This is a genomic window from Roseateles chitinivorans (assembly GCF_050632235.1).
Classification (GTDB): Bacteria; Pseudomonadota; Gammaproteobacteria; order Burkholderiales; family Burkholderiaceae_C; genus Roseateles; species Roseateles chitinivorans_A.
This window is the reverse complement of sequence record NZ_CP192584.1, coordinates 4244025-4301695: the sequence shown is the minus strand read 5'-3', so window position 1 is coordinate 4301695 and position 57671 is coordinate 4244025. Positions and strand designations below refer to the sequence as shown.

At 69.6% G+C, this 57671-nt stretch carries 41 protein-coding genes and 1 pseudogene (2 of these 42 cut by a window edge); 24 read left to right on the top strand and 18 right to left on the bottom strand.

Annotated elements, in window-relative coordinates:
• The 4 genes from ACQ859_RS19435 to ACQ859_RS19420 all read right to left on the bottom strand — a co-directional run.
• Positions 1 to 945: the 5' portion of a DUF2169 family type VI secretion system accessory protein gene (locus ACQ859_RS19435; RefSeq protein WP_431262312.1), read on the bottom strand. 165 nt of this gene lie to the left of the window's left edge; only the first 945 of its 1110 coding nucleotides appear in the window; its start codon is at positions 943 to 945; its stop codon lies off the left edge, out of view.
• A gap of 10 nt (positions 946 to 955) precedes the next feature.
• Positions 956 to 1426, bottom strand: a complete 471-nt coding sequence (locus ACQ859_RS19430) for a DUF6484 domain-containing protein (protein WP_431262311.1) — start codon at positions 1424 to 1426, stop codon at positions 956 to 958.
• Positions 1427 to 1691: 265 nt separating this feature from the next.
• Positions 1692 to 2432: a LuxR C-terminal-related transcriptional regulator gene (locus ACQ859_RS19425; RefSeq protein WP_431256989.1), complete on the bottom strand. Its 741-nt coding sequence runs from the start codon at positions 2430 to 2432 to the stop codon at positions 1692 to 1694.
• Positions 2433 to 2568: 136 nt separating this feature from the next.
• A complete protein-coding gene (locus ACQ859_RS19420) occupies positions 2569 to 3546 on the bottom strand; it encodes an NADPH:quinone oxidoreductase family protein (protein WP_431262310.1) in 978 nt (325 codons plus the stop codon).
• A 117-nt stretch (positions 3547 to 3663) separates the two neighbouring features.
• On the opposite strand from ACQ859_RS19420, the gene surE reads away from it, so the two are divergent.
• From surE to ACQ859_RS19375, 9 genes are all read left to right on the top strand, one after another.
• Entirely contained in the window at positions 3664 to 4419 is a 756-nt protein-coding gene (surE, locus tag ACQ859_RS19415) for a 5'/3'-nucleotidase SurE (protein ID WP_431262309.1), read from the top strand.
• Positions 4416 to 5261 (top strand): protein-L-isoaspartate(D-aspartate) O-methyltransferase, encoded by an 846-nt coding sequence (locus ACQ859_RS19410; protein ID WP_431262308.1) that lies wholly within the window; start codon positions 4416 to 4418, stop codon positions 5259 to 5261. The genes surE and ACQ859_RS19410 overlap by 4 nt, the downstream gene beginning before the upstream one ends.
• Before the next feature lie 66 nt (positions 5262 to 5327).
• On the top strand, positions 5328 to 6206 hold the full coding sequence (locus ACQ859_RS19405) for a peptidoglycan DD-metalloendopeptidase family protein (protein ID WP_431262307.1): 879 nt from the start codon (positions 5328 to 5330) through the stop codon (positions 6204 to 6206).
• Between the two features lie 339 nt (positions 6207 to 6545).
• A complete protein-coding gene (gene rpoS, locus ACQ859_RS19400) occupies positions 6546 to 7469 on the top strand; it encodes an RNA polymerase sigma factor RpoS (RefSeq protein ID WP_431266601.1) in 924 nt (307 codons plus the stop codon).
• Positions 7470 to 7516: 47 nt separating this feature from the next.
• Entirely contained in the window at positions 7517 to 9034 is a 1518-nt protein-coding gene (gene rlmD, locus ACQ859_RS19395) for a 23S rRNA (uracil(1939)-C(5))-methyltransferase RlmD (RefSeq protein WP_431262306.1), read from the top strand.
• Between the two features lie 101 nt (positions 9035 to 9135).
• The gene (aroC, locus tag ACQ859_RS19390; protein WP_431262305.1) at positions 9136 to 10245 is read left to right on the top strand and encodes a chorismate synthase; all 1110 of its coding nucleotides are present in this window, start codon (positions 9136 to 9138) and stop codon (positions 10243 to 10245) included.
• Between the two features lie 2 nt (positions 10246 to 10247).
• Positions 10248 to 11447 carry an MFS transporter gene (locus ACQ859_RS19385; RefSeq protein WP_431262304.1) on the top strand — a complete coding sequence of 400 codons (1200 nt, stop codon included), beginning with the start codon at positions 10248 to 10250 and terminating at the stop codon, positions 11445 to 11447.
• 270 nt (positions 11448 to 11717) lie between these two features.
• Positions 11718 to 12872: an efflux RND transporter periplasmic adaptor subunit gene (locus ACQ859_RS19380; RefSeq protein WP_431262303.1), complete on the top strand. Its 1155-nt coding sequence runs from the start codon at positions 11718 to 11720 to the stop codon at positions 12870 to 12872.
• A gap of 35 nt (positions 12873 to 12907) precedes the next feature.
• On the top strand, positions 12908 to 16162 hold the full coding sequence (locus ACQ859_RS19375; protein WP_431262302.1) for an efflux RND transporter permease subunit: 3255 nt from the start codon (positions 12908 to 12910) through the stop codon (positions 16160 to 16162).
• A 13-nt stretch (positions 16163 to 16175) separates the two neighbouring features.
• Here ACQ859_RS19375 and ACQ859_RS19370 read toward each other — a convergent pair whose 3' ends face one another.
• Positions 16176 to 17198 carry a LacI family DNA-binding transcriptional regulator gene (locus ACQ859_RS19370; RefSeq protein ID WP_431262301.1) on the bottom strand — a complete coding sequence of 341 codons (1023 nt, stop codon included), beginning with the start codon at positions 17196 to 17198 and terminating at the stop codon, positions 16176 to 16178.
• A gap of 276 nt (positions 17199 to 17474) precedes the next feature.
• Here ACQ859_RS19370 and ACQ859_RS19365 point away from each other — a divergent pair, with 276 nt between their 5' ends.
• From ACQ859_RS19365 to ACQ859_RS19320, 10 genes are all read left to right on the top strand, one after another.
• A complete protein-coding gene (locus ACQ859_RS19365) occupies positions 17475 to 17969 on the top strand; it encodes a gluconokinase (RefSeq protein WP_431266600.1) in 495 nt (164 codons plus the stop codon).
• A complete protein-coding gene (locus ACQ859_RS19360) occupies positions 17966 to 18499 on the top strand; it encodes a TRAP transporter small permease (RefSeq protein ID WP_431262300.1) in 534 nt (177 codons plus the stop codon). The genes ACQ859_RS19365 and ACQ859_RS19360 overlap by 4 nt, the downstream gene beginning before the upstream one ends.
• 18 nt (positions 18500 to 18517) lie before the next feature.
• Positions 18518 to 19810 carry a TRAP transporter large permease gene (locus tag ACQ859_RS19355; protein WP_431262299.1) on the top strand — a complete coding sequence of 431 codons (1293 nt, stop codon included), beginning with the start codon at positions 18518 to 18520 and terminating at the stop codon, positions 19808 to 19810.
• 58 nt (positions 19811 to 19868) lie between these two features.
• A complete protein-coding gene (locus tag ACQ859_RS19350; protein WP_431262298.1) occupies positions 19869 to 20909 on the top strand; it encodes a TRAP transporter substrate-binding protein in 1041 nt (346 codons plus the stop codon).
• A gap of 192 nt (positions 20910 to 21101) precedes the next feature.
• Complete coding sequence (locus ACQ859_RS19345) at positions 21102 to 21965, top strand: substrate-binding periplasmic protein (protein WP_431262297.1); 864 nt, start codon at positions 21102 to 21104, stop codon at positions 21963 to 21965.
• A gap of 52 nt (positions 21966 to 22017) precedes the next feature.
• Positions 22018 to 23148 (top strand): patatin-like phospholipase family protein, encoded by a 1131-nt coding sequence (locus ACQ859_RS19340; RefSeq protein ID WP_431262296.1) that lies wholly within the window; start codon positions 22018 to 22020, stop codon positions 23146 to 23148.
• Positions 23149 to 23454: 306 nt separating this feature from the next.
• On the top strand, positions 23455 to 24105 hold the full coding sequence (locus ACQ859_RS19335) for a superoxide dismutase (protein ID WP_431262295.1): 651 nt from the start codon (positions 23455 to 23457) through the stop codon (positions 24103 to 24105).
• A gap of 170 nt (positions 24106 to 24275) precedes the next feature.
• On the top strand, positions 24276 to 25292 hold the full coding sequence (locus ACQ859_RS19330) for a phospholipase (protein ID WP_431262294.1): 1017 nt from the start codon (positions 24276 to 24278) through the stop codon (positions 25290 to 25292).
• Positions 25289 to 26671 (top strand): hypothetical protein, encoded by a 1383-nt coding sequence (locus ACQ859_RS19325; RefSeq protein ID WP_431262293.1) that lies wholly within the window; start codon positions 25289 to 25291, stop codon positions 26669 to 26671. The genes ACQ859_RS19330 and ACQ859_RS19325 overlap by 4 nt, the downstream gene beginning before the upstream one ends.
• A complete protein-coding gene (locus tag ACQ859_RS19320) occupies positions 26661 to 27266 on the top strand; it encodes a hypothetical protein (RefSeq protein ID WP_431262292.1) in 606 nt (201 codons plus the stop codon). The genes ACQ859_RS19325 and ACQ859_RS19320 overlap by 11 nt, the downstream gene beginning before the upstream one ends.
• 119 nt (positions 27267 to 27385) lie before the next feature.
• Here ACQ859_RS19320 and ACQ859_RS19315 read toward each other — a convergent pair whose 3' ends face one another.
• From ACQ859_RS19315 to ACQ859_RS19285, 7 genes are all read right to left on the bottom strand, one after another.
• Positions 27386 to 27610, bottom strand: a complete 225-nt coding sequence (locus ACQ859_RS19315) for a hypothetical protein (RefSeq protein ID WP_431257008.1) — start codon at positions 27608 to 27610, stop codon at positions 27386 to 27388.
• 209 nt (positions 27611 to 27819) lie between these two features.
• Positions 27820 to 29394 carry a methyl-accepting chemotaxis protein gene (locus ACQ859_RS19310; protein ID WP_431262291.1) on the bottom strand — a complete coding sequence of 525 codons (1575 nt, stop codon included), beginning with the start codon at positions 29392 to 29394 and terminating at the stop codon, positions 27820 to 27822.
• Positions 29395 to 29569: 175 nt separating this feature from the next.
• Complete coding sequence (locus tag ACQ859_RS19305) at positions 29570 to 30577, bottom strand: hypothetical protein (RefSeq protein WP_431262290.1); 1008 nt, start codon at positions 30575 to 30577, stop codon at positions 29570 to 29572.
• A complete protein-coding gene (locus ACQ859_RS19300) occupies positions 30574 to 31344 on the bottom strand; it encodes a DUF5672 family protein (protein WP_431262289.1) in 771 nt (256 codons plus the stop codon). Before ACQ859_RS19300 ends, ACQ859_RS19305 begins: the two co-directional genes overlap by 4 nt.
• Position 31345: 1 nt before the next feature.
• The gene (locus ACQ859_RS19295) at positions 31346 to 32467 is read right to left on the bottom strand and encodes a glycosyltransferase family 4 protein (RefSeq protein WP_431262288.1); all 1122 of its coding nucleotides are present in this window, start codon (positions 32465 to 32467) and stop codon (positions 31346 to 31348) included.
• Between the two features lie 264 nt (positions 32468 to 32731).
• The gene (locus tag ACQ859_RS19290; protein ID WP_431262287.1) at positions 32732 to 37225 is read right to left on the bottom strand and encodes a hypothetical protein; all 4494 of its coding nucleotides are present in this window, start codon (positions 37223 to 37225) and stop codon (positions 32732 to 32734) included.
• A 132-nt stretch (positions 37226 to 37357) separates the two neighbouring features.
• A complete protein-coding gene (locus ACQ859_RS19285; RefSeq protein WP_431262286.1) occupies positions 37358 to 46813 on the bottom strand; it encodes a beta strand repeat-containing protein in 9456 nt (3151 codons plus the stop codon).
• A 581-nt stretch (positions 46814 to 47394) separates the two neighbouring features.
• Here ACQ859_RS19285 and ACQ859_RS19280 point away from each other — a divergent pair.
• Positions 47395 to 47892, top strand: coding sequence for a VOC family protein (locus tag ACQ859_RS19280; protein ID WP_431262285.1), 498 nt, complete (start codon positions 47395 to 47397; stop codon positions 47890 to 47892).
• 11 nt (positions 47893 to 47903) lie between these two features.
• On the opposite strand, the gene ACQ859_RS19275 is transcribed toward ACQ859_RS19280, so the two are convergent.
• The 4 genes from ACQ859_RS19275 to ACQ859_RS19260 form a co-directional block, all read right to left on the bottom strand.
• The gene (locus tag ACQ859_RS19275) at positions 47904 to 48629 is read right to left on the bottom strand and encodes a DUF6928 family protein (RefSeq protein ID WP_431262284.1); all 726 of its coding nucleotides are present in this window, start codon (positions 48627 to 48629) and stop codon (positions 47904 to 47906) included.
• 40 nt (positions 48630 to 48669) lie between these two features.
• Positions 48670 to 49599, bottom strand: a complete 930-nt coding sequence (locus ACQ859_RS19270) for an alpha/beta hydrolase (RefSeq protein ID WP_431262283.1) — start codon at positions 49597 to 49599, stop codon at positions 48670 to 48672.
• 114 nt (positions 49600 to 49713) lie between these two features.
• Positions 49714 to 50148, bottom strand: a complete 435-nt coding sequence (locus tag ACQ859_RS19265) for a response regulator (RefSeq protein ID WP_431261457.1) — start codon at positions 50146 to 50148, stop codon at positions 49714 to 49716.
• Positions 50149 to 50188: 40 nt separating this feature from the next.
• Complete coding sequence (locus ACQ859_RS19260) at positions 50189 to 50623, bottom strand: FlxA-like family protein (protein WP_431262282.1); 435 nt, start codon at positions 50621 to 50623, stop codon at positions 50189 to 50191.
• A 145-nt stretch (positions 50624 to 50768) separates the two neighbouring features.
• On the opposite strand from ACQ859_RS19260, the gene ACQ859_RS19255 reads away from it, so the two are divergent.
• Both ACQ859_RS19255 and ACQ859_RS19250 read left to right on the top strand, forming a co-directional pair.
• Positions 50769 to 51563 carry an inositol monophosphatase family protein gene (locus ACQ859_RS19255; RefSeq protein ID WP_431262281.1) on the top strand — a complete coding sequence of 265 codons (795 nt, stop codon included), beginning with the start codon at positions 50769 to 50771 and terminating at the stop codon, positions 51561 to 51563.
• Between the two features lie 218 nt (positions 51564 to 51781).
• The gene (locus ACQ859_RS19250) at positions 51782 to 53200 is read left to right on the top strand and encodes an MFS transporter (RefSeq protein ID WP_431262280.1); all 1419 of its coding nucleotides are present in this window, start codon (positions 51782 to 51784) and stop codon (positions 53198 to 53200) included.
• Positions 53201 to 53284: 84 nt separating this feature from the next.
• Here ACQ859_RS19250 and ACQ859_RS19245 read toward each other — a convergent pair whose 3' ends face one another.
• Together ACQ859_RS19245 and ACQ859_RS19240 are read right to left on the bottom strand one after the other, a co-directional pair.
• Positions 53285 to 54214: a glucosamine inositolphosphorylceramide transferase family protein gene (locus ACQ859_RS19245; protein ID WP_431262279.1), complete on the bottom strand. Its 930-nt coding sequence runs from the start codon at positions 54212 to 54214 to the stop codon at positions 53285 to 53287.
• 5 nt (positions 54215 to 54219) lie between these two features.
• Positions 54220 to 55296 carry a glycosyltransferase gene (locus tag ACQ859_RS19240; RefSeq protein WP_431262278.1) on the bottom strand — a complete coding sequence of 359 codons (1077 nt, stop codon included), beginning with the start codon at positions 55294 to 55296 and terminating at the stop codon, positions 54220 to 54222.
• A 441-nt stretch (positions 55297 to 55737) separates the two neighbouring features.
• Here ACQ859_RS19240 and ACQ859_RS19235 point away from each other — a divergent pair, with 441 nt between their 5' ends.
• Together ACQ859_RS19235 and ACQ859_RS19230 are read left to right on the top strand one after the other, a co-directional pair.
• Positions 55738 to 56988: an efflux RND transporter periplasmic adaptor subunit gene (locus ACQ859_RS19235; protein ID WP_431257024.1), complete on the top strand. Its 1251-nt coding sequence runs from the start codon at positions 55738 to 55740 to the stop codon at positions 56986 to 56988.
• Positions 56989 to 57008: 20 nt separating this feature from the next.
• A pseudogene (locus tag ACQ859_RS19230) lies at positions 57009 to 57671 on the top strand (efflux RND transporter permease subunit); it runs 2566 nt beyond the window's last position.

The following is a 57671-nucleotide window of genomic DNA, read 5'->3' as shown; positions in this document are numbered from 1 at the left end:
CCAGGTCAGGCACAGCCGGTCCTCGTCCGGCGCGATGAAGACGGTGTCCAGACGGGCCGGCACTTCCAGCACCGGCGCGCGGTGGCGCAGGAATCGCACGACCACCTCGTCGCGTGGCAGCCGCGCCTCGATGCGCGGCCGGGAGGCCAGGTTGGCCAGCACGATCGTCTCGCCGCCGACCGGGTAGGGCATCTGCTGGTCCGGCGGCGCGGCCTGGTCGTAGCGCGGGTCGAAGTCGTCCGGCAGCCAGGGCCGCTTCTCGGCCATCCATCGGGCGTCGTAGGTGCCGGCGAAACCGCAGCGCGGCAGCCAGTGCCGGCCCAGCGGACCGAAGGCCATCGGTGCGTAGTCGCCGTGGGGATTCGACACCGGATGGCCGATCTCCTCGGTGGTCGGCAGCGCCGCGCCGGCGAGGCGCTCGGCGATGCGGCCATGACCGGTGCCGGAGGGGTTCCTGCGGAAGATCGAGAGGGACGTGGGGTCCGAAGGGTCGATCTCGGTGCCGCCGAAGGCATGGTCGTAGCTGATCGGCTGCGTGACGAAGGGTTCCGGCTCGGTCGACTTCCATCCGAGCACGCCCTTGCGCCATTCGCGACGGCCGACGACGGACAAGGCCTTGCGGCAGTCGCCGACCATGAAGCCGGCGTCGAGTCGCGTGACGGGCCGGCCGTCCGGCGCGTGCGCGCTGGCGCTCAGCAGCACGTCGCATCGCGGCTTGAAGAGTGCGAAGTCGTGGTCGTGCAGTGGCGCGTCCACGGCGGGGTCCTCGCCCAGCACATCGGCCTCGTGCAGCGGCTGCTGCTCGTCGGCCAGGCGCGCGCCGCGTTCGCCGCAGGCGCTCAGCACGAAGGTGCCCTTGACCACGACGACGGCGACCTCGCGCCCGTCCGGACGATGGCCGACGCTCCATCCGGCCGCGTAGGCGGTGGGGTTGACGACGATCATGCGGGAGCGTTCAGTTGAGCTGGACTGATCCGCCCTGGAGACGGTTCGCGCCGGTGGCGCGGCTGAGCACATGGGTGCCTTCGATCAGCACCTTGCCGGCCTGCGTCAGCGTGATGCTGGCCTTGCCGCAGCGCAGGACCATCTGGCGCTCGGCCTGCACGAGGCAGCGCTGGCCGTCGACGTCGACATGGAGCACGGTCGGCCGGGTGTCCGCATCGCGCCCGCCGCGGAGCACGCCCATCACCACGGCCTGCGGGACGGAACCGGGGATCACGGTGAACAACACCTGGCACCCGATGTGCCCGGCGTGCAGGTCCACGATGGTCGACGCGCGCAGCATCGCGGCGGTGGCACCGGCGCCGTCCTGCACGATCGCGATCGTGCCGCCCTCGGCCAGTGCCGCCAGCTCGCCGAGCCGCAGCGCGGGCGCCAGGCCCAGCGCCTGCAGCGCGGAGGTGTCGAATGGATCTCTGCCGCTCATGTTGGCCTCCCAGCCGTCTTGCGCCCGGCGGGTCTGCCGGGGCCAAGCACGGGACCATAGGGGCAGCGCCTCCCCGCTCCATGTGAACAAGGTCATGCCCGCGAGTAACGGGTCATTTCACAGGCCAGGGATGGGGTGTCGGCCGTGGTGGTGAGCCTGGATCCGGGGACGACGCGCAGGTGCCGCGGTTCAGGTCAGGGACTGTCGAGGCGATGCCGCCCGGCGTCCGCATCGCGGCCGAATCACGGCGCGCGATCGCGCTGTGTCAGACGAGCCCTTGCTTGCTCGCCAGCACCGCCGCTTCCGCGCGGCTGGACACGTTGAGCTTCTTGTAGATGCTCTTGATGTGGTCGTTGACGGTGAACCACTTGATGCCCATCAGGTTCGCGATCTCCTTGATCGTGAAACCCTTGCTGAGGTAGGTCAGCACCTCGTTCTCGCGCGGGGTCAGGCGTTCCCATTCGGGCACCGGATCCAGCGTGACGCCGCGCGTGCTGGGCGTGGCCGACGAGGTCAGGCTGCCGAAGCCGGAGTTCAGCCCCATCGGTCCCGAGTCGCCGGTCGAGCCCGGACGGAAATGCGACAGCAGCCGGCGTGCGATCGCCGGCGACAGCGGCGGCTGGCCGCGCACGATGCGCTGCAGCTCTTCCACCAGCACCTCGAAGCGGTCTTCCTTCAGCAGGTAGCCGTCGGCGCCGCGCTGCAGGGCAGGGAAGAGGTGGTCGTCGTCGGAATACAGCGTCGTGACGATCTTGACCGCCGGCTTGCCGGCGAGCTCCCCGAGGAACTCCATCCCGTTGCCGTCCGGCAGCTCCAGGTCGATCAGGATCAGCTTGTAGCCCGTGGCGGGCGACTCGGCCTCCACCTTGGCCAGATTGCGGCGGGCGCCTTCCAGGTCACCGGCCTCGGTGATCTCCATGCCGTCGCTGAAGCTTTCACGCACCACGCGGCACAGGAAGCTGCGGGCGACGGGGTTGTCTTCGACGATGAGAACTTTGACGGCCATGGTGTGGGGAGCGATAGCTGGCCGCATCCTAGCAGCGCCCCCAGGCTTGGATGCCCCGTGAAACAGGGTGTCGGTGGACGGTCGCCCGCCCGTCGACCGGCGGTCTGCTGCCGGTCTGCCGGCGGGCGGTCCGCGCTCAGCCGTTCACCACCACCAGCTTGCCCACCACCTGCCGCGACGCCATGCGCGCGAAGGCCCGCGGCAGCTCCTCCATCGGCAGCACCTGGTCGATTACCGGCCGGATCTTGCCCGCCGCGTACCACTGGGCGAGGGTCATCATCATCGCGGCGTTGCGCTTGGGTTCGCGCTTGGCGAATTCTCCCCAGAAGACGCCGACCAGCGAGGCGCCCTTGAGCAGCGCCAGGTTCAGCGGCAGCGCCGGGATGCTGCCCTGGGCGAACCCGACCACCAGGTAACGCCCGCGCCAGCCGATCGAGCGGAAGGCCGCCTCGGCCAGGTCGCCGCCGACCGGGTCGTAGATGACGTCCGGGCCCTTGCCCTCGGTCAGGGCCTTGATCTCGTCGCGCAGCGAGCCGCTGGCGTAGTTGATCGTGGCATCGGCGCCGATCTCGCGGCAACGCGCGCACTTCTCGTCCGACGAGGCCGCCGCGATCACCCGCGCCCCGGCCGCCTTGGCGATCTGGATCGCCGCGGTGCCCACGCCGCCCGCCGCGCCCAGGATGAGCACCGTCTCCCCGGGCTGCAGCGCGCCGCGGTCGATCAGCGCGTGATGGCTGGTCGCGTAGGTGCAGATGAAGGCCGCGGCGTCCTCGAAGGGGAAACCCGGAGGCAGCGGCAGCGCCAGCGCCGCGGGCACCAGCGCCTCGGTGCCGAAGCCGCCGGTGCCGGTGAACGCCGCCACCGCGTCGCCCGGCTTGAAGCCGGGCACGCCGTCGCCGACCGCCTCGACGATGCCGGCGAACTCGGTGCCCGGCACGAAGGGCAGCGGCGGCTTCATCTGGTACTTGTTCTGAATGATCAGCAGGTCGGGGAAGTTCAGGCTCGCCGCCTTGATCGACACCTTCAGCTGGCCCGGGCCTGGGGGCGGGGACGGCAGTTCCTTCCACTGCAGCGCCTCGACGCCGACCGGGTTCTCGCACAGCCATGCCTTCATGTCTCGTCTCCTCGTTCCTATCAAGCGGAGCCCCGCCGCGGGGTCGCCGGGCGCATGATAGGCAGCACGGGTGGACCCTCGCGTCGCCGGGGTGACGGCCTGCCTACAATGCCGCCCATGCGCATCCTCATCGCCAACGACGACGGCTATCTGGCCCCCGGACTCGCCGCCCTGGTCCGTGCCTGCGAAGGGCTAGGCACGGTGGAAGTCATCGCCCCCGAGCAGAACGCCAGCGGCACGTCCAACTCGCTCACGCTGCACCGGCCGCTGTCGGTCTACACGGCCTCCAACGGCTACCGCTATGTCAACGGCACACCGTCGGACTGCGTCCACCTGGCCCTGACCGGGCTGCTGGACTACAAGCCCGACCTGGTGCTGTCCGGCATCAACAACGGCGCCAACATGGGCGACGACACGCTCTATTCGGGCACCGTCGCCGCCGCCACCGAGGGCTATCTCTTCGGAGTGCCCTCCATCGCGTTTTCGCAGGTCGAGAAGGGCTGGGGTCACCTGGACGCCGCCACGGCCGTGATGCGGACGCTGATCCAGGACGTCATCGCCGGCGGGCTGGACAAGGCCTTCCTGCTGAGCGTCAACATCCCGAACCGCGCGGACGCCACGTCGCTGCCGCGTCGCATCACCCGCCTGGGCCGCCGCCACGCCAGTGAAGCCACCATCCAGCAGCGCAGCCCGCGCGGCGACATGATCTACTGGATCGGCCCCGCCGGCGCCGAGCGCGAGGCGGGCGAGGGCACCGACTTCCACGCCACCGCCAACGGCGCCGTGTCGGTCACGCCGCTGCAGGTCGACCTCACCGAGCACGCCACGCTGGGCCACTGGCGCCAGCAATTGCAGACCGACGGCCGTCCATGACCTCGTTGCCGCCCCGGCCCAAGCGTTTTCCGCTGTCGCTGGACAAGCTCGGATCGACCCGGCCCGGCGCCCCGAGCGCCGCCGCGGCCGCCGAGGCGCGCGAGCCGCTGAAGCCCCAGGGCCACTGGCAGCAGGCCGCCGCGATCAAGGCGCGGCAGACCACGCCGATCGGGCTGGGCCTCGATTCGGCCGGCGTGCGCCAGCGCATGGTCGAGCGGCTGCGCCGCGAAGGGCTGTCCGACGAGCGCGTGCTGCAGGCGCTGGCCACCGTGCAGCGCCACCACTTCGTCGACTCCGCGCTCGCCACCCAGGCCTACGAGGACACGAGCCTGCCGATCGGGCACGGCCAGACGATCTCCAAGCCGTCCGTCGTCGGCCGGATGATGGCCTTGATGCTGGATGCGCCCGGCGCGCGCCAGCGCGGCCATCTGGGCAAGGTGCTCGAGATCGGCACCGGCTGCGGCTACCAGGCCGCGCTGCTGATGCAGCTGGCCAGGCAGGTCGTGTCGGTCGAGCGGCTCAAGCCGCTGCACGACAAGGCGCGCGCCAACCTGGTCGGCCATCACCAGATCCGGCTCGTGTACGGGGACGGCATGCTCGGCCATCGGCCGTCGGCGCCCTACGACAGCATCATCTCCGCCGCCGGCGGTGACGACATCCCGCAGGCCTGGCTGGACCAGCTCGCGCCCGGCGGCCGGCTGGTCGCGCCGATGACCGCGCCCAGCGGCCGGGGGCAAGTCCTGGTCCTGATCGATCATGTCCGCGACGCCGCGGGCTCGCGTTTCCTGCGCAGCCTGCATGAGGCCGTCCTGTTCGTGCCCCTAAAATCAGGGGTCCTGTAGCGCGCCGGCCACCGTCTGTCGCTTTGCGGCCTCCGCGCTTCGGCTTTCCATATGACAACTTCGCGCATGCAACCACTCTTCCGTTCCCCGCTGCTCTGGGTCTCCGTGGCGGTGCTCGCGCTCACGGGCTGCCAGAACACCCCGCACCGCGCACCGGTGGAGGACCGTCCCGTCGGCAAGGGCGCGCCCGCCGTCATCCCCGGCACGGCGGTCACGCCGGCCCCGGAATCGAAACCGCTGCCCGGCGCCGAGAACGCCGGCAAGCCTGGCTACTACACGGTCAAGCCCGGCGACACGCTGATCCGCATCGCGATGGACAACGGCCAGGGCTGGCGCGAGGTGGCGAGATGGAACGGCATGGACAACCCCAACCTGGTCGAGGTGGGTCAGGTCTTGCGCGTGGTGCCGCCGGGTCTCGACCCGGGCGCCGTGACCACGAAGCCGCTGGTGACCTCCAAGGTGGAGACGCGGCCGCTGGATGGCAAGTCCCCGGCTCCGGCGACGACGACCGCCGCGGCGTCCGCGCCGGCCAGTGCCACCGCCGCCCCGAGCGTGCCCCTGGCCGCCAAGGACGACGATGACATCAGCTGGGGCTGGCCCGCGTCCGGCGCCGTGGCCGCCGGCTTCGACGAGGTCCGCAACAAGGGCATGGCCTTCTCCGGCAAGGCCGGCGATCCGGTCTTCGCCGCCGCCGATGGCCGCGTGATGTATGCGGGCGCGGGGTTGCGCGGATACGGCAACATGATCATCATCAAGCACAGCACGAACTATCTGACGGCTTACGCGCACAACCAGACCCTGCTGGTCAAGGAAGACCAGGTGGTGCGCAAGGGCCAGAAGATCGCCGAGATGGGTTCCAGCGACGCGGATTCGGTGAAGCTGCACTTCGAAGTGCGCAAGCAAGGCAAGCCGATCGATCCGTCCAAGTTGTTGCCCGCGCGCTAGAGGCGCTCAAGGAGGCGCCGCAACATGACATTGCATCGCGCCTCTTCGACTGACGGATTGCTGCCTGACGGCCTGGACCGACCCGTTCATCCCGGCCGCTTCAAGCTGCCGCCCGAGCTGGCCGCCGATGGGCATGAGTCCGGGCATGAGTCCGGGCATGACACGGGGCATGACGCCGCGCACGCGGCGGGTCATGACGAGGGCCACGACGGCCACGATCATCACGATGGCCAGGACGGTCACGATCACGACGGTGACCGCGATCCCGCGTCGCGCGACGACGACACCGCGTCCGTTGCGGTCGAAGCGGCCACCGACGATGACGACGACGTCCGTGTGCTGCGCGGTGTCGAGTCCGAGGACGGCAAGAAGGCCAAGTCCGGCAAGGGCGACCTCGGCCCCGCCGACGGCGATGCCACCAACGCCCTGCAGGCCTACCTGCGCGACATCCGGCGCACGCCGCTGCTGACGCCGCAGGAGGAGTACGACACCGCCGTGAAGGCGCGTGCCGGCGACTTCGAGGCGCGCCAGGCGATGATCGAGCACAACCTGCGGCTGGTCGTCAGCATCGCCAAGAACTACCTGGGCCGCGGCCTGCCGATGAGCGATCTCATCGAGGAGGGCAACCTCGGCCTGATGCACGCGATCGGCAAGTTCGAGCCCGAACGAGGCTTCCGTTTCTCGACCTACGCGAGCTGGTGGATCCGCCAGGCGGTGGAGCGCGCGCTGATGCATCAGGCGCGCCTGGTGCGGCTGCCGGTGCACATCGTACGCGAACTCAACCAGGTGCTGAAGGCGCGCCGCGCGCTGGAGTCGCTGGCGGCGCAGCGCGGCGGCGAGGGCGGGGTCCGCGCCGAGGACGTCGCGCAGGCGCTGGGCCGTCCGGTCCACGAGATCGCCGAACTGCTGGCCTACGCGGAACTGCCGAGCTCGCTGGATTCGCCGGTCGACCGCAACGGCGAAGGCGGCGAGTCGATGCTGGATCTGGTGGCGGACGAGCAGGCGGTCGATCCGGCGGGACATCGACTCAGCCATGAACTCGAGGACCTGCTCAAGGGCGGGCTGGCCTCGCTCAGCGACCGCGAGCGCGAGGTGCTCGCCGGCCGCTACGGCCTCGCGGACCGCGAGCCGGAGACGCTGGACATCCTGGCCGTGCGGCTCAGCCTGACGCGCGAGCGCATCCGGCAGATCCAGATCGAGGCGCTGGCCAAGCTCAAGCGCAACATGATGCGGCAGGGCATCAGCCGCGATTCGATCTTCTGAGACGGTCCGCGGGACCTTCACGCGGGGCGCTGGGATAATGCGCCCCCATGACTGATGTATCGGAATGGCTGAAGGTCGACTCGCTGGACCTGGAAGCGCAGGGCGTCGCCCACAACAGCGAAGGCAAGGTGGTGTTCATCGAGGGCGCCTTGCCCGGCGAGGAGGTCCAGGTCTCCGTCGGCCGCAAGAAGAACAAGTGGGAGCAGGCCGTGCTGGTCGCGATGCGTCGCGAGAGCTCGCAGCGCGTGCGCCCCGTCTGCCCCCATTTCGGCCTGCATCCCGGCGCCTGCGGCGGCTGCAAGATGCAGCATCTGCATCCGGGCGCCCAGGTCGCCGTCAAGCAGCGCGTCCTCGAGGACAACCTCTGGCACCTCGGCAAGGTCAGGACCGAGTCGCTGCTGCGCCCGATCGAGGGCCCGGCCACCGGCTACCGCTACCGCGCGCGCCTGTCGGTCCGTTATGTGCCGAAGAAGGGCCAGGTGCTGGTCGGCTTCCATGAGCGCAAGAGCCGCTACATCGCCGACATGCAGGTCTGCAAGGTGCTTCCCGAGAAGATCAGCGCGATGCTGATGCCGCTGCGCGATCTGGTCGGCGCGATGGACGCGCGCGAGCGGCTGCCGCAGATCGAGCTCGCCATCGGCGACACCGACGGCACGCAGGTCATCGCGCTGGTGCTGCGTCACCTGGAGCCGCTGAGCCCGGGCGACCTCGCCAAGCTGCGCGCGTTCGCGGCCGAGCACGGCGTGCAATGGTGGCTGCAGCCCAAGGGACCGGACACGGTGCATCTGCTCGACCAGGGCGGCCCCGAGCTGGCCTACACGCTGCCGGAGTTCGGCGTGCTGATGCCGTTCAAGCCGACCGACTTCACCCAGGTCAACCACCACATCAACACGGTGCTGGTCGGCCGTGCGTTGCGGCTGCTCGGCGTGCAGAAGGGGGAGCGTGTCATCGACTGGTTCTGCGGCCTCGGCAACTTCACGCTGCCGCTGGCCACGCAGGCGCGCGAGGTACTGGGCATCGAAGGCAGCGAGGCGCTGGTGCAGCGCTCTCGCGAGAACGCGGTGCGCAACGGCCTCGACAACAAGGCGAGCTTCGTCGCCCGCAACCTGTTCGAGATGACGCCGCAACTGCTGGCCGCCGACGGCGTGTCCGACCGCTGGCTGATCGATCCGCCGCGCGAAGGCGCGTTCGCGCTGGTGAAGGCGCTGGCGGATCTGATCAAGGATCCGTCGCTGGCGCCCGGCTGGACGCCGCCCGAGCGCATCGTCTACGTGTCGTGCGCGCCGTCGACGCTCGCGCGCGACGCGGGGCTGCTGGTCCACGTGGCCGGCTACCGCTGCACGAAGGCGGGCGCGGTGAACATGTTCCCGCACACCGCGCACGTCGAATCGATCGCGGTCTTCGAGCGCGATCCCGAGGCGCAGGCGCGCATCGCGCGGGGCGAAGCGGCGACCGGCATCGGTGCCGGTCTCCTCGCGGAGGCCGGCTCGGACGCCACCCTGCGCGTCGATGCCGAGGGCGGCACCGACGCATCGTCATCTCCGATCGCTGAGTTGACCGCTTAATGAGGTCGTGCGGTCGGCGCAGGGGCGCATGACGAGTCGCGGGGGCAGGGGGCGCTCGTAGAATCGACGGCTTCGGTTTCTCGCCTCGGCAGGTCCTCCAGATGTCCGGCAGCACTTTCGGCAGCTTGTTTCGCGTCACCAACTTCGGCGAGAGCCACGGTCCGGCCATCGGCTGCGTGATCGATGGCTGCCCGCCGGGGCTGGCACTGTCGGTGGCGGACATCCAGCCCGAGCTCGACCGGCGCCGTCCGGGCACCTCGCGCCACGTGACGCAGCGCCAGGAACCCGACCAGGTCGAGATCCTGTCCGGCGTCTACGAAGGCCTGACCACCGGCACGCCGATCTGCCTGCTGATCCGCAACGTGGACCAGCGCAGCAAGGACTACGGGAACATCCTCGACACCTTCCGCCCGGGCCACGCCGACTACACCTACTGGCGCAAGTACGGCCTGCGCGATCCGCGCGGCGGCGGGCGCTCGTCGGCGCGGCTGACGGCGCCCATGGTCGCGGCCGGCGCGGTCGCGCGCAAATGGCTGCAGGAGGAACTCGGCATCGGCTTCCGCGGCTGCATGACCGCGCTCGGCGAGATCGATCTCGCGTTCGAGGGCTGGGAGCACGTCGGCCAGAACCCGTTCTTCGCCGCCAATGCGTCGCAGATCCAGGCGCTCGAGGACTACATGGACGCGCTGCGCAAGGACGGCGACTCCGTCGGCGCGCGGCTGATGGTCGAGGCCACCGGCATGCCGGCCGGCCTGGGCCAGCCGCTGTTCGACAAGCTCGACGCCGACATCGCCTACGCGATGATGGGCATCAACGCGGTCAAGGGCGTCGAGATCGGCGCCGGCTTCGAGAGCGTGCGCCAGCGCGGCAGCCAGCATGGCGACGAGCTGACGCCCGAGGGCTTCGCCAGCAACAACGCCGGCGGCGTGCTGGGCGGGATCTCCAGCGGCCAGGACCTGCGCGTGGCTATCGCCATCAAGCCGACCAGTTCGATCCGCACGCCCAAGGCCTCGATCAACCGCGCCGGGGAACCGACGACGGTGGAGACCTTCGGCCGCCACGACCCGTGTGTCGGCATCCGCGCGACGCCGATCGCCGAGGCGATGCTGGCGCTGGTCGTCATCGACCACGTGCTGATGGACCGCGCCCAGTGCGGGGACGTCGAACTCCCGATTCCCGCGATCGCGGGTCAACGTCCGGCCGGTGACTGACGGTGGCTGACAGCCGCCGCGTGCTGCGCGCCAGCGCGCTGCTCGGCTGCGCCTATTACGGCAGCATCGGGTTGTTCAACCCGTTCGCGCCGCTCTGGTACAAGTCCCTCGGCCTGCCGGTCGTCGCGATCGGGCTGCTCGTCTCGATGCAGAGCTGGACGCGGCTGTTCGCGCCCTATCTCTGGGGCCTGGTGGCCGATCGCAGCGGGCGGCGCGTCGAACTGATCCGCGCCGCGGCGCTGGCCTGCTGGGTCAGCGCGCTCGGACTGCTGCTGGTGCCGGCGACCTCGGCCTCGGGCGCGGCGCCGGTGATCGGGCTGACGCTGGTCGTCTTCCTGATGTACTTCTTCAACGCCTGCGTGACGCCGCTCAACGAGGCGCTCATCGCGCACGAGCTCGCCGCCAGCGGCGGCATGGATCCGAAGCGTTACGGACGCGTGCGGCTGTGGGGCTCGGTGGGCTTCCTGGCGACCGTCGTCGGCGGCGGCTGGTGGTTCGACGGGGCGGGGATGTCCGTGTTCCCGCTGACGATCGTCGTCGGCTTGTCGGCGCTCGTGATCGCCGCCTGGCGTTTGCCCAAGCGCGCGGCCGTCCAGCACGACGCGGCTGAACCGGTGTCGGTCGCCGACACGCTGCGCCGGCCCGAGGTCGGCTGGTTCTTCCTCGGCATGTTCTTCACCGTGCTCGCGCACACGGCGATCTACGCGTTCTACAGCCTCTACCTGGACCGGCTCGGTTACGGCAAGGGGCAGGTGGGGGCGCTCTGGGCCGTGTCGGTGGCGGCAGAGATCTGCTGGTTCGCGTTCCAGGGCCGCTGGGTGCGCCAGCACCACCTGCACCACTGGCTGGTCGCCGCCGCGCTGCTCGCGGCGCTGCGCATGGCCGGCACCGCGTGGCTGGGCGCCAGCCTCGCCGCGATGGTGCTGCTGCAGTGCTGCCATGCCGTCACCTTCGCGGCGCAGCACACCGCCTGCATCGGCCTGATCGGGCGCTACTTCCCCGGGCGCCTGCAGGGCCGCGGGCAGGCGCTGTATGCGGTGCTGGGCTACGGTGTCTCGGGCGTGCTCGGCAGCCTGGGCGGCGCCTGGCTGGCCGAAAGTCATGGGTATGCCGCCTGCTTCTGGGCCGGCGCGGTCTTCGCGCTCATCGGCGCCTGGAGCCATTGGCGCTGCGCGAAGCGGGATCCTCTGCAGGCGGTCTGACGCTATCGAACCGTCGCCACCGAGAGTGGGAATCCCAGGCCACCGCCCCTCTGGCGAACGCGAGATCGAAGACCCCGCGTGGTCATTTCATCGGGCCGTCCTGCAATCCGTCGTCGGTCGCGGCAATTTCAGTCCCGGAGAAAAGCAGGCCATGACGCGCAATCTGCAATTCGTCGCGTCCGGCCGTCGCATCATTTGAGGGATTCCTACACTCCGCCGCATTCAAGGATCATCGATTGGGTGGTCCCGTGTCGAAGGATGGGGGAGATCATGCGCAAGCAATGGTGGTTGGCGGGTGTGGCGGTGGTGGTCCTCGCGGGCGGCGCTGGCGTGTATGCCACGAGCGGGGGCAGTGCCCCGGCGGCGAAGAAGGAAGACGCCAAGCCGGCCCTGGAGTTCCAGGCCGGCGAGATCGTCAAGCCGACGATGGCACCGATGCCCGGCGTCATCGAGTTCTCCGGCCCGCTGGTCGCGCCGAACACGGTGATCGTCCGCGCCAAGGCCTCGGGCAGCCTGGACCGCCTCGCGGTCGCCGAGGGCAGCCGCGTGAGCGCCGGCCAGTCGCTGGGTCAGCTGGACCTGGAGGAACTGCGCCACAAGGTCGCCGAACGCAATGCCAGCGTCGAGGCCATGCAGGCCATGTACGAGCAGTCCGAGCGCCAGTACAAGGCCAACCAGGGGCTGGCCTCGCAGAACTTCATCGCGCCGACGGCGCTGGACAACTCCCGCGCCCAGCTCGAATCGGCCAAGGGCCAGATGCTGTCCGCCAAGGCGCAGCTGGGCACGAGCGAGGTGCTGCTGCGCCAGGCCGCGCTGGTCTCGCCGATCAGCGGCATCGTGTCCAAGCGTCACACGCTGCCCGGTGAGAAGGTGGCTGCCGAACAGCCGGTGCTGACCATCGTCGACCTGTCCAAGCTGGAACTCGCCGGCCTGGTCGGCATGCACGAGGTCAGCAAGCTGTCGCCGGGCATGACGGTGCAGCTGAAGATCGAGGGTTTCGACGACCCGGTGACGGCCCGCATCGCGCGCATCTCGCCGGCCGCCGAGCCGGGCACCCGCTCGATCGGCGTGACGCTGTCGCTGGACAACCCCGGCGAGCGTTTCCGCGCCGGCCAGTACGCGGTCGCGCGCGTCGAGCTGGCGGACGACAAGCCGCGGCTGACCGTGCCGGTGACCGCCATCGGCGCGGTGTCCGGCCAGGAGCATGTCTGGCTGATCGAGAAGGGCACGCTGGTGCGCCGCATCGTGACCACCGGCCGCCGCGACCCGCGTGAGGGCCGTGTCGAGATCCTCGCCGGCGTGACGCCGCAGTCGCAGGTGCTGGGCGCACGCTTCGACAACCTGAAGGAAGGCGAGCGCGCCGAGATCCGCGTGCCCAAGGCCAGCGTGGCCAGTGCCGCCGCCAGCGGCAACGCCGCTCAATAAGCAGAACAACAACAATTCCCGCCGAGGAGCCTCCCATGTGGATGACCCGCGTCTCGATCCGCAACCCCGTCTTCGCCACCATGGTCATGGTCGCGCTGTGCGTGCTGGGGCTGGTCGCCTATTCCAAGCTGGGCGTCGAGCAGTCGCCCGACATCACCTTCCCCGGCGCGCAGATCGACATCCAGTACCCGGGCGCCTCGCCCGAGGCCGTCGAGCGCGAAGTGGCCAAGCCGCTCGAGGAGGCGCTCAACACCATCGCCGGCGTGGAGCGCGTGCAGTCGCGCAGCTTCGAAGGCCGGGTGCAGACCTCGGTCGAGTTCTCGCTGAACGCCGACATGAACCGCGGCATGCAGGAGATCCGCGACCGTGTCGCGCTGGCGCAGGCGCAGTTCCCGCGCGAGGTGAAGCCGCCCATGGTGCAGCGCTTCCAGGGCGAGAACGCGCAGCCCATCATCGTGGCCGCGCTGATGAGCGGCAACCGCACGCTGCGCGAGCTGTCGATGCTGGCGGACCTGACGGTCTCCAAGCGCCTCGGCCGCGTCGAGGGCGTGGCCAAGGTGGACGTCGGCGGCATGGCCGTGCGCGAGGTCCGCATCGACCTCGATCCGACCCGGCTGCGCGCCTACAACATCACCCCGGCGGAGATCTCCACCGCGCTGAACGCGGCCAACACCGACGCGCCGGTCGGCCTGATCTCCAACCGCTACGACGACGCGATGCTGCGCGTCGAGGGCAAGGTCAAGGATCCGAAGCAGTTCGTCAACGTCGTCGTCGCGCGCCGCGGCGAGCTGGCGCTGACGCTCGGCGACCTGGGCACGCTCAGCGAGCGCGAGCGCGAGCTCGATTCCATCGCCCGCATCAACGGCCAGCCGGCGGTCACCTTCAACATCTTCAAGCAGCAGGACGCCAACATCGTCCAGACCGGCGAGGCGGTGAAGGTCGCCATCGAGGAACTGCGCAAGACGCTGCCCAAGGACATGGAGCTGCGCCTGGTCTACGTCAACAGCGACTTCGTGAAGCACTCGCTCGACGGCCTGCGCCACACGCTGATCGAGGGCGCGTTGCTGACGATCGCCATCGTGTTCCTGTTCCTGCACAGCTGGCGCTCGACCATCATCACCGGGCTGACGCTGCCGATCTCGGTGATCTCCAGCTTCATCGCGATCTACGCCTTCGGCTTCACGCTGAACTTCATGACGATGATGGCGCTCAGCCTGTGCATCGGGCTGCTGATCGACGATGCGATCGTGGTGCGCGAGAACATCGTGCGCCACGTCGGCATGGGCAAGGACCACCACCGCGCGGCCGAGGACGGCACCAACGAGATCGGCCTGGCCGTGATGGCCACGACCTTCGCGATCTGCGCGGTGTTCGTGCCGGTCGCCTTCATGGGCGGCATCGTCGGCAAGTTCTTCTATCCGTTCGGCATCACCGTCGCGGTCGCTGTGCTGGTGTCGCTGTTCGTGAGCTTCACGCTGGACCCGATGCTGTCGTCGGTGTGGCCCGATCCGCCCAGCACCTACGTCAAGAAGGTGCCGGTGATCGGCCACCTGATCCGCGCCACCGACGCCGGTATGGACGTGCTGCACACGGTCTACGAGAAGACGCTGCGCTGGGTGTTCTCGCCGCGCCGCTTCCGCATCCCGCTGCCGGCCTTCGGTCATGCGTTCGGGACCGAGGGACAGCGCCTGAAGGACACGCCGCGTCGCCTGCGCCTGGCGACGATCACGCCGCGCGGCATCGTCGCCTGGTCGGGCGTCGGCAGCTTCGTGCTGGCGATCCTGCTGGTCCCGGCGGTGGGCAGCGAGTTCCAGCCCCAGATCGACCAGGGCTTCACCCACCTGACGCTGCGCATGCCGGTGGCGACCAGCCTGGAGCGCGGCGAGGCCAAGGTGCGGCAGGTCGAGGAGATCCTCGCCACCTTCCCGGAGATCAAGACCGTCGCCACCGTCGTCGGCAGCAGCGGCGAGGGGCTGGCGACCGGCCGCAACCAGGCCAACCTGGACATCGCGCTGGTGGACCGCAAGCTGCGCAAGCGCACCCAGACGCAGGTTGAGGACGCGATCCGCGCCGAGATCGCGCGCATCCCCGGCGTCGAGGTCAGCGTCGGTTTCAACCGGCCGGTGTGGGTGACGATCCTGGGCTCCGATCCTGAAGTGCTGACGCAGGTGGCCAAGGACTTCGCCGAGAAGGTCAAGAAGATCAAGGGCGCCGTCGACGTGGACACCACCGTCAAGCCCGGCCTGCCGGCCTTCGCGGTCAAGCTGCGCGACAACGCGGTGCGCGAGCTCGGGCTGAACGCGGTGCAGGTGGCCTCGTCGCTGCGCGCCTACGTCAACGGCGACATCGCGACCTACTGGACCACGCCCGACGGCAACCAGGTCGAGGTGCTGCTGCGCCTGCCCAAGGCGCAGCGCCAGAGCATCGAGCAGATGCGCAACCTGCCGGTGGCCTTCGCCAAGGACGGCTCGCCGATCTCGCTGGAGCAGGTCGCGACGATCGAGCCGGTGTTCAACCCCGAGGTCATCCGTCGCCAAAACCTGCAGCGCCGCGAGGCGGTGTACGCCGGCGTGCAGGGCCGCCCGGGCGGCGACGTCAATGCCGACGTGCAGAAGCTGATCAAGGAGACGCAGCTGCCCCCGGGCATCAGCTTCATGGTCGACGGCGACGGCAAGCAGCAGGCGGAAGCCTTCAACGGCCTGCTGATCGCGATGGGCCTGGCGCTGATCTTCATCTACATCGTGCTGGCCAGCCAGTTCGGCAGCTTCGTGCAGCCGATCGCGATCATGGCCTCGCTGCCGCTGGCCCTGATCGGCGTCATGGTCGCACTGCTGCTGTGGAAGACGACGCTGAACATCTTCTCGATGATCGGCTTGGTGATGCTGATGGGCCTGGTGACGAAGAACGCCATCCTGCTGGTCGACTTCACCAACCACCTGCGCAAGGACCAGGACATGTCCGTGCCCGAGGCGCTGCTGCAGGCCGGCCTGATCCGGATGCGTCCCATCATCATGACGACCGCGGCGATGGTGTTCGGCATGCTGCCGATGGCCATCGCGCTCAACGAGGGCGGCGAGATCCAGGCCCCGATGGGCCGCGCGATCATCGGCGGCGTGATCACCTCGACGATCCTGACGCTGGTGGTGGTGCCGGTGATCTATTCGTACCTGGTGCGCGGCCGCAAGGTGTTCTCGGCGGCGGATGCCGGCACCACGCCCGATGGCCACGACCACAGCCACGGCCAGCCGGTGGTGATGCCGGGCACGCCGACACCCGGCATCGCGGACTGATGCGGCGCGGGGCTCAGCAGCTCTCGCGCAGCACCAGCTGGAATCCGAGGTCCATGCAGGCCTCGGGCACCGCCTCGTGGCGCATCAGCGCCACGAGCATCCGGGCCGCCTCCAGGCCGATCTGGCGCCGGGGCGTGCGCACGGTGCTCAGCGGCGGCAGCATCTGGTCGCCGCCGGTCAGGTCGTTGAAGCCGACGACCGCGACCCGTTCCGGCACCTTCACGCCCTGGCGCAGCGCCTGCAGCAGCGCGCCCTGCGCCAGGTCGTCGTTGTTGAAGAAGATCGCGTCGACATCGGGCGCCTCCCGCAGCACGCGCTCGAACATCACCGCGCCCAGCGCCAGCGACGACGGCGCGGCATCCAGGAACTCCAGCGCCGGATCGTGCGCCGCGCCCAGCGCCGCCCGATAGCCTGCGGCGCGCTGCAAGGTGCGCGGATCCAGCTGCGCCGCGGCGAAGGCGATCCGGCGGTAGCCGCGCCGGACCAGTTCGGCGGTCATCGCGTGGCCGGCCGCCTGCTGCGAGAAGCCGACCGAATGCAGGCCGGACTCGCCGCGGTTCTCCATCACATGGACGCAGGGCACGCCGCTGCCTTGAAGCAGGGCGCGCGACGCGTCGGTGCGATCGAAGCCGGTGACCAGCAGCCCCGCGGGCCGGTTCATGAGGTAGGTGCGCAGCAGCGCCTCCTCCTCCTCGGGGTCGTAGTGCGTGACGCCGATCAGGCTCTGGTAACCGGCGGCGAGCAGCGTGCGCTGGGCCGCATCGAGCAGATCCACGAACAGCGCGTTCGACAGCAGCGGGATCAGCACGACCACCTGGTTGCTGCGCGCCGAGGCCAACGCGCGCGCCGCCGGATCCGGCACGTAGCCCAATTGGGCGACGGCGGCGGTGACGCGCTCGACCAGCTCCGCGGCCACGCTGCGCTCGCCGCGCAGGGCGCGCGAGGCGGTGATCGGACTGACGCCCGCGGCGGCGGCCACGTCCTGGAGCGTGGCTCGGCCGGTGGCCCGGCGGCGTTTGGAGGAGGGCGCGTTCATCGGCTGCAGGATAGCGCTGTCCTCCTCCGGACGACAGCCGGGGGCGACCCCAACGCGGGGCATCCGCATCCCATGAAACCCCACGTAATCCCTGATCTGGTGCTCGGATGCACCACCTAAGATAGCGCTATCCCGCCGACATTCCTGTGCGACGGGGACTCGACGGCGACCCCGGATCCTCCGATCGCCGTCTCTTTTCAGATTCTGGGATAGCGCTGTCCAATGACCCTGCCGACCGTCACCGCCGCCTCGATCTCCGCGCGCGCCATCGTCGTGATGGGCGTGGCCGGTTGCGGCAAGACCAGCGTCGGACAGGCGCTCGCCCAGGCGCTGCACTGGCCCTTCATCGAGGGCGACGCGCACCACGCGCCGGCCTCGATCGCCAAGATGCAGGCCGGCCGGCCGCTCACCGACGAGGATCGCTGGGGCTGGCTGGAACGGCTCGGGCAGATGCTGGCCGAGCAGTCGCCGGTCGTTCTCAGCTGCTCCGCGCTCAAGCGCGCCTACCGCGACCGGTTGCGCCGCGCGTGCCCGTCGCTGCGCTTCGTGTTCATCGACATCGACCGGGCGCTCGCGCTGCAGCGCGTCGCCGATCGGGCCGACCGCCATTTCTTCTCGAGCACGCTGGTCGACAGCCAGTTCGCCACCCTGGAATCGCCCGTCGGCGAGCCCGGCGTCGTCGCCGTCCCGGCGACGCTGACGGTGGTGGACCAGGTCGACGAGGCGCTCGCGCTGCTGGGCCCGCAGAACAATCAGGAGACTGCCCCATGACCACGCCCGTCCCGGATGCTCCCGCCACCTCGGCGGCACCCGCGCGCCGCTCGCGCCCGCAGATCGTCGCGGAGGCCGCGATGGCCTTGTGCCTCGGCGTGATGGCGCTCGCGGTGTTCATCAACGTCGTGCTGCGCTACGGCTTCGGCAGCGGCATCAACGCGAGCGAGGAACTCTCGCGCCTGCTCTTCGTGTGGATGGTGTTCATCGGCGCGACCGCCGCCTATCCGCTCGGCGAGCACATGGCGTTCACGAGCCTGCTGCTGCCGCTGCGCAAGAAGCCTCTCGCGCTGCGCATCGTCACCGCGCTGATCCGCATCGCCGTTATCGCCGCGGCCGGGCTGGTCGGGTGGGGCGCGTGGCAGCAGGTCGTCGTCGGACTGGACAGCCAGTCGGTCGTGCTCGGCTACTCCAACGCGCTGCTGCCGCTGCCCGCATTGCTGTCGTGCGCCGCCATCGCGGTGATGGCGCTGTGGGAACTGATCCGCCAGCGACCGCTCGACCTCGAGCACGAGTCGGACATCGAATAAGGGCAGGGCGCATCGATCATGAGCAACGAAGCACTCGCCTTCATCGTCTTCTCCGTCGGCATGCTGCTGCTGATGGGCCTGGGCATCCCGATGGCCTTCGCGCTGGTGCTGACCGGCGCCGGCATGGCCTGGACGCTGGACTTCTGGGACACCCAGCTGCTCGCGCAGAACCTGGTCGCCGGCATCGACAGCTTCCCGCTGCTGGCCGTCCCGTTCTTCATCCTCGCCGGCGAGCTGATGAACGCCGGCGGCATCAGCCGGCGCATCATCCAGATGGCCCAGGCCTGGGTCGGCCACATCCGCGGCGGCCTGGGCTTCGTCGCGATCGGCGCCGCCGTGCTGATGGCCAGCATGAGCGGTTCAGCCCTCGCGGACACCGCCGCGCTCGCCACCATCCTGCTGCCGATGATGCAGCGCCACGGGTACCCGATGGCGACATCCGCCGGGCTGATCGCCTCGGGCGGCATCATCGCGCCCATCATCCCGCCGTCGATGCCCTTCGTGATCTACGGCGTGACGACGAACACCTCGATCTCCGCGCTGTTCATCTCCGGGATCGTGCCCGGGCTGTTCATGGGCGCGGGGCTGCTGATCGCGTGGAAGCTGCAGCTGCGCAAGATGGACCTGCCGCCGGGCGTCCCGCTGCCGATGGGCGAGCGGCTCAAGGCGAGCGCCAAGGCCTTCTGGGCGCTGCTGATGCCGCTGATCATCATCGGCGGCATGAAGACCGGTGTCTTCACCCCGACCGAGGCCGCCGTGGTGGCCGCGTTCTATGCGCTGGTGATCAGCTTCGTCGTCCATCGCGAGATGAGCCTGCGCGACCTCCACGGCGTGCTGGTCCGCGCCGCCAAGACGACGGCCATCGTGATGTTCCTGTGCGCCGGCGCGCAGGTCGCCAGCTACATGATCACGCTGGCCGACCTGCCGGGCGTGCTGACCGGATGGCTCGGCGGCCTGATCGAATCGCCGCGCCTGCTGATGGCGCTGATGATGGTGATCCTCGTCGTGATCGGCACCGCGCTCGACCTGACGCCCACCATCCTGATCTTCGCCCCGGTGATGCTGCCCATCGCCGTCAAGGCGGGCATCGATCCGGTCTACTTCGGCCTGATGTTCGTGCTCAACGGCGCCATCGGCCTGATCACGCCGCCGGTGGGCACGGTGCTCAACGTCGTGGCCGGCGTCGGCCGGTTGTCCATGCACCAGGTCATCAAGGGCGTGAACCCGTTCCTGATCACCTACACCCTCATCCTGGTGGCGTTCACCGCGTTCCCCGAGTTGGTCACTGCCCCCATCAAGTGGATGCGCTGAGCCGCATCCGGATCGTCGTCAAGAATCCCGTCGAGTCCCGTTCCCCAAGGAGACAAACATGAGCCTCAAGAGCCTGAACACCCGCCGAAAGATCCTGGCCGCCGCATCGGCGCTGGGCGCTGCGATGCTGACCGCCGCGCTGCCCGCGCAGGCCGCCGACATCAAGCCGCGCCTGATCCGCTTCGGCTACGGCCTGGCGGAGAACAGCAACCAGGGCCGCGCGGTGAAGGTCTTCGCCGACGAGGTGCAGAAGCTCTCCGGCGGCAAGATGAAGGTGCGCGCGATCGGCGGCGCGGCGCTCGGCCCGGACACGCAGATGCAGCAGGCGCTGATCGGCGGCGCGCAGGAGATGATGGTCGGTTCGACCGCGACCCTCGTCGGCATCGCCAAGGAGATGGCGCTGTGGGACACGCCCTTCCTGGTCAACAACGTCCGCGAGGCCGATGCGCTGCTGGACGGGCCGGTGGGCGACAAGGTCAAGGCCAGGCTGACGGACAAGGGCCTGGTCGGCCTCGTCTACTGGGAGAACGGCTTCCGCAACCTGACCAACAGCAAGCACGCGGTCAACAAGCTCGAGGACCTCAATGGCATCAAGCTGCGCGTGATGCAGAACAACGTCTTCCTGGACAGTTTCAAGCAGCTGGGCGCGAATGCGGTGCCGCTGCCGTATTCCGAGCTGTTCACCGCGCTGGAGACCAATGCGGTCGACGGCCAGGAGAACCCGTACAACACCATCCTGTCGGCCAAGTTCTACGAGGTGCAGAAGTACCTGACGGTGACCAACCACGTCTACAGCCCGTGGATCGTGACGGTGTCCAGGAAGTTCTGGGACGGCCTGTCCAAGGACGAGCAGGCGGTGCTGCGGCAGGCCGCCGTCAAGAGCCGCGATTTCGAGCGCAAGGACACGCGCGACGAGGCTGCCAAGGCGCTGGCAGAACTCAAGACCAAGGGCATGGCGGTCAACGAGCTGAGCCCCGCCGAGACGGCCCGCATGCGCGACAAGCTGACCCGCGTGAACGCGGGCGTGGCGACGCAGGTCGGCATGGACCTGTGGAACGAAACGCAGGCGCAACTGACGCAGCTGCGCGGCGGCAAGTGAGCGTCTGACGTGAGCGCATGAAATGAGCGCTTGAAATGAGCGCGTGACGCGCGTGCGACAGCGCGGCTCGGTGTTTTCCCCGGCCGCGCCTGCGCACGAATGCGCACCGCGTCTGTCGCTTTCTCCCCGATGCGCGGGAGACATTTCGTTACCGCCGCCTATCATGGTTCGAACGCCTTACCTGATTCGCGGATGCATCGACGACACCTGACCCTGGCGGGTCTGGCCTGGTTCAGCGGCGCACACGCCGCCGGCCATGCCACCTTGCCGCCTCCGGCCTTCGGGCCGGGGCCGGCGTCGACACCGCCCGCAACGCCTGCGGCGCCCACCACGCCCGCGGCGGCCATCGCCTCGTCCGGCGGTGCGCCGTCCGCGTCGCTGCGATTGCTGAGCGAGGAATTCCCGCCGATCAACTTCACCGAGTTCGGCCAGCCGCGCGGCCTCTCGGTGGACATCGTGCAGGCGATCCAGAAGCGGCTCGGCCAGTCGCTGCCGATCGAGTTCATGCCCTGGGCGCGCGCGTTCCGTGAAGCGCAGGACGGCCCGCCGGCGGCATTGTTCTCGATGGCCCGCATCCCCGAACGCGAGAAGCTCTTCCAGTGGGTCGGCCCGATCGTCACCTTCCAGAGCACCTTCTATGCGAAGGCCGGCAGCGGCATCCGGCTGCGCTCGCTGGCCGAGGCGAAACGCGCGCCCAAGGTGCTGGTCGTGCGGGACTGGTACACGCTGACTCAGCTCCAGTCGGCCGGTTTCCACAACCTGCAGCAGATCAGCGATCCGATCCAGGGCGTGCGCATGCTGGCTGCCGGTCGGGCACCGCTGTTCGCGGCGGAGAAGCTGTCGATGCCGCAGACGCTGGTGCAGGCCGGCGTGGACAAGGACGCCTTGGAAGAGGTCTTCAGCTTTGCCGCCAGCGAGGGCTACATCGCCTTCTCGCGCAGCACGCCGATGGGGACCATCCATGCCTGGCAGTCGCAGCTCAACGAGATGAAGCGCGACGGCACTTTCCAGGCCCTCTACCGGCGCTGGCTGCCGCACGACGCGCCGCCAAGGTAGGCTGCGGGTTCCACCGCAGTCGCGCGAGACCCGACCCTCGCGCCTTCACGCCATGTCGACATCGCCCCGACCGATCGATCTTGCCCTGCAGGGCGGCGGCTCCCACGGCGCCTTCACCTGGGGCGTGCTGGACCGGCTGCTGGAGGACGGCTCGCTGCGCATCGACGGGGTGTCGGGCACCAGCGCCGGTGCGATGAACGCCGCGGTGATGGCCACCGGCTTCGCCAAGGGCGGGGCGCTGGGTGCGCGCCAGGCGCTGTCGCGCTTCTGGCAGGACGTCTCCGGCGTGCCGGCGTGTTTCGGCGTCGTGGGCGAGGCGAAGGGCCTGGCGGACGCCGCGCGGCTCGAGACACCGGCCTGGGTCTTCAATCGCAGCGCCTGGCCGGGGATGGCCGCCTGGGACGCCTGGCTGCGGCTGTGGAGTCCGTATCAGCTCAATCCCTTCAACCTCGATCCGCTGCGGGACATCGTCCGCCGGCATGTCGACATCGACGCCGTGCACGCGGGACCGGTCAAGGTCTTCGTCACGGCGACCTCGGTGCGCACCGGCCAGCCGCGTGTGTTCAGCGGCGACGACCTGAGCATCGAGGCGCTGATGGCGTCGGCCTGTCTGCCGCATAGCGCGCAGACGGTCGTCATCGATGGCGAGCCGTTCTGGGACGGCGGCTTCTCGGGCAATCCGGCGCTCTGGCCGCTGGTCTACGGCACCGAGTCCGACGACGTGCTGCTGATCCAGATCAACCCGCGCCAGCACGACGGCATCCCCCGCACCTCCACCGAGATCGACGACCGCATCAACGAGATCACCTTCAACGCGAGCCTGGTCGCCGAGCTGCGGGCGATCCACTTCGTGCAGCGGCTGTTGCGCGACCAGCGCGTCGATCCCACGCGCTACAAGCAGATGCGGCTGCACCGCGTGGCCGACGAAGGCGGGCTGGCGCAGTTCGGCGCCTCCAGCAAGCTCAACACCGATCCGCGGCTGCTGACGACGCTGTTCGGGCTCGGGCGCACGGCGGCAGACGGCTGGCTGAGCACCTGTGCGAAGCACGTGGGTCATGAGAGCTCGCTGGACATCGGTGAAGTGTTCCTGGCGAATCGCGTGCGCAATGCCAAGCCGGCCGTCAAACCGGCCGTCAAGCCGGGCCGGAAGTCGACCAGGTCGGATGCTGCGGGCAAGACCTGACACCGCGGCGCCTTCGGAGAACACTGCGGGAGGACAGGCGCGGGCACTCCACGATGCAGGAGGCCTCGCGTCCGCGAACCTCCAGCATCATTCCGGCCCCAGCAGCGCTCGCTGACCTTGCCGGCGCTTCGCGCCGGTGGTGGGCTCATGGCCGTGGGCGCATGACCATTCGGTGGGCGGGCCTTCTGCAGGTGTGGCTTGAGACTCGCGGGGGGAGCGACAAGAATGGGGCTCACATCCTTCAACCGCCCCGCACCAGCGACCTTCCCGGCAGCACGACGCGACGGGCTCCTCCGGAGTCTCACGATGCCTCATGTCCTGCCGCCGCTGCCCTACACCGTCGACGCGCTCGAACCCCACCTCGACGCGCGCACGATGGAGATCCATCACACCAAGCACCACCAGACCTACATCAACAATCTGAACGGTGCGGTGGAAGGCACCGCCTTCGCCGACATCCCGGCCGAACAGCTGATCGTCCAGCTCGACGCACTGCCGGAGAACATCCGCGGCGTGGTGCGCAACAACGGCGGCGGCCACGCCAACCACAGCCTGTTCTGGACCGTGATGGCGCCGGCAGGCAAGGGCGGTGGCGGCGCGCCGACGGCGGACCTGGCCAAGGCGATCGACACCGACCTCGGCGGCCTCGATGCGTTCAAGGACAAGTTCACCAAGGCGGCGTTGACGCGCTTCGGCAGCGGCTGGGCGTGGCTGGCGGTCGATGCGCAGGGCCGGCTCGGCGTCGAGAGCAGCGCCAACCAGGACAGCCCGCTGATGGCCGGCATCGGCTCCGGCGGCACGCCGATCCTCGGCCTGGACGTGTGGGAGCACGCGTACTACCTCCAGTACCAGAACCGTCGTCCCGACTACATTGCGGCGTTCTACAACGTCGTGAACTGGGACGAGGTGGCGCGTCGCTTCGCGGTCGCGCGCGCGGGGGCGAAGGGCAAGTCCTGACCCCAGGCACCCGGCCTCGCGCCGGTCGACGTCCCGGCGCCGGGGGACAGGGAGAACCCCGGCTCGACGCGATTCCTTCACCGGATCGTCATCCACTTCCCCGAACATCGGTCCCCATATTTCGACGTGCGGAAAGCACGCGGCATTCGGGACCATCAGGGAAGACTTCGATGCGATCCATCCTGCTTCTGGCCGCTGCGGCGGCCGGCCTCGTCCATCAGACCGAGGCTAACGCCTTCGCCCAAGAGACCCACAAGCGCATCGCCATCGATGCGGTCCGCTACATGCAGCGGCATGCGGACACCACCAACTACGCGAAGCTGCTGGCCGGCGTGACGCGCGCCGGCTACACGATCGACCAGTTCGCCGAGCAGCTGGGCCAGGGCGCCTATGACGTCGACGACTTCGCCGATACCTACCTCTGCGGCGCCGTGACCGGCGATTGCGTGCTCGCGCCGGTCTGGGGACTGGGCTCGGGCATCGTCAACTACACGTCCTACTGGCATTTCCAGAACCGCACGCAGGGACCGGACGTCCACGGCAATCCGTTCGGCGGCTACAACTACGCCAGGCTCACGGTGAAGGGCGACATCGACGACCTCGCCGCCGCATGGCTGGTCGGCGACCACCTGGACGACGGCAAGGGCGGCATGAAGGGCTGGTTCAGCGACGGGAGCAAGTACAACTCGTACGGCCTCACCGAAGCCAACTATCGCCAGGGCGGTTCATCGAGTCCGTCGATGTACGCGGACTTCGAGAAGGCGCCGTTCCAGCCGATCGACAACCTGGGCCAGTACTGGTGGTCGCAGTTCCTGGCGCGGCCGACGGTGCAGAGCCTGGGCTTCGTCATGCACACGACGGACCTGCTGCAACCGCATCACACCTGGACGACGTCCGCGCTCAACCACTCCGGCTGGGAGACCTGGGTCAAGGACTACTACGACAGCGAGGCGCTGAACGGCGACGCGCTCGTCACCACGGCGCTGGGCAGCTACACGCCGTTGGCGACCACGGCGGCGGACATCCGGCCGCTGCTGCGCCAGGGCGGCCAGATCTCGTACAGCCGCGGCGGGCAGGTGCTGTCGACGACCGACCATGCGGTCCGTCGCGACGTGGGGCGCGTCGTCGTGCCGCATGCGATCGCGATGGTCGTCCATCTGCTGAATCGCGCGGCCGAACGGCTGTGAGGGCAGGACGCTCGCGCGCCACGGCGGCGGCCGTGGCGGCGCTGGCGCTCGCGTGCGGCGCGACGCTGCTGCCGGCGGGCGCCGGGTTCGCGGCCACGTCGGTCGACGCGCGCGCCGCGTCGGCCTGGATCGCCCGCGTCGGCGACGAGGCGATTCCTCGTCGTCCGGCCGAGGCGCTGCTGATGCTCGCCCGGCGGGAGCAGCCCGACCTGACCCTGCAGGAGCTGACGCGCCTGCTGGCCATCGACCTGCTGATGGGCGACGCCGCGGCGCGTGAGGTCGGCGACGCGGCGCTGTTCGCGAGCAGGCGGGTCGCCTTCGCGCCGGAGGTCGATGGGCGACGTCAATGGCTCGCGACCTTGCAGCAGGTCTGGCCCGAGCGGATCGAACGCGCCTGGCAGGCCGCAGCGCTGGAGATGCCGCTGACCGTCGATGCGCGCGCATGGCAGGCGCTCTGGGCGAGCGGGCCGGGCGACCGTCTTCGGATGAATGAAGACCTCGACGAGGCCCAGCATGCGGCCGCAACGCGCCTCATCCTGCTGCGACATCGGGGGTTCGGCGGCGGCCCCGCCGGGGCGATCACGCTGGCCGATCTCTGGCCGTTGCAGAACGTCCAGGGTCGGCGACTCCTGCGTGCCGGTGATCTCGACTTTGCCCGGGCCCAGGCGCGGCAACTGTTGCGGGAGCGGTTCGTCGAATCGTGGCTTCGTCGGGACAGCGGCTGGAGCGTCGCCGAGCTCGACTTCGTCCGCCGGGTCATCGAGGCCCGGCAGCGCAAGCTCGCCTGGCAGCGCTGGTTGGGCCTGACCGGCGATCCGCACGGGGACGCGCCGGCCCGGGATGCGTTGGCGGCGGCTGTCACGCCGGATGAGATCGAGGCCTACTACCGCGCCCATCGGGATCGTTTCGAGCGCCTGGAGTCCGTCGAGGGCTTGAGCCTGCGCTGCGATCGCGCCGGCTGTGCGGATGAGGCGCCAGTCCCGGATCTGAGGGGGCAGCCCGGCGTGACGCGGGTCGTGTGGCGCCTCGGCGATGCGCGGCCCCAGGCCGACGTCGATGCCTGGGTGCTCGACCTGCTGCAGGCCTGGCCGGTGGGTCAGGCCTCGCCGCCGATCCGGCATCCGGATGGCGAGGGCTGGGAGCGGGTGCAGTCCCTCTCGGTCAAGCGAGGCCACCATCCGGCCGACAGCGAGACGGTCCGTCACGAGGCCCGGCAGGCCGTGGCCCTGGAGAAGCTGGAGATGCGCTGGCAACAGCGGCAGGTCGAGCTGCTGGCGTCCGCGGGCTTGCGCTGGGCCCCGGGCATCACGCCGCCGGATCGGCCCTTCGAGCCGCAGCGGCCAATGCCGTCGAGCGGGGAGCACGGCCATGCGCATTGAAGTCGGGGCGGCGATCGTGCTGGCGGGCGTCGTGATCGCGTGGATCGCCGTCAACGGCCGATCCGACGAGAGCCGACCCGCACCGATGGCGGCCGCAGCTCGTGCAGCCGAGGCCGTGGTCTCGGCGGCGAGCCGGGCGGGTGCAGGAGAGGTCGCCGGCGAGCGCGTGGCACCGACGCCACCTGCGGACGGCTTGTCGGGAAGTGATGTGATGGCCGCGTCGGCGTCGCTGCCGGCGTCCTCACCTGGCGGCGAGCTCCCGGCGGCATGGAGCCTGGCGGACTCGCGCGTCGCGGGCGACGATCGCTCACCGCCGATCGAGCGGTCGGCGCCCGAGGCGGCCACGCCGGCCTGGCAGCTCGACAACCACCAGGCCTACTCGCGGCGTGAGCAGGACCGCCATCAGGCGGTGCAACGCGCTTTCGTCGACGCCGCGGACCGTGAGCTCCCTCGGCTCGATCAGCAGATCGAACAGGGGCGCGCGATGGGGGTGTCGCCGGAGCAATTGGCGAAGGGCGAGGAGAAGCGCCGCCGCATCGCGGAGATGCGCTCGCGGATGCAGGCGGACCTGGCAGCGAGCGCCGCTTCGCCTTGAGACGACATCACGCGCCCCGGATCGCGCTGAATCGGCCTGGCATCGTCTGAAGTGGTCTGAAGCGGCCTGAAGCGCGTGCTCAGGCGCGTCCCGGCGCGATCAGAGGCGCCCGGGTGGGCTCAGACAATGCGCCGGAAGCGCAGTTCCTCGATGAGGGACTTGTCGCCCACGGTGCTGACGCGCTGCTGGATCACCTCGGCCCGGCCGTCGGCGGCGAGCTGCTGGATCTCGCGCGCGGCGCTGTCGAAGACGAGCGGATGCTCCAGGGCGGAGCCGGCATGCGGCAGGTCGACGAGCTCCCCGGGCGTGGAGTCGAGGAACATCGTCATCGCGATCGAACTCATGCTGGACCTCACGAGCTGGCTGAACACCGGCAGACTCTATGCTGCATCGCAGCAGGTTCAAAGCCGGTTGCAACAAGTTTCCGAGCATGCGTCCGGCGATCGCACGAACCACGGATCTGCACCAGGGTGAACACGTCCCGGAAAGGAAAAACGGGAGCCTTGCCGGCTCCCGCTTCGGGTTTCCAACGGCCCTCAGGCCGACGTCCGCATCAGGCGACCGCCATCCCGCGCACCTTGAACCGGGCGATCGCCTCGGTCAGGGCCATCGCCTGCTGACGCAGGCTTTCGGCCGCCGCGGCACTCTGCTCGACCAGCGCCGCGTTCTGCTGCGTGCCGCGGTCGATCGCCGCCACTGCCTCGTTGACCTGCACGATGCCGTGGGTCTGCTGGTCGGTGGAGGCGCTGATCTCGCCCATCAGGTCGGTGACCTTGCGGACCTGCGTGAGCACCTCGTCCATGGTGCGGCCGGCTTCCTGCACCTGCACCGCGCCGGCATCGACCGTCGCGACCGAGTCCGAGATCAGCGTCTTGATCTCCTTGGCTGCCTGGGCGCTGCGCTGGGCCAGGGCCCGCACCTCGCTGGCCACGACCGCGAAGCCGCGGCCCTGCTCGCCGGCACGGGCCGCCTCGACGGCCGCGTTCAAGGCAAGGATGTTGGTCTGGAACGCAATGCCGTCGATCACGCTGGTGATGTCGCCGATCCGCTTGCTGGAACCGGTGATGGCTTCCATCGTCGTCATGACGCGATGGACGACTTCGCCGCCCTGGCCGGCGACCTGCGCCGCGGCATCGGCCAGGCCGGTGGCCTTGCGCGAGGATTCGGCGTTGACCTGCACGGTCTCGGTCATCTGCGCCATCGAGGACGCCGTCTCCTGCAGCGCGCTCGCCTGCGTCTCGGTGCGGCTGGACAGGTCCTGGTTGCCGCTGGCGATCTGCGTCGACGCGGTGGCGATGCCGTCCGCAGCCTGGCGCACGTTGGACACCATGGTCGAGAGGTTGCCGCTCATCGCCTTCAAGGCCGTCAGCAGCTGGCTCAGTTCGTCGCGGCCGTCGACCTGGATCTCGTCGCGCAGGTCGCCGTCGGCCACCGATTGGGCGACCTTGATCGCGCGGTTCAGCGGCGCCGTCACCGCGCGGCTGATCAGCCAGCCCAGCAGGCCGGCCACGCCGGCCGACAGGATCGCCGTGACGATGAGCAGGTTCCGGTCGGTGGCGAACAGCTCGGTCGCCTCCTTGGTCTCGGCGGCGGAGCGCTCGTCCTCATAACGGATGAAGTCGCCGGTGGCGGTCAGCAGCGCCGCCAGCAGCGGGCGGCATTCCGCGTTCATCTTGGCGACGGCGTCGTCGCGCTTGCCGTCGTTGGCCAGACCCACGATCACCAGGGCGACCTTGCCGTACTGCTCCTCGATCCCGGCGACCTTGTCGAAGAGGGCGCGGTCCTGCGACGTCGCATCCTTCGCGGCGGCCAGGTGGGACTTCAGCGTCGCCAGCGACTGGCCGACTTCCTCATGCGCCTTGGTGACGGCGGCCAGTTCCTTCGTCCGGTCTTCCGGCGTGGTGACCAGCACCAGATTGCGGGCCGCGATGGCGCGCGACTTCGCCGCGGACTGCACCGCGATCACCATGCGTTCCCGGGCGGCGACGCCGCTCAGGTAGTTCTCGACGCGCGTGCTCGACTGGTTGAGCCAGTGCAGCGCCGCGCCGGACACGGCGGCAACGATCACCGCCATCACCCCGAAACCCGCCCACAGCTTGGTCTTGACCTTGAGGCCTGAGAAGTTCATTTGTTATCCCCCTGATGGATGTGAAACCGTGGTTCCGGTCCCAATGTGATCTTCGGCGCTATTCGCACGTTTCTCAATTGGAAGCGCGCCGAAACCCGTGTGCTGCGATCACCTACATCAGGGAGAGGAGCGCCTCATGGTCGGGGAAAACCCGATGCCGCCCGGCCCCGCGGCCTCAGGCGCCGAAGGCGTGCGCCAGACCGGCGACCTCGCGCTCGAAGATCATCCGTTCGCGCTGCACGGCCTGCTGCGCGGGGCGCGAGAGTTCCAGGTAGAGCGGGAAGTCGCGCATCAGCCCGTGCGCGCCGGCAAAGACCTGGTCGACCTGGTCCGGCTTGAAGTAGCACTCGTCGGGCAGCGCGTAGTCGCGAGCCGCGCCGACATCCAGCGCGAAGACGCAGCAGTCGCGCATCAGCGCCTCGCGCGCCAGGCGGTCCTTGCCGGGGAAGGTGCCCAGGTCGATGAAGAGCTTGCTGCGGCCCAGCGCCTCGTAGACCTGCGCCCGCGTCAGGCCGCGGATCAGGTGGACCTTGCAGCCGTTCTCGGCCTCCAGCCGTGCCGCGATCGCGCCGACGTCGTAGACGACCTTGTGGTTGGCGTTCAGGGCGATGTCGGTCTTGTCGGCGGTCGCGAAGACCGGCTCGCCCTCGGCCGGCACCGGCTTGCCCGGCGTGTAGTCCGACAGCGGCAGCGTGCGCCCGCAGCCCAGCGCCCGGATCACGTCGTGCGCGTAGCCGGACTGGTAGGTGTGCAGCACCCGCTCGCTGCGCAGCAGGTTCAGGTTGATCTTGTTGACCGACAGGTACTCGAAGGCGTTGTCGATGCTCAGCCACCAGACCATGGGCGTGCAGGGCTGGAAGTAGCGCAGCCAGTGCACGTAGGTCTCGGCCAGGACGACGCAGGTGTCCGGCGTCATCGCGATCTCCTCGGCCAGGCGCACCTGGTACTTCTGGTAGTCGGCCACGGTGTTGGGCCGCGGCTGCAGCTTCAGCGCCGTGCCGGCCGTCAGGCCGTTGCGGCGGAACAGGTCGTCGACCGCCGGCAGGTCGGTCGGCAGCACGTACCAGACGCGCGCGTCGTGCCCCTGGCGGATCAGCGAGTCCGACAGCTGGTGCAAGGCCTCCGGGCCGCCGGTCTGCACGCCGTGGGGGATCAGGATGACGATCTGCTTCTTCGCGTTCATGGGGAGGCTTTCGAGAGAAGGTCCAGCCGCGCCTGCAGCTTCTGCGCCGCGGCCGGCGAGATCGCCTGCAGCCCGGGCAGCAGGAAGCCGCTGCGGGTCTTGACGATGCGGTCGGAGAGATGGTCCAGCAGGAAGTCGGGCATCTCGCGGTACACGCTGGGCAGGTGGAAGATGCCGTGGAAGCCGAAGGTCGGGTAGGGCACCGCCGGGAACTCGACCGAGAAGTGCGAGGCGATCGCCTTCGGCGCGAAGCGGCAGCCGGCGCGCTCCAGCGTCTCGCGCATCGTGCGGCAGATGAAGAGGTCTTCGGCTTCGGTCGGATCCGGGTAGTCGAGCTGCGCGACCGCGTGGACCAGCCGCTTCGAGCGCAAGGAGAAGCCGCCGTTGCCGACCTCGTTGACCGCGTAGTTGGGCCAGGGCGCGCCGATGTAGTCGTAGTGCAGGAAGTGCGGCGAGAACTGGTCGGCGTTGAGCACGAAGCCGTCGTACTGGATCACCAGCACATGGTCCGCGCTCAGGTGCTTCGCGAGTTCGCGCGTGATCAGCAGGTTGTACTCGGTGATCGAGCGCAACGTCGGCACCGGGATGACCGGCAGGCCGGGCCAGAGCTCGGGCTTGTCGGAGTAGATGAGCACCTGGCTGAAGGGCAGCCCCTGCTGCTCCATCGCCCGCATGCTGTGCAGCAGCGCCTGGCGCGCGAGCACATGCAGGTCGGTGTCGACGATGGCGACGGCGAGGCTCGGCCTGGAGGCGGAAGGCGCGCTCATGTCACATCAGGTCCAGCAGCTGTTTCGTCACCGTGGCCCAGGAGAAACGCTTCTCCAGCCGCTGGCGGGCGGCCTCGCGGCGCGGTGCCGGGGTCAGGCGCTGCTCGACGACCTGCAGCATCGCCTCGCGCAGGTCGTCCAGGTCCGGGACGACGAAGGCGCCGACCGGCTGGGGCGCATCGGCGTCGGTGCCGGGGCGGCTGTGCAGGCGGTGGCAGAGCTCGGGCGGCGTGAAGTCGTCGGTGGCGCCGCCGCCGCTGACGATCACGTGCGTGCCGCAGCCCATCGCCTCCAGCACCGGCAGGTTGAAGCCTTCGGCGCGGTACGGCGAGACATAGGCGTCGGACAGCGCGTACAGCGAGCGCAGCTGCGGCAGGTTGAGGCTGGTCGACAGGACGGAGATCCCGTCCCGGACCTGGGGCGTGTTCAGCTGCGGCGCCCGCGCCGCCAGCTCGGCGAAGACGCGCTCGACGCCGATGCCGTACAGGCCCTGATGGTCCTTCAGGATCAGCCGCACCGGCAGGCCCTGCAGCCGCAGTTCCGCGAAGGCCAGCAGCAGCAGGTCGATGCCCTTGTTCCAGGTCGCGACACCGACGTTGGTGAACACGGTCTCGTGCGGCGCCATGCCCAGCGCCGCGCGTGCGGTCTGGCGCTGCTCGGACGTCATCGGGAAGAAGGTGTCGGTCTTGTAGCCGTGCGGCACGACCAGCACCTTGTCGGCCTCGAAGCCGTAATCGACGAGCCGCGCCTTGGACCAGCGGGTCGGCGTCACGACGATGTCGTCGCCCTGCGTGAGCGCGGCGGGCGCCATCTCGGGCGGGTCGAAGCTCTTGCCCGAGAGACCGAACTCGGTGACCACGAAGGTGGCGTTGCGGCGCGCGGCCGCCGGATCACCCAGGCGCACCGGTGACGCGATGCGCAGCCGCACGTCCATCACGCGGTCGCCGGGATCGGGCAGTCCGTCGATGATCGCGCGCTCCTCGGGCGCGAAGCCGGAGTCCAGCTTGCTCTTGTCCCAGTGAGGCATGAAGAAGGGCGCGTCCTTGTGGAACAGCTCGAACCGCGGGTCCTTCACCATCTCCAGGATCTGGTTCTGGTTGACCATCGCGATGGAGTGGTTCACCCCCGCCAGCCTTCGATGCACAGTGTTTTCAACGCGAAGCCCCTTTGAATGGTCCGGCCGCGGGTCTCCGCCAGGCGGCAGAGGGCGACCGGTCCATTGATCTTTGGACCATTGTGTCGCGCCCCGGGCGGCGACCATGCGCGGATAAGGGGGACTGGGGCCGGCCAACTTCGGGCCAGCGTCGGGACGAGGTCAGGCCGGATTCAGCCCGTCGTGGCGCGCCTTGCCGATGATCCGGCGGCGACCCTGGGGCCGCGGGGGCGGTCAGAGCAGCGGCGTGGTGCCGTCGTCCTCGAGGCGCCTGGTGCTCGCGTGGAGCGCGGCCATCGCGGCGTGGTGGACGGACGCGGAGGCCGTGTCCGCGGCGGCGGGCGATCCCGCGGCGGTGGCCATGGCCGTATGCGCCGCGTCGGACAGCAGCGCGGTCGTGGGCGCCGCCGCCGGCGCCGCCAGCAGGTCCTCGGCCGCGAGGTGCGCCTTGGCGGACGTGGCCTCGCCGGCTGCCGCGCCGGCGTCCGTCGATTTCGAGAACCAGACGTCGCCCATCTGGTGCGTCACGCCGTCGGCGGTCTTGTAGCCGGAGATCAGGCCGATCAGGTTGCCGTGATCGACGGTCGAGCTCGCCTGCGCGTTCAGGTCCAGCTCGACGATGCCGAGCTCCGACAGCGACTTGAGTTCGCCGGCGTCGGTCTTGCCGTTGCCGTTGGCGTCGGCCCAGATCCGCAACTGGCCGAAGCCGGCGTCCAGCGCGTTCAGCACATGGTCGCCGTTGGCGTCCATGGCCTGCATCGCCTCGTAGCCGTTGGCCGCGTGCTTGCCGTTGGCCAGCACGGTGCCGGTCCCGAAGAGCTCTGCCCCCGAGTCGATCTGCCCGTTGCCGTTCAGGTCGCGCGCCAGCAGGCCGTTGCCCTGCGCCATCCATCCCCATTGCTGGGCGTGGCCGGTGTTGTTCATGTCGAAGCTGACGCCTTGCGCCGCCGACACCGTCCCGAGGCCGTGGCCGTCGAGGTTGAGCATGATCGGGGTGGCCAGGAACAGGGCGTCCAGCTGCGCGCCCGACATCGCATGGATGGTCTCGCTGGTGAAGGCCAGGACCTGGTCCATGCCCAGCACGGCGAGGTCGCGGGTCTCGAAGCCGATGATCGCGTCGCTGCCGATCGCATGGATCTGGTCCACCGTCAGCGCCTTGGCCTGGTCGCGGCTCAGGGCCGTCAGGTCGTCGCTGGACATCGTGGCGAAGGCCTCCGACGAGATCGCCGCCAGCTGCTGCGTCGTCAGCGACGCGACCTGGCGGCTGTCCAGCGCCTCGATGGCGAGGGAGTTCATGGCCGCGAAGGCCTCGGTATGCAGCGCCCGCAGCGTCTGCGTGGTCAGGCCGTGGATCTGCTCCGCGCCGAGCGACGCGAAGACGTCCGTCGACAGCGCGTTCAGCGTGGCCGTGCCCAGGACGCGGAAGGCCGAGGAGGTCAGCGCCGCATAGTCCTCGGTGCCGAAGCCGCTCAGCTGCGCGTTCGTCATCTCGACCAGCTGCGTGCTGGTCATCGCGTGGATCTGGTCGGTGGACAAGGCGGCGAAGTCACCGGCGTCCATCACCCGGATCGCCCGGCCGGGCAAGAGGGCCACGTCCTGCGCGTCCAGCGCCGCGATCTGGTCGCTGGTCCAGGCCAGCACCTGCACGTTGGTCAGGCCCAGCACCTGCGCCGTGCCCAGCGCCTGGATCTGGTCGGTGTGCATCGCCGCCGCCTGCTGGAAGGTCAGCGAGCCGACCTGGTCCGGCCGCAGCGCCGCGATCTGGTCGGTGCTGAACAGCGCGATCTGGTCCGAGCCCATCGCCTTCAGCGCGGTGGTGTGCAGGACGGCGAGGTCCTGCGTCTCCAGCGCGGCGATCTGCGTGCCGCTCAGCGCCGCCAGCTGCGAGGACCGCAGGGCGGCGAACTGCAGCGTCGACAGTGCCGCCAGCGCCGTGGGGTCCATGGCCGCGATCTGCAGGGAGGTCAGCGCCGCCATCTGCTTGGCGGACAGCGCGGCGATCTGGTCCAGGTCCAGCGAGCCGAACTGGTCGCTGGTCAGGCCCAGGAGCGCCTGGGAACCCAGGCTCGCGAGCTGGGCGGTGCTCAGGTGGTCGATCTGGTCCGCCGTCAGTCCGAGCAGCTGTTTGGACGTCAGGGCCGCCAGCTGCGCGCTGCTCAGCGACGCGATGCTGTCGACGTTCATCGCGCCGATCTGGGCGGAGGTCAGTCCCAGCAGTGCGCGCGTGTTCAGGCCGACGACATCCTGGAACTCCAGCTGGCTGATCTGGTCGGTCGTGAAGGCGGCCAGCTGCTTCGACGAGAACACCGCGAACTGCGTCGAGTCCAGCGCGTTCAGGTCGGCCTGCTCCATCGCCGACAACTGCGCCGTCGTCAGCGAGGCGACCTGGTTGGTCCGCATCGCCGCGAACTGCTCGGGGACGAGGGCGTTGAGCTGGTCGGTCGTGAAGGTCTGCAGCGACTGCACGCTCAGGCCGCGCACGCCGTCGGTCGACAGCGCGTCGATCTGCGACGGCGTCAGCGCGGCGATCTGGCCGGTGCCCAGCAGCGCCGTCTGCGCGCTGCCGAAGGCGCCGACCTGCTCGCGGCTCAGCTCGTGGATCTGGGCGGTCGTCAGCGCGGTCAGGTAGATCGGCCGGACGCCGGCGAGCAGCTCCGGCGCCAGCGCGCCGATCTCGGCCGTGGAGATCGCCGCCAGCTGGAACGAGGTCAGCGCCGCGAAGTGGGACGACCCCAGGGCGTTGAAGCTGTCATGGTCGAGGCTGCGCACCTGCGCCGTGCTCAGCGCGGCGAGCTGGGCGTCGCGCAGCGTGGCGACGCCGGCCGGGCCGAGCGCGTCCAACTGGTCGGCGCTCAGGCCGCGGATCGCCAGCGTCGAGATCGCCTGCAGCGCCTGCGACGACAGCACCTGCAGCTGGTTCGCGGTCAGTGCGCCGATCTGCGCCGCGTTGAGCGCGAAAGTCTGGGAGGTGCTGAAGGCCGCGACCAGGTTGATGTCCAGCGCCTGCACCTGCGCGCTGCTCAGCGAGCGGATCACCGTCGCGTTCAGGGCGCCGAAGTCCTCGGGCTCGAGTTGCGCGATCTGGTCGGTCGTCAAGCCGCGGAACTGCGCCGACGTGAAGGCGGCGAACTGCCCCGTCGTCAGCGTGTTCAGGTCTTCGACCGTCATCGCCGACAACTGCGCCGTGGTGAGCGCGCGGATCTGGTTCGTGGTCAGCGCCTGCAGCTGGCCCGAGTTCAGCACGTCGAGCTGGTGGTCGGTCAGCGTCGCGATCACGCGCGTCGACAGCGCCTGGATCGCCCCGGTGCCCAGCGCGGACAGCTGCTCGTCGTTGAGGTCGCGCAGTTGCGTCGTCGACAGCGATCCGGCTTGCGCGCCGCTGATCGCCGCGAGCTGTTCCGAACTCAGCGAGGCCAGCTGCGCCGGCGTCAGGCCGCGCAGTGTCGCGGCGCTGAGCGCGGCGAGGTCTTCCGTCGTCAACGAATGGAACTGCTCCGGCGTCAGCGACTGCAGCTGCTTCGAACTGAACGCGGCGATCTGCGCGGTCGACAGCGCAGCCAGATCGTCGGTGTCGAACGCGGCCAGCTGGCGCGTCGTCAGCATCGCGATCTGCACCGTCTTGAGCGCGCCGAGCTGCTCGGCGCTCATCGCCGCGAGCACCTCGGGCTTCAGGCCCACCAGCGCACTGCTGCTCATCAGGCGCAGCTCGTCGGTGCTGAAGGCCGGCAACTGGTCGCTGGTGAGCCCGATCAGCTGGGTCGAGGTCAGGCTCTGCACCTGACGCGAGCTCAACGCGTCGACCTGGTCCGAGGACAGCGCGCCGAGCTGCTGCGAATTCAGCGCGCGCAGGCCCTTGGTGCCGATCGCGGCGAGGTCCTCGCCCTCGAGCGCCGCGACCTGCGTGGTGCTCAGGGACTTGATCTGCAGCGTGTTGAGCGCGCCGGCCTGCTCGGTCGTCAGCGCCACCAGCGCGTCGGTGCTCAGGGTGCGGAACTGCTGGCTGGTCAGCGCGGCGATCTGCTTGCTGTCCAGCGACTGCACCGCGTCGGACGAGAGGTGGGACACGGCGGTCGTGCTCAGCCCGCGGACCGCGCTGGTCGTCAGGGCCTGCAAGGCCTCAGTGCTGAGCGCGCTGAGCTGGTCGCCACTCAGGCCCTTGGTCTGGTTGCCGCGCAGCGCGCCGATCTGGGCGGTGTTGAAGGCGTTGAGCTGATCGACGCTCAGGGCGCCGATCTGCACGGTGTTCAGCACCTGCATCGCCGCGGTGCTGAAGACGGCCACCTCGTCGGTGGTCAGCATGCCGATCTGCTGGCTGCCCAGGCCGCGCACCTGCACCGAGGACAGCGCCGCGATCTGCGTGCTGTCGAGCGCGGTGAACTGGTCGCTGTCCATGCGGCGCAGCCGGTCCACGGTCAGCGCCGGGATCTGCGCCGTCGTCAGCGCATGGATCTGGTCGGAGGTCAGCGCGGCGAGCGAGGACGTCGTCAGCGTGCGGATCGCGGCGGTGTTGATCGCCTGGACGTCCTGCAGCTCCATCGCCGCGAGCTGCCCGGACGCCAGGTAATTGAGCTGGCGGGCCGAGAGCGCGGACACCTGGAAGGTCGTCAGCGCCACCACCTGTTCGGCGGTCAGCAAGGCCCACTCCGACCCCGTCAGCGTCGCGAGCTGCGTGGTGGTGAGCGCTGCGATCTCCGCGGGAGTGAGCGAACCGACGTCGAAGGTGGCCATGCGGGAAAGGAGAGTACTTCTGAAACCGGTCTGGTCTGTCGTTTGCGGCCGTCCATCCCTTGACGGGCGGGCGAAGGCCGGAGGCCGCAAACGGCAAACCGGGGCGCAAGGCCCCCGGTTCCGGACTGCCGCTTAGATCAGCGGGACAGCGCCGTTCTGGTCGTCGTCATGCAGCTTCTTGTAAGCCGCGCTCATCACGTCGTGGCTGACCGTGTCGGTGGCCGCGGCGGTGGTCGCCGCCGTGACCGCCGTCGCGGTGGCGGCCGTGCCGCCGCCGAGCAGGTTGGCTTCCGGCTGGGCGAGCAGGTCGCCCAGTTGCGGCGCGGCTTCCCGCGTCGTGCCGGTCATCTGCTGCGTCGCGCCGTCCTTGGTGAACCACACGTCGGACATCTCGTGCGTGCTGCCGTCGGACTTGGTGTAGCTCGACACCAGGCCGATCAGGTTGCCGTGGTCGACGTCCGTGCCCTTGGTCGCGCCCAGGTTCAGGTCGGTGATGCCCAGGTCGGTCAGGGAATGGAGTTCACCCGCGTCGGTCTTGCCGTCGTGGTTGGCGTCGACCCAGACCTGCAGCTTGCTGAAGTCCACGTCCTTGGCGTTGATGTGGCCGTCATGGTTCGTGTCCAGCGAGGCCAGGGCCGTGAAGCCGTCCAGGCCCTTGCGGCCGTTGACCGTGGTGCCGGCGCCGAAGAGCTCCGCACCGCTGTCGATCGTGCCGTTGCCGTTGCGATCCATCACCAGCAGGCCGTCGTTGCCGCCGACCCAGCCCCACTTGTCGTTGTGACCGGTGGCGTTCAGGTCGAAGTTCACGCCGTCCTTGGCGGCCAGCGTCTGCACGCCGTTGCCGTCCAGGTCCAGCACGATCGGGGTCGACGAGAACAGCGCGTTGCTCTGCTCGTGGCTCCAGCCCACCATCTGGTCGGACGTGATCGACAGCGACTGCTCCATGTTCATGGACGCGATGTCCTGGGTGTCCCAGCCGACGAACTGGTCGGACGTCATCGCCATGATCTGTTCGGTCGACAGGCCGTGCACCTGGGTGGAGGTCAGCGCATGGATGTCGCTGGAATCCATCGCCAGGATCTGGTCCGTCGTGAACGCGTGCATCTGGGCCGAGGTCAGCGTGCCGAAGTGCTGGCTGGTGAAGGCCGCGATGTCTTCGGTCGACAGCGCCGCGATCTGGTCCGTGCCCAGCGAGCGCAGTTGCGCCGTGCTGAACTCATGGACCTGGTCGCTGGTCAGCGCCGCGATCTGGTCGGTGTTGAACGCGTGCAGGGCGGTCGTGCTCAGCGCATGGATGCCGGCCGTGGTGATCGACGAGATGTCGGCGGTCTCGATGCCGGCCACCTGCGTCGCGCCCACCGCGCTCCACTGCTGCGAGGTCAGGGCGTGGATCTGATCCGAGGTGAAGGCCTCGAAGTCCGCCGAGCCGAAGGCCACCATGTTCGCGCTGCTGATGGCCGCGAGGTCGCCGGAGTCGATCGCCTGCACCTGGTCGGTGGTGAAGGCGTGCAACTGGGCCGAGCTCATCGACACGATCTGCTGCGAGGTCAGCGCCTGCACGTCGTCGGTGGCCATCTGGCTCACCTGCAGCGTGCTCAGCGAGGCGACCTGCTGCGTGGTCAGCGCGGCGATCTGGTTGCTGTCGAGGGCTTCCAGCTGCGCGCTGTCCAGCGAGCGGATGGCCGCCGTGGTCAGGCTGCGCAGGTCAGCGGTCTCGAAAGCCGCCATCTGGGCCGTCGTCAGGCCGTCGACCTGCGCCGAGCTCAGGGCCGCGGCCTGGGTCGAGCTCAGGGCGACGATCGCGTCCGTGCTCAGCGCGCCGATCTGGGCCGAGCCGAAGGCCTGCAGCTGCGCGGAGGTCAACGCGGCGACGTCTTCCGTCGTCATCGTCGAGATCTGCGCCGTCGTCAGGGCCTGCAGCTGGGCGTTGCTCAGCGAGCGGATCTGGCCGCTGGTCAGCGCGTTCAGGTCGTCGCTGGTCAGGTTGGCGATCTGGACGGTCGTCAGCGAGGCGACCTGCAGCGTGGTCAGCGCGGCGATCTGGTTGCTGTCGAGCGCCTCGATCTGGTCGGTGCCGAGGGCGCGCAGGGCGACCGTCGACAGCGCACGCAGGTCCGCGGTCTCCATCGCAGCCATCTGGTCCGTCGTCAGACCCTTGACCTGCGCCGAGGACAGCGCGGCGACCTGGACCGAGCTCAGCGCGATCACCGAGTCGGTGCTCAGCGCGCCGATCTGGGCCGAGCCGAGCGCCTGGACCTGCTGCGAGGACAGGGCGGCAACGTCGGCGCTCTCCATCGTCGAGATCTGCGCCGTCGTCAGCGAGGCGACCTGCTGGGTCGTCAGCGCCTTGATCTGGCCGCTCGTGAGGGCGTTCAGGTCGTCCGAGGTCAGGGTGCTGACCTGGCCGGTCGTCAGCGAGGCGACCTGCTGCGTCGTCAGCGAGGCGACCTGGTCGGAGCCGAGGGCCGCCAGCTGGTCGCTGGTCAGCGCACGCAGCGCCACCGTCGACAGGGCCTTCAGGTCACCCGATTCGATCGCACCGATCTGGTCGGTGGTCAGGCCGGCGACCTGCTTGCTGGTCAGCGCGGCGACCTGCAGCGAGCTCAGCGCCACGACCGCTTCGGTCGTCAGCGCGCCGACCTGGTCGGAGCTCAGCGCGGCGACCTGGTTGGTGGCCAGCGCGGCCACGTCCGCGGTCTCCATCGTCGAGACCTGCGCGGTCGTCAGGGCGGCCACCTGGGCGGTGCTCAGCGCCTTGATCTGCGCGCTGGTCAGCGCGTTCAGGTCGTCCGAGGTCAGGTTGCTGACCTGGCCGGTCGTCAGCGCGGCGACCTGCTGCGTCGTCAGCGCGGCGATCTGGTTGCTGTCGAGCGCTTCGAGTTCAGCCGAGGTCAGCGACGCCACCTGACCGGTGGTCAGGGCGCGCAGCTGGCCGGTGGTCAGCGCGGCGAAGTCGTCGGTGGCGAACTGGCTGATCTGGCCCGTCATGAGCGCGGCCACCTGGGTGGTGGTGAGCGCTTCGACCTGGTCGGAGCTCAGCGCCTGCAGCTGGTCGCTGGTCAGGGCGCGCAGGGCGACCGTGGACAACGACTTCAGGTCAGCGCTTTCGATCGCGGCCATCTGGTCGGTCGTCAGGCCGGCGACCTGCTTGCTGGTCAGCGCGGCGACCTGGCCCGAGGTCAGGGCGACGATCGAGTCGGTGCTCAGCGCGCCGACCTGGGCCGAGCTCAGCGCGGCGACCTGGTTGGTGGCGAGCGCCTGCACGTCGGCGGACTCTATCGCGGCGACCTGGGCGGTCGTCAGCGCGGCGACCTGCTGGGTCGACAGGGCCTTGATCTGGCCGCTCGTGAGGGCGTTCAGGTCATCGGACGTCAGGGTGCTGACCTGGCCGGTCGTCAACGCGGCGACCTGCTGGGTCGTCAGCGCGGCGATCTGGTCGGAGCCCAGCGCTTCCAGCTGGGCCGAGGTCAGAGCCTGCACGGCGTTGGTCGACAGGGCCTTCAGGTCCGCCGTCTCGATGGCGGCCATCTGGTCGGTCGTCAGACCGGCGACCTGCTTGCTGCTGAGCGCGGCGACCTGCGTCGAGTTCAGGGCGACGATCGCTTCGGTGCTCAGCGCGCCGACCTGGGCGGAGCTCAGCGCGGCGACCTGCGTCGAGTTCAGCGCGGCGACGTCGGCGCTCTCCATCGTGGAGACCTGGGCCGTCGTCAGCGAAGCGACCTGCTGGGTCGACAGCGCCTTGATCTGGCCGCTCGTGAGGGCGTTCAGGTCGTCCGAGGTCAGGTTGCTGACCTGGGCCGTCGACAGCGAGGCGACCTGGGCGGTCGTCAGCGCGGCGATCTGGTCGGAGCCCAGCGCGTCGAGCTGGTCGGTGCCCAGCGCGCGCAGCGCGGCGGTCGACAGGGCCTTGAGGTCACCCGTCTCGATGGCGGCCATCTGGTCGGTCGTCAGACCGGCGACCTGCTTGCTGGTCAGCGCGGCGACCTGCGCCGAGCCCAGGGCGACGATCGCCTCGGTGCTCAGGGCGCCGACCTGGGCCGAGCCCAGGGCCTGCACCTGCGCGGTGGTCAGGGCGGCGACGTCCTCGCTGGTCATCGTCGAGACTTGGGCGGTGGACAGCGCGGCGACCTGCTGGGTCGACAGCGCCTTGATCTGCGCGCTGGTGAGGGCGTTCAGGTCGTCCGAGGACAGGTTGCCGACCTGCGCGGTCGTCAGCGCGGCGACCTGCACGGTCGTCAGGGCGGCGATCTGGTCGGAGCCCAGCGCGTCGAGCTGGTCGGTGCCCAGGGCGCGCAGCGCGACGGTCGACAGCGACTTCAGGTCACCCGTCTCGATCGCGGCGATCTGGTCGGTGGTCAGGCCGGCGACCTGCTTGGTCGTCAGCGCGGCGACCTGCGTGGAAGTCAGGGCGACGATCGATTCGGTGCTCAGCGCGCCGACCTGTGACGAGCTCAGCGCGGCGATCTGGTTGGTCGCCAGCGCGGCGACGTCCGCCGATTCCATCGCATTGATCTGGCCGGTCGTCAGTGCGGCGACCTGCTGGGTCGTCAGCGCCTTGATCTGACCGCTCGTGAGGGCGTTCAGGTCATCCGAGGACAGGTTGCTGACCTGGCCGGTCGTCAGCGCGGCGACCTGCTGGGTCGTCAGCGCCGCGACCTGGTCGCTGTTCAGCGCGTCGAGCTGGGCGGTGCCGAGGGCGGCGATCTGGGCGGTGCCCAGGGCGCGCAGCTGGCCGGAGGTGAACGCACCGAAGTCGTCGGTGGCGAGCTGGCTGACCTGGCCGGTCGTCAGCGAGGCGACCTGGGCGGTCGTCAGCGCCTGGACCTGGTCGGTCGACAGGGCCTGCAGCTGGTCGCTGGTCAGGGCGCGCAGGGCGGTCGAGGACAGCGAACGCAGGTCCGCCGTCTCGATGGCGGCCATCTGGTCGGTGCTCAGGCCGGCGACCTGCTTGCTGGTCAGCGCGGCGACCTGGCCGGAAGTCAGGGCGACGATCGATTCGGTGCTCAGCGCGCCGACCTGGGCCGAACTCAGCGCGGCGACCTGGTTGGTGGCGAGCGCCTGCACGTCAGCCGACTCCATCGTCGAGACCTGGGCGGTCGACAGGGCGGCGATCTGCTGCGTCGACAGGGCCTTGATCTGGCCGCTGGTCAGCGCGTTCAGGTCGTCCGAGGTCAGGGTGTTCACCTGGCCGGTCGTCAGCGCGGCGACCTGCTGAGTGGACAGCGCGGCGATCTGGGTGCTGTCGAGCGCCTCGAGTTGAGCGGAGGTCAGCGACTGCAGCGCGTTGGTGGCCATCGCCTTCAGGTCGCCCGATTCGAGGGCGGCCATCTGGTCGGTGGTCAGGCCGGCGACCTGCTTGCTGGTCAGCGCCGCGACCTGCTGCGAGGTCAGCGCGACGACCGAGTCGGTGCTCAGCGCGCCGACCTGGGCCGAGCCGAGGGCGGCGACCTGCTGGGTCGTCAGCGCCTGCACGTCGGCGGATTCCATCGCGTTGACCTGGGCGGTCGTCAGCGCGGCGACCTGGGCGGTGCCCAGCGCCTTGATCTGCGCGCTGTTCAGCGCGTTCAGGTCCTCGCTGGTCAGGCCGGCGACCTGGGCGGTCGTCAGCGCCTGGACCTGCACCGTGTTCAGCGCGGCGACCTGGTCCGAACCCAGCGCGTTCAGCTGGTCGGTGGTGAGGGCGCGCAGCGCGGTGGTGCTCAGCGCGCGGAGGTCACCGGTCTCGATGGCGGCCATCTGGTCGGTGGTCAGGCCGGCGACCTGCTTGGTCGTCAGCGCGCCCACCTGGGCGGAGCTCAGGGCGACGATCGCGTCGGTGCTCAGCGCGCCGATCTGGGCCGAGCCCAGCGACTGCAGCTGCGCGGTGGTCAGCGCGGCGACGTCCTCGCTGGTCATCGTCGCGATCTGGCCGGTCGTCAGCGAGGCGACCTGGGCGGTCGACAGCGCCTTGATCTGGCCGCTCGTCAGGGCGTTCAGGTCGTCGGAGGTCAGGTTGCTGACCTGGCCGGTCGTCAGCGAGGCGACCTGGGCGGTCGTCAGCGCGGCGATCTGGTCGGAGCCCAGGGCCTCGATCTGGTCGGTGCCCAGCGCGCGCAGCGCGGCGGTGGACAGCGCCTTCACGTCACCCGTTTCCAGGGCGGCCATCTGGTCGGTGGTCAGGCCGGCGACCTGCTTGGTCGTCAGCGCGCCGACTTGCGCGGAGGTCAGCGCGGCGACGTTTTCCGTCGACAGCGCGCCGATCTGGGCCGAGCCCAGGGCGGCGACCTGCTGGGTCGTCAGCGCCTGCACATCGGCGGATTCCATGCCGTTGACCTGGCCGGTCGTCAGCGCGGCGACCTGGGCGGTCGACAGCGCGCGGATCTGGGCCGAGCCCAGCGCGTTCAGGTCTTCCGAGGCCAGGGCCTGGACCTGCGCCGTGGTCAGCGCGGCGACCTGGGCGGTCGTCAGCGCGGCGATCTGGTCGGAGTTCAGCGCGTCGATCTGCGCGGTCGTCAGGGCGCGCAGCGCGTTGGTCGACAGCGCGCGGACGTCCACCGTCTCGATGGCGCCGACCTGGTCGGTCGTCAGGCCGCCGACCTGCTTGGTCGACAGCGGGGCGACCTGCTGCGAGCTCAGCGCGGCGATATTCTCGGTCGACAGCGCGCCGACCTGGTCGGAATTCAGCGCGGCGATCTGCTGCGTGGACAGCGCCTGGACGTCATTGCTCTCCATCGTGGAGATCTGGGCCGTCGTCAGGGCGGCGACCTGCGCGGTCGACAGCGCCTTGATCTGCGCGCTGGTCAGCGCGTTCAGGTCTTCGGACGTCAGGTTGGCGACCTGGGCGGTCGTCAGCGCCGCGACCTGGGCGGTCGTCAGCGCGGCGATCTGGTCGGAGCCCAGCGCGGCGATCTGGTCGGTGGTCAGCGCGCGGATGGCCGCGGTGCCCAGCGACTTCAGGTCGCCGGTTTCCAGGGCGGCCATCTGGTCGGTCGTCAGGCCGGCGACCTGCTTGGTCGACAGCGCGGCGACCTGCGAGGAGGTCAGGGCGACGATGTTCTCGGTCGACAGCGCGCCGACCTGGTCGGAGCTCAACGCCTGCACCTGGCCGCTGGTCAGCGCCTGCACGTCGGCGCTTTCCATCGTCGAGACCTGGGCGGTCGACAGGGCGGCGACCTGGGCGGTGCCCAGGGCGCGGATCTGGGCCGAGCCCAGCGCGTTCAGGTCATCGCTGGTCAGGCCGTGCACCTGGCCGGTCGTCAGCGCGGCGATCTGCTGGGTCGTCAGCGCGCCGACCTGGGCGGAGCCCAGCGCGTCGAACTGGTCGGTGGTCAGCGAACGGATCGCGGCCGTGGACAGGGCGCGCAGATCCTGCGTCTCCATCGCGGCCATCTGGTCGGTCGTCAGGCCGGCGATCTGCTTGGTCGACAGCGCGGCGACCTGGGCGGAGCTCAGCGCGGCGATGTTCTCGGTCGACAGCGCGCCGATCTGGGCCGAGCTCAGCGCGACCACCTGGGCCGTGGTCAGCGCCTGCACATCGGCGCTTTCCATCGTGGAGACCTGGGCGGTCGACAGGGCGGCGACCTGGGCGGTGCCCAGCGCGCGGATCTGGGCCGAACCCAGCGCGTTCAGGTCATCGCTGGACATGGCCTGGACCTGGCCGGTCGTCAGCGCGGCGATCTGGCCGGTCGACAGGGCGCCGACCTGGTCGGAGTTCAGCGCGTCGAACTGGTCGGTGGTCAGCGAACGGATCGCGGCCGTCGACATGGCGCGCAGGTCGGCGGTCTCGATGGCGGCGACCTGGTCGGTCGTCAGGCCGGCGATCTGCTTGGTCGACAGGGCGGCGACCTGGGCCGAGCTCAGCGCGGCGATGTTCTCGGTGGACAGCGCGCCTACCTGGGCCGAGCTCAGGGCCTGGACCTGGCCGGTGGTCAGCGCCTGGACGTCGGCGCTTTCCATCGTGGAGACCTGGGCGGTCGACAGCGCCGCGACCTGGGCGGTGCCCAGGGCGCGGATCTGGGCCGAGCCCAGCGCGTTCAGGTCGTCGCTGGACATGGCCTGGACCTGGCCGGTCGTCAGCACGGAGACCTGCTGGGTCGTCAGCGCGGCGACCTGCTCGGAGTTCAGCGCGTCGAACTGGTCGGTGGTCAGCGAGCGGATCGCGGCGGATGACAGGGCCCGCAGGTCCTGCGACTCGATGGCGGCGACCTGATCGGTCGACAGACCGGCCAGCTGCTTGGAGGTGAGGGAGGCGAACTGGCCGGAGGTCAGCGCGACGATGGCCTCGGTGGACAGCGCGGCGATCTGGGCCGAGCTCAGCGCGGCGACCTGGCCGGTGGTGAAGGCCTGGACGTCGGCGGATTCCATGCCGTGGACCTGGTCGGTCGACAGCGCGGCGATCTGGGCGGTGCCCAGCGCGCGGATCTGCGAGCTGTTCAGCGCGTTCAGTTCATCGGTCGACAGCACGGCGACCTGGCCGGTCGTCAGCGAACCGATCTGGGTGCTGGTCAGCGCCGAGACCTGGTCCGAATTCAGTGCCTGGACCTGGTCGGTCGTCAGGGCGCGGATGGTGGCGGTCGACAGCGCCTTCATGTCTTCGGAGCTGATGGCCGCCATCTGGTCGGTCGTCAGGCCCTTGACCTGGGTGGAGCTCAGCGCGCCGATCTGGCCGGAGCTCATCGCCTCGATCGAATCGGTGCTCAGCGCGCCGACCTGGGACGAACTCAGCGCGCGCACCTGCGCGGTCGTCAGCGCCTGCACGTCGGTGCTGTTGACGCCGGCCAGTTGGTCGGTCGTCAGCGCGGCGATCTGCTGCGTGGTGATGGCGCGGATCTGGTTGGTGTCCAGGGCGGCGATCTCATCGCTGGCCAGCTGGCGGATCTGCTGCGTGGACAGCGCACCGATCTGGGCGGTGGTCAGCGCGGCGATCTGTTCGGAATTCAGCGCGGCGATCTGGTCGGTGCCCAGCGCCTTGACGGCGGCGGTGCTCAATGCATGCACGGCGTCCGAGGTCAGCGCGGCGGCCTGGTCGGAGGTCAGCGCGGCGGCCTGGGTGCTGCTCAGCGCGGCGGCCTGGTTGGTCGCCAGCGCGGCGACGCCCTCGGTGGAGAGGGCGGCGACCTGTTGCGAACTCAGGGCCTTGATCTGGTCGGTCTTGAGGGCCTGCAGATCGTCCGAGGCCATCGTGCCGATCAGGCTGGTGGACAGCGCGGCCACCTGCTGCGAGCTCAGCGCGCGGATCTGGTCCGAGGCCAGCGCGTTGAGGTCGTCGGACTCCAGGTTCCGGACCTGCTGCGTGGTCATCGCGCCGACCTGCTTGGTCGTCATCGCGCCGAACTGGTCGGAGCCCAGGGCATTCAGCTGCGTGCTGGTGAAGGTCTGCACCGCGGCGGTGGACAGCGCGCGCAGGTCGTCGGATTCGATGGCGGCGATGTTCGTGGTGGTGAACATCGACACGGACTTCGTGCCGAGCGTGGCGAACTGCGAGGTCGTCAGCGCCTGGAACTGCTCGGTCGAGAACGCGGCCCAGTCTTCGCTGGTCAGGCGCGCCAGGGTCGTCGACGTGAGGGCGGCGATCTGGTCGGTCGTCAGGTTGGTAATCAGCGATGCCATCTTGGAACTCCGTGAACCTATGGGGGCGGATGCGCCCATAGGCGCGAGTGGGTTGGGTCAGCTTGTTGTTGCCGCGCACCCGAACTTCCGGATGCCGTCATTCGGTTTTCGGACGCCGATTGACAAACTTGAGCTAGCCCGGAAATGTTATTGGCGCCACGCTTAACGTGAACGGAACAAAAGGGCCGGGAGTCGGCCTCAGTTCACGGTTACAGAACGCGCGTAAAGCCCGCGAACGCGGGGAGGAGATGCTTGCCAAGGCAAGGGATCCCGGCCGCGTCATCGAACGATCGTTCGGCTGTCATGCGACCGACATTCAATGGTGATCGGCACTTAGGTCAGATCCTGAAGACGCAGGACCCGCGTGGCGCGGTGATTCGACGCCAAGGAAGGCCGTCCAAAGCACCTGCAACATCATGTAAACCGTGTGAACAAAGGCCTGTGCGGCGAAGGCCTGCCAGTGGGCTTCGACGGGTGGGGCGGGTGCCGGTCGTGATAAGTTCACGGGTTTCCGGCGCGCCGGCCTGCTCAGTTTCGAGAGGGTATGACCACCTCTATTAGTTATTGATGGCTAAATTAATATGACGACAAGCCCCACCAAGCCCTATCGGATCCTCGGCCTGCAGCAGATCGCCATCGGCGGTCCGGACAAGGCGGCGCTGCGCCGGCTGTGGGTGGACGTGCTGGGGTTGCAGGTCGTCGGTCATTTCGTGTCCGAGGCGGAGAACGTCGACGAGGACATCTGCGCGATCGGCGAGGGGCCGAGGCGGATCGAGGTCGACCTGATGCAGCCGCTGGATCCGGGCAGGAAGCCGGCGGTCCATGCGACGCCGCTCAACCACGTGGGACTGTGGGTCGACGACTTGCCCAAGGCCGTCGAGTGGATGAGCGCGAACGGTGTGCGCTTCGCGCCCGGCGGCATCCGCAAGGGCGCGGCGGGCCACGACATCTGCTTCATCCATCCGACAAGCAGCGGCGAGTTCCCCATCGGCGGGGAGGGCGTGCTGATCGAGCTGGTCCAGGCGCCGGCGGAGGTGCTGGCGGCACTGGGCGGCCCGGGCGACTCAGGCAGCGCCTGAGCGCGGCCCGTTCACCAGAACTTCCACCAGGGCGCGGGCGGCGCCGGCTCCTCGGACGCCGGCTTGCGCCGCATGCCCGAGCGCTGGAAGTGCAGCAGCGGGACGGAGAACGGATCGACGCTCGCGTCGCCGCCGCCTTCGAGCTGATAACCGAACCGGGCGAGCAGCACCGCTTCCCCCAGCTCCAGCGGATGGAAGGGCAAGGGGTAGGCGTCCTCGCCGTCACCCGGGCCATTGGCCGTGGCGCCTGTGTCATTGCCCTCTCCGTCGCCGACGGGGGCCCGCTGCTGCTCCGCCCAGTACGGGGCTTCGAAAGGCAGGGGCTCGCCGATGTCCTCCAGGATGCCGCTGTCGGGCGACAGGCTGAGGGAGCGGATGAGCCGGCCGTCCTCCCAGACGGCGAAGGCGAACCAGTCGACCACGCTGTGCATCGCATGCAAGGTGATGCGGCGCTTGCCGGCGATGTCGAGGAAGCGGCCCGGCAGCTGCGACGGATGGTCGACGGCGAACTCGCTGGCCGCGATGACCCAGACGCCGGGGAAGCAGCCGATGAACATCAGCGGGTCGGGCGGGTTGGTGTAGCTCAGGTCGCCTTCGCCGATCAGCTCGAGCGTCTCTCCCGGGAAGAGCTGCTCCGCCAGCGCGCGCGACGCGTCGCGGTCGAGCGCCGGTCGCGCTTCGAGCGCCGCGCGGGCGTCGCCGTCCGCGATGACCAGCATCCAAGTCTTGGCCCCCATGCGCCATCCTCTCCGTGCAATGGCGAGGATGGTAATCGGCTCAACCCTCGTAGGGACCTTTTCCCGGCAGCGCCCAGAGCAGGCCGAGCGTGGCGCCGGCCGGCGCGACGGTGAGGTGGTCCTCGCCGGCGAGCACGCGGCTCTCGATGCGCAGGGACGGGTAGCGGCGCTGGCGCAGCAGCGCCTCGAACCGGCGCGCGTCGGCGACGAGGTCGTTCTCCTTGTTGAAGCGCGGTCCCGGCGCGACGGCTTCGTACGCGCCGACGTACTGGAAGATCCGCGCCGCCAGATCGGTGTGCCGCTTCGCGTAGGCGGCCTCGCGCTCGAACATCAGGCGACGGTCGAACCAGAACGACGGGCTGCCGAGGAGGTAGTGGCTGAACAGCGTCGGCTGCGCGAACAGCACCTGCGCGGCGAAGAGCGCGCCGTAGGAATGCCCGAGCAGCACGCGGCGATCCGGGTCGATCCGGTATCGCCCGGAGATCGCCGGCACCGCGACCTCGGCCACGTACTTCAGGTAGGCGGCGCCTTCGCCGTAGCGCGGCGCGCCGTAGCGGTCGGCGGGCCGGCCGGGTCGGAGGCGGGGATCGCTCGGGGTGTAGTCGCGCGAGCGCATGTCGACCGCGGACTCGTCCTGCGGCCCCGCCAGCCCGACGACGACGAAATCGGCAAGGTTGCGGCCCTGCTGGCCGACGCGGTTGCGCAGGGCCCGCACGAGCGGGAAGGCGTACGGCGCGTCGGTCACGAACACGGCCGGCCGCAGACCGGGGGGCGTGGGCGCGTTCGGCGGCAGATCGACCCAGACCTCGTACCGGCGCCCGGTGACCGGATCGGGCAGGGGATGGACGAAGGTGCCGGGGAGGGCGTAGGGCCCGGTGGCGTCCGGCAGCACGGGCGCCGCGATGGACCGGGCGGTCGGCATCAGCAGCGAGCCCAGCGCCGCGGCGAGGAGGTGCCGGCGGTCGGTCATGCCAGGGAGCGGGAGTGGCGGAGGATCGCGAGTGTCCCGCCCGTTGCGCCGTCACGCGCTGCGGGGCCGCGTTACGAGCGTTACGTGGGAGGGCGGCATGTGCCCGCCCGGGCCTCAATCGACCAGGATGTTCCGGTTCTTCAGCGTCAGATGGATCTTGTCGCCGACCGTGTCCTTGTTGAACGGCTTGACGATGTAGCCGGTCGCGCCGAGCTGGGCGGCCCGGATGATGTCTTCCTTGCGGCCCTCGGCGGTGACGAGCAGCACCGGCACCTTGCGCAGCGGATCGGACTCCGGCTTGGCGCGCAGGGCTTCGAGGAACTGGAAGCCGTTCATGACCGGCATGTTCACGTCGCTGAGGACGAAATGGATCGGCTCGCCCGACTCGAACGAGAGCTCGAGCTGGCGCAGCGCGGCCTTGCCGTCCTCGGCCTCCAGGATCTTCTTGAAGCCGAGCTCCCGGAGCAGCCCGGAGATGATGCGGCGCATGGTCGAGAAGTCGTCGACCACCAGGAAACAGAACTCTTCGCGTTTGATCGTCGTGACCATGTGAAACCCCTTCAGGGGTGGAATCCTAGCGTGAGCGGGCTCAGGCGTATTCGTCGAGAAAGGCGCCCAGCGTCGCGCGCGACGAGGAGCGCCGCGAACCGGCCGGGTCGTGGGCGGAATCCAGATCCTTGTCGTCCTCTTCGTTCCGGACGGGCGTCGACTGCTGGGCGGCGGCGCCCTGGCCGGTCCTTTCCGCTGCCTTTGCCGCGGCGGCCTCGGCCGCGGCCTTCTGGATCTGGGCGATCTGGTCCATCACCATCTGCATCTGCGATTGCAGCAGCTTCTGGCGCTTCTCCTTCGCCTGCGCGTCCATCGTGGTGTCGGAGGCGACGTCCTTCATCTGCTTCTGCAGCTGCTTCAACTGCGACTGCAGGCGGGCGATCTGCGCGTCGGGCCCCGTGCCGGAGGCGGCGGCGGACGTCCCCGCCGAGGACGACGAGGTGGAAACCTGGGCGGAGGGGACGGCGACGTGCATGCTGGAATTCCGGGCGATGACCGGATATCGGCCGGCGGGGCCGGGTCTTGAGGGCCCCGGTCCGACCGGGACGCGCGGCGGATCCGCGCGGCGGCTCGCACCGGGGCTCGCGTCGGGGTCATGGCGCTGCGGGTAGCATGACCGGATGAGTTCCACAACGCCTGACCCCGTCGCCGCGCTGCTGCGTCACGCCGCCACCACCTGGATCGCACCGCGCTTCCGCCACCTGGCGGACGAGGAGATCATGGAAAAGGCCCCCGGCGAGTGGGTCACGACCGTGGACCGCGATGTCGAGGCCTTCCTGACGCCGGAGTTGCGCGCACTGGTGCCCGGCTCGCGCGTCGTCGGCGAGGAACAATGTGCGGAGACGCCGGAGCTGCTCGACCAGCTCGACGAGGGCGCCGTGTGGCTGGTCGATCCGCTGGACGGCACCTTCAATTTCATTTCCGGGCGCGAGCCGCTGTCGTCGATGGTGGCGCTGTTGGAAGACGGCGTGACGGTCGGGGCGTGGATGCTCAACCCGATCTCGGGCGTACTGCATCACGCCCGGCGCGGACAGGGCGCCTGGCGGGAGTCGGAACGGCTGCATGCGGCGTCGGGTCCGGGTCTGAAGCGGGCGGTCGTCAAGACGCGTTTCCTGCCGCAGGAGCACCAGGACCGCGTCGCGACCTGGCAGGGCGTGGAGATCCTGCCCGGACTCAACTGCGCCGGCGCGGAGTACCCCGCGCTGGCGGAAGGCGCCTTCGACGCGACGCTCTACTGGCGCAAGCTCGCCTGGGACCATGCGCCCGGCACGCTGTTCATCACGGAGGCCGGCGGCGTCGCGGCGCGGCTCGACGGGACACCGTACCGTGCCGGAGACCGGCAGCCAGGGTTGCTCGTGGCGCGTAGCCGCGAGGTGTGGGACGAGGCGGCTGCCGCCTGGAATCCGACTGCGTGAGGCTGACTCCGGCTCCGGCTCCGACTGCGCAAGGGCAAGCGCGGGCTCTCCACGGTGCATGAGGGCTCCCTCCAGGACCCTCAAGCACCATTCCGGCCCCAGCGGCATCCGCTGACTTCGGGCCTCCGTCCTGCGATTGATGGTGTTCGGGCGTCTGCGTTGAAGGGATCGAGTGTGTCGGACTCGGTCCGGAACGCCGATTGCCGACTTCGCCGTCAATGACGGCTTCCCTCGATATCGCACGCCGGCTAGATCGGCTGCCCTGGTCGCGCTGGCACTGGCGCGTGGTGCTCGCACTGGGCGTGGCCTGGGTGCTCGACGGCCTTGAGGTCACGCTCGTCGGCTCCGTCGGCGCCGTGCTGGAAAGACCTGACACCCTCGGACTCTCCGCCGTCCAGGTCGGCTGGTCCGGATCGCTTTACCTCGCGGGTGCGATCGTCGGCGCCCTGGTGTTCGGCCGGATGTCGGACCGGCTCGGGCGCAAACGCCTGTTCCTCGCGACGCTCGCGATCTACGCGGTGGCCACGCTCGCCACCGCGGTCTCCACCGACTTCACCTTCTTCGCGCTGTGCCGGTTCATCACCGGCCTGGGCATCGGCGGGGAGTACGCCGCGATCAACTCGGCGATCGACGAGCTGGTGCCCGCCCGCGTGCGCGGCCGCGTGAATCTCGCCATCAACGGCAGCTTCTGGATCGGCGCGGCGCTCGGCGCAGCGTCCAGCCTGCTGTTGCTGCATCCGGACGTGCTCGGCCCGGTGCAGGGCTGGCGTGTGGGCTTCGGGATGGGCGCGTTGCTGGCGGTGGGCATGGTGCTCGTGCGCCGTCACGTCCCGGAGAGTCCCCGTTGGCTGCTGCGCCACGGCCGGGTCGACGAGGCCCGCCAGATCATCGACGCCATCGAGGCGGAGGTCGCCGCCCAGCACGGCCCGTTGCCGCCGGTGGCACCGATGGAGCAGCGCGAGCACCGCCGCCCCGTGCCGACGATGCGCGAGGTGCTGCACGTGCTGCTGCGCCGCTACCGCGTGCGCAGCGGCGTCGCGCTGTCGTTGATGCTGGCGCAGGCCTTCTTCTACAACGCGATCTTCTTCAGCTATGCGCTGGTGCTGACGCGCTTCTACGGCGTCGCCGACCATCGGGTGGCGCTCTACATCTTCCCGTTCGCGCTCGGCAATGTGCTCGGACCGCTGCTGCTGGGACCGCTGTTCGACCGGGTCGGCCGCCGCCGCATGATCGCGCTGACCTACGGTCTGGCCGGGGTCGGCCTCGCGGCCACCGGCGTCGCCTTCGTCGCGGATGTGCTGGACGCACGCTCGCAGGCGTTGTGCTGGTCGGCGGTGTTCTTCTTCGCGTCGGCGGCGGCCAGTTCCGCCTACCTGACGGTCAGCGAGATCTTCCCGCTCGAGATGCGGGCGATGGCCATCGCGATCTTCTATGCGGTCGGCACCGGCGCCGGCGGTTTCGTGGCGCCGCTGCTGTTCGGATGGCTGGTGGAGAGCAGCGACCGCGGCAACGTGGCGATCGGCTATGGCATCGGCGCCGTGCTGGTGATCGTGGCGGGATTGCTCGCGCTGCGTTTCGGCGTCGACGCGGAGCGCAAGCCGCTGGAAGACATCGCGCCGTCGATGGACCACACCTGAACGCTTCCTCTCCCGCTTGCGGGAGAGGGCCAGGGGTGAGGGCCAGCGGCGGTGGCCGTGCTGAAGCCTTGGAGGCTCCGCGCGTCAGCGCTTGCCGAACCAGCGCCTGACGCGCCGTTTCCAGTCGAGCCACTGCCGGTGGCGCGAGCGGTCGATGCGCTTCACGTCGATCAGCGTGACGTCGCCGCAGGCGGACATCGTGTGCAGGCCGCTGGCGAAGTCGCGATGCGCGAGGTCGCCGGTGAAGGTCGCCGGCAAGGCCTGGACCTCGACCGCGTCCGGCGTGAGGCGGTTGAAGCGCACCCACCGCGTCGCGCCGCCATAGCCGGTGCGGCTGTCCTGGACGGGCAGGGTCACGAGGCCATCCGCGCCGACGAAGGGCGTGCCGGCGGGCCGGGCGCCGTCGTGCGCGGACCTCACCGGGTTGGCGCGATGCGGCGTCCACGGGCCTTGCAGCGAATCGGCATGGGCGACATGCAGCTCGCGCTGGTCGCGCTTGTCCGGGCCGATCACCGCATAGAACATCCACCACATCCCGTCATGCCGCAGCAGCGAGGCGTCGACAGCGCGCACGCCGGGCAGCAGCGCGCAGACCCGCTCCCAGCGCTCCCAGCGCTCGGCGCCGTCCACCGCGCGATAGAGCGCGACTTCCTCGGCCTGGCTGGATTCGGGGACCATCCAGACCTGACCCTCGTGCTCGAAGACGAATGGGTAGGACAGATGGAAGGGCGTCTGCAGCACCGGCCTGGGCGCGCTCCAGGCACCGTCGGCGAGGTTGAGCGTGAGGCGCTGAAGATCGGCGCGCTTGGTGCGGTAGTCGAAGTTCTCGACGAACACGTGCAGCGCGTCGCCGTCGCGCAGGGCGAAGGGATCGGCGTAGTAGCACCAGTCGCCGGCTTCGGGCATCCAGACGATGCGGTCGCGCAACTCGCGCAGGCGCTCGGGACTGAGCAGATCGATGCGCTCGGGGACGACGCCGACGGTCCAGAAGTCCGACTTCGGACGCTTAACCATGGAGATCAGCCATGGGCGTCTTCGACATGCATTCCGGCCATGTCGTGCGCCCGGGCGCCCTGGCGCGCCAGCACGTCCTGGTAGAGGCCGAGCGTGGCCCGCACGGCGCTCGAGCGGTCGTAGCGCTGCATGTCGTAGTCGACCGGGCGGCGGTGGTCGCGCTGCCGTTGCGCCAGCGCGGCGGCGATCGCCTCGCCCATCGCCGGCGCGTCGTCGATCGCGACGATGGCCGATTGCGCCGGGTCCAGCATCTCGCGCGCGCCCAGCGTGGCGGTGGCCACGATCGGGAGGCGCGCGCGCATCGCCTCGAGGATGGCCAGCGGGAACTGTTCCTCGCGCGACGAGGACACGTACAGGTCCATTTCACCGAGCAGCTCGTCGACGTTCCAGCGGAAGCCGAGCAGGTGGATGCGCTTGTCGTCGCCGCGCAGCGCCTCGAGCTCGGCGCGCTGCGGGCCTTCGCCGATCAGCACCAGGTGGGCGTTCGCCGGCGCGTGCCGCTGGAAGGCCTGGATCAGCGTGTGCATGCCCTTGGCCGCATGCAGCCGGCCGACGCAGCCGATCACCGGCGCGGCGGCGGGGATGCCCAGTTCCATCCGCAGGGAGCCCGACGGCGCCTTCGCGGCGCAGGAGCCGGGGCTGCGTTCCGGGGCCCAGTTGTAGATGACGCGATGCATGCCGCCGAATTCCTTCAGGTGACCGACCTGCGCCGAATTGACGCATACCAGCGCGTCCATCCGCGCATGGTGATGCGTCTTGTATCCCACATGGAGCGTGCCGACCCGCGCGCTGTGCCTGGCCGCCGCCACCGCCTTGCAGGCCGGGCCGAGATGCCCGTGGACGACGTCCGCGCCCAGCTTCGCCGCCAGCCGCCGCACCCGCGCGCCGCGCAGCACCGGCAGGCGCAGGCCGTGGTACTGGACGCGCTGGTCCAGCGCATGCCGGACCGCGGATCCCGCCGGTCCGATCACATGGACCGTGTGGCCCAGCGCGGCCTGGGCGTTGGCCAGGTCGACGCAGTGATGTTCACCACCGGCGATGCGAGACGAGAAGACCACATGGACGATTGAAAGTGCGCGCATGACGTCGAATCGGCAAAAAGGATAAATAACGTCCGGAGTCTATTTCTTAACATTCAGCAATAGAGAGGATTTCCCCCAAGATCGTGGGATATCTTGGGCGTCAATCACAAAGATGTGCGCAATTGCCTGTCCGGTGTTGACGCCAGGCAAACAATCGGCGCGAAGCTGGGGCGCAGGGGCGCGATGTTGGGGCAGACCCGATCCGACAGCCCGTGCCGGGCGTGGCGGCGCGGGTCCGGTCGACGAAACCCCATGTAACCAAACCGGCAATGCCTGGCCTGCGCGACACGGCGCGACGAAGCGCTGTTTCCCTGGGATGAACTGCGGGCTGTGACCACCTGCATGCAGGGTCATTGAAGTTAAGCTAGCGCGCCTTTTTGCGGGTTCCGCACGAAGGACACATCTTTACGTCACTAGCCACGTTCCCCCGGAGCCCGCTTCATGCTGCGTCTGTCGCTGATTGCCCTTGTCGTTGCGTCCCTGCTTGCCGGTTGTGGCAAGTCTTCCCCCGACAAGCAAGCGTCGCCCGCGGCCGCGGCGGCCAGCGCGCCCAGCCTGCTGGTGTCGCCCGAGGACGTCCAGACCCTGGGCGTGAGCGCGTACGCGAGCGGTCCGGTCATCACCGGCTCGATCCAGCCGGAGCGCCGCGCCGACCTGCGCGCCGAACTGCAGGCGATCGTGCTGCAGGTCTACAAGGAGAACGGCGAGCGCGTGAAGCGCGGCGACCTGCTGGTCCGTCTGGACGACACCGCCATCCGCGACTCGGTGCAATCGGCCGATGAATCCGCCCGCGCGTCCTCGCAGAGCTTCGAGCAGGCCGAACGTCAATATCAGCGCCTGAAGACGCTGCAGGCGCAGGGCATGAGTTCCATCCAGGCGATGGAGGATGCCGAGATCCGCCGCAACAACGCGCAGAGCGACCTGGTCGCCGCCCGCGCCCGCGTGGCCACGGCGCGCCAGCAGCAGCAGCGCACCGAGGTGCGCGCGCCCTTCGACGGCGTCGTCAGCGACCGCAAGGTGTCGCCTGGCGACTCGGCGCAGATCGGCAAGGAACTGATCAAGGTGATGGATCCCGTCTCGATGCGCTTCGAGGGGCTGGTCTCCGCCGACCGCATGTCCGAGCTCAAGCTCGCGCAGACGGTGTACTTCCGCGTCAACGGCTACCCGCAGGTGGACTTCCAGGGCAAGGTGCGCCGCATCGCGCAGGCCGCCAACGCCAACACCCGCCAGGTGGAGGTGCTGGTCGACTTCGCCGGCGCGCAGCAGCCCGGCGTGGCCGGCCTCTACGCGGAAGGCCGCGTGCAGACGAACAGCGTCTCGGCGCTGATGGTGGCGGACAGCGCGCTGCTGCGCGAAGGCGACAAGTCCTTCGTCTGGCGCGTGGACGGCGGCAAGGTCGCCAAGACGCCGGTGACGCTGGGCGCGCGGGACGACCGCCAGGGGCTGTACGTGGTGACGACCGGGGTGAAGCAGGGCGATCGCATCCTGCGCAGCCCGACCAGCACGCTGATCGACGGCCAACGCGTCGAGCTCAGCAAGGCCGCCGCGTCCGCTGCGGCCCCCGCGATGACAAGCGCCAGCGGCACGCCGCCAGCCGGGTTGACGAACTCGGGCTCGACCTCGACCTCGTCGGGCTCGACCGTGGTGCCGCTGCCCGTGCTGCCGGTGGCTTCGGCCGCGTCGGCCCAGTGAAGCGCACAGGAGCCTGAACCATGTTCCTTTCCAATTTCTCGGTCAAGAAGCCGATCGCGATGATCGTGATCATCATCGGCTTGATGGCCCTGGGGCTGCTGGCCCTGTCCAAGCTGCGCGTCAACGAGCGGCCCGACGTCGACCTGCCGTTGCTGGTGGTCAGCATCAGCTATCCCGGCGCGTCGCCGGAGACCTCCGAGCGAGAGATCGTCAACCGCATCGAGAAGTCGCTGCAGAGCATCTCCGGCGTGAACGAGGTGCGCTCGACCTCGGGCGAGGGCTCGGCCCAGCTGCTGCTGTTCTTCAACTTCGACAAGAACATGATCGAGGCGGCGGACGAGGTCCGCAACGCGATCGCCGCGGTCCGCCACAAGCTGCCGACCGAGATGCGCGAGCCGGTGCTGCAGCGCGTCGACCCGTCGGCGCAGCCGATCATGCAGCTGGCGCTGTCGTCCAGCACGCAGTCGCACGCCGAGATCTCCCGGATGGCCGAGGACCAGTTCGCCGACCGCTTCCGCGCCATCTCCGGCGCGGCGACGGTGACGGTGAACGGCTCGCTCAAGCGCGAGCTGTCGGTGTTGCTGAACGCGCAGAAGCTGCGTGAGTTCAACGTCTCGGTGACCGAGGTCGTCAATGCGCTGCGCATGCAGAACACGACGGCGCCGGTCGGCAAGGTGCGCGGG

Coding starts and splice junctions, on each gene's coding strand:
- ACQ859_RS19345 (WP_431262297.1), top strand. CDS start 21,102: ATGCATCGACGACACCTGACCCTGGCGGGTCTGGCCTGGTTCAGCGGC.
- ACQ859_RS19270 (WP_431262283.1), bottom strand. CDS start 49,599: ATGACCGACCGCCGGCACCTCCTCGCCGCGGCGCTGGGCTCGCTGCTG.
- ACQ859_RS19335 (WP_431262295.1), top strand. CDS start 23,455: ATGCCTCATGTCCTGCCGCCGCTGCCCTACACCGTCGACGCGCTCGAA.
- ACQ859_RS19360 (WP_431262300.1), top strand. CDS start 17,966: ATGACCACGCCCGTCCCGGATGCTCCCGCCACCTCGGCGGCACCCGCG.
- ACQ859_RS19430 (WP_431262311.1), bottom strand. CDS start 1,426: ATGAGCGGCAGAGATCCATTCGACACCTCCGCGCTGCAGGCGCTGGGC.
- ACQ859_RS19420 (WP_431262310.1), bottom strand. CDS start 3,546: ATGAAGGCATGGCTGTGCGAGAACCCGGTCGGCGTCGAGGCGCTGCAG.
- ACQ859_RS19290 (WP_431262287.1), bottom strand. CDS start 37,225: ATGGCCACCTTCGACGTCGGTTCGCTCACTCCCGCGGAGATCGCAGCG.
- ACQ859_RS19235 (WP_431257024.1), top strand. CDS start 55,738: ATGCTGCGTCTGTCGCTGATTGCCCTTGTCGTTGCGTCCCTGCTTGCC.
- ACQ859_RS19375 (WP_431262302.1), top strand. CDS start 12,908: ATGTGGATGACCCGCGTCTCGATCCGCAACCCCGTCTTCGCCACCATG.
- ACQ859_RS19280 (WP_431262285.1), top strand. CDS start 47,395: ATGACGACAAGCCCCACCAAGCCCTATCGGATCCTCGGCCTGCAGCAG.
- ACQ859_RS19330 (WP_431262294.1), top strand. CDS start 24,276: ATGCGATCCATCCTGCTTCTGGCCGCTGCGGCGGCCGGCCTCGTCCAT.
- ACQ859_RS19380 (WP_431262303.1), top strand. CDS start 11,718: ATGCGCAAGCAATGGTGGTTGGCGGGTGTGGCGGTGGTGGTCCTCGCG.
- ACQ859_RS19310 (WP_431262291.1), bottom strand. CDS start 29,394: ATGAACTTCTCAGGCCTCAAGGTCAAGACCAAGCTGTGGGCGGGTTTC.
- rlmD (WP_431262306.1), top strand. CDS start 7,517: ATGACTGATGTATCGGAATGGCTGAAGGTCGACTCGCTGGACCTGGAA.
- ACQ859_RS19260 (WP_431262282.1), bottom strand. CDS start 50,623: ATGCACGTCGCCGTCCCCTCCGCCCAGGTTTCCACCTCGTCGTCCTCG.
- ACQ859_RS19305 (WP_431262290.1), bottom strand. CDS start 30,577: ATGAACGCGAAGAAGCAGATCGTCATCCTGATCCCCCACGGCGTGCAG.
- aroC (WP_431262305.1), top strand. CDS start 9,136: ATGTCCGGCAGCACTTTCGGCAGCTTGTTTCGCGTCACCAACTTCGGC.
- ACQ859_RS19315 (WP_431257008.1), bottom strand. CDS start 27,610: ATGAGTTCGATCGCGATGACGATGTTCCTCGACTCCACGCCCGGGGAG.
- ACQ859_RS19285 (WP_431262286.1), bottom strand. CDS start 46,813: ATGGCATCGCTGATTACCAACCTGACGACCGACCAGATCGCCGCCCTC.
- ACQ859_RS19350 (WP_431262298.1), top strand. CDS start 19,869: ATGAGCCTCAAGAGCCTGAACACCCGCCGAAAGATCCTGGCCGCCGCA.
- ACQ859_RS19320 (WP_431262292.1), top strand. CDS start 26,661: ATGCGCATTGAAGTCGGGGCGGCGATCGTGCTGGCGGGCGTCGTGATC.
- ACQ859_RS19250 (WP_431262280.1), top strand. CDS start 51,782: ATGACGGCTTCCCTCGATATCGCACGCCGGCTAGATCGGCTGCCCTGG.
- surE (WP_431262309.1), top strand. CDS start 3,664: ATGCGCATCCTCATCGCCAACGACGACGGCTATCTGGCCCCCGGACTC.
- ACQ859_RS19370 (WP_431262301.1), bottom strand. CDS start 17,198: ATGAACGCGCCCTCCTCCAAACGCCGCCGGGCCACCGGCCGAGCCACG.
- ACQ859_RS19255 (WP_431262281.1), top strand. CDS start 50,769: ATGAGTTCCACAACGCCTGACCCCGTCGCCGCGCTGCTGCGTCACGCC.
- ACQ859_RS19365 (WP_431266600.1), top strand. CDS start 17,475: ATGGGCGTGGCCGGTTGCGGCAAGACCAGCGTCGGACAGGCGCTCGCC.
- ACQ859_RS19425 (WP_431256989.1), bottom strand. CDS start 2,432: ATGGCCGTCAAAGTTCTCATCGTCGAAGACAACCCCGTCGCCCGCAGC.
- ACQ859_RS19265 (WP_431261457.1), bottom strand. CDS start 50,148: ATGGTCACGACGATCAAACGCGAAGAGTTCTGTTTCCTGGTGGTCGAC.
- ACQ859_RS19405 (WP_431262307.1), top strand. CDS start 5,328: ATGCAACCACTCTTCCGTTCCCCGCTGCTCTGGGTCTCCGTGGCGGTG.
- ACQ859_RS19340 (WP_431262296.1), top strand. CDS start 22,018: ATGTCGACATCGCCCCGACCGATCGATCTTGCCCTGCAGGGCGGCGGC.
- ACQ859_RS19355 (WP_431262299.1), top strand. CDS start 18,518: ATGAGCAACGAAGCACTCGCCTTCATCGTCTTCTCCGTCGGCATGCTG.
- ACQ859_RS19300 (WP_431262289.1), bottom strand. CDS start 31,344: ATGAGCGCGCCTTCCGCCTCCAGGCCGAGCCTCGCCGTCGCCATCGTC.
- ACQ859_RS19275 (WP_431262284.1), bottom strand. CDS start 48,629: ATGGGGGCCAAGACTTGGATGCTGGTCATCGCGGACGGCGACGCCCGC.
- ACQ859_RS19410 (WP_431262308.1), top strand. CDS start 4,416: ATGACCTCGTTGCCGCCCCGGCCCAAGCGTTTTCCGCTGTCGCTGGAC.
- ACQ859_RS19245 (WP_431262279.1), bottom strand. CDS start 54,214: ATGGTTAAGCGTCCGAAGTCGGACTTCTGGACCGTCGGCGTCGTCCCC.
- ACQ859_RS19240 (WP_431262278.1), bottom strand. CDS start 55,296: ATGCGCGCACTTTCAATCGTCCATGTGGTCTTCTCGTCTCGCATCGCC.